Origin of the sequence: Mesobacterium pallidum, assembly GCF_019966535.1 — a bacterium.
Taxonomy (GTDB): domain Bacteria; phylum Pseudomonadota; class Alphaproteobacteria; order Rhodobacterales; family Rhodobacteraceae; genus Mesobacterium; species Mesobacterium pallidum.
Genome location: NZ_JAIMID010000023.1, coordinates 1 through 54,866, shown reverse-complemented (window position 1 = coordinate 54,866; position 54,866 = coordinate 1). Strand labels below are relative to the sequence as shown.

Genomic DNA, 54,866 nt, shown 5'->3' with positions numbered 1-54,866 from the left:
AAGCCGGTCAGCGCGGCCCAAGTGCTGAGCCCGTCGCCGATTTTCAGCACCTTGCGGACGGTATCGAAGCCGATCTCACCAGAGGAGAGAACGGGGTTCGCGGCGGCCCACTGTTCGGTGGTGCCGTTGCGTGCCTTCATGCGGACAGCTTGATTGGTCATGGAAACGCCTATCGCGGGTGTACCGGGAACAGGCGCTTCCTGCGCTCATGGCCCACATATAGCACATGCGGCCGGAATTTGGCTATATGTCGAAGACGCTCATGAAAGGAGTCCGCGAATGTACCCCAGGAAAATTCCGAATATGGTGCCGATGCATTCCGGGCCTGAGAAAATCGAAGTCCGCACAGCCTGCGCGAACTTTGGCCAGATCGGGGATGACAGACCGGGCGCGCGCTTCACAGCCTTCGCTGGAACGGGGTTTGACGAGAACAACCCGGAGCATTGCGAGGGAAGCGATGCGCTCAGATACGCGATCTGCATTCAGCAGCACCGAGACGCAGGCGACTATGAGGCCGCAGATCGCGCGCGCGACTTCGCAAGCCAATGGTATCATGTGGGAACGTCGGCCGACCGGACGGTCCTGACACCTCAGTTGTAGATGCCCGGCGCCGCCTCCCGCCTGATGCGATCATCGATCTTCGGATTGAGCCCGACGCCGCCCTGATTGCGCTGCTTGGCCCGCATGCGCGACGAAAGCGACTGCTTCACGCTTTCCCCGGTGATCGGGTAGTCGGGGTTCTCACGGTTCCATGCGTCAATGCTGCGCATCGCAGCCCGCGATACCTGACCGGTGTCAATGATGCTGGTCGTGGCCTCGCGCAGCACGTTCTTCCGGCTGTCCGTGATGCGGCGCTCCTTGTTCTTCATGCGGCCGTTCTGGTCATACCGTTCGCTGATCTGCGCAGGCGTGAACCCGAGGGCCTGGATAATGACCTGGTGCATCGCGACCTCATCGAGGATCGGATCGCCATTGTAGGTCGTCACGCCCTCGCCGTAGTAGCGACCGGACTTGATGATGTCGCGAATGAACTTGGGTGCCATGGTTTCGATCCCGCGCACGACCTCCCCGTCCATGATCTTCTGAACGCCGCGCACCTGGTTCTCGACCATGCCGGGCACAGCGCCGACCATCTCCGTCAGCCAGTAGTTATAGACGTCATCGCCCTCCAGCTTACGGTCACTGGCCCGGAACCAAAGCTCCGGCATGCCGATGCGCGAGGTGAGGTCCACGCCGGTCAAATGGCCGGGAACGCCCTTGAGCAGCAGGCCGGCCACGTCCGGCCCCAGCGTCTCGACCAGGGCGCGTTGCAGCCCTTCCTCCACATCGTCGCGCCCGTCATCGAAGAACAGGCCCAGAAGCGTGGTCAGCACCGCATACCCCCAGGTGCCGGTGATCCCGGCGTGCAGCATCATGGAAGCGGTGATGCCGACGAGCTGCCGGCGGGCCTCCCGGCGGGCCTGCGGCGTCTCGCCCTTGAACGCCTGATGCGTGTCGCGGAACAGCCGCCACAGCATCTGGATTTGGAAATTTCTGAAGACTAACAATACCTTAGCGCCATCATTCTGCATGGCGCGCGGTCGCGATGTGTTTCCGGTCACAAACACGCAACCATTGCGCCGCGCCACCCAACGCCCGTTGTCAGTCGTGGGGCACCACACCATAGGAACCCGGATGCGGGTCTTTTCCAGGCGCCTGACAGAGGTTCGGATGCTCTTGATGCGACCATTCCCTGAAATGGTCAGCCACGCCATGTCCCTGGTGGATGAAACACCTATCGACGCCACCTTTCCAAGGGCGGTCGCCATCGCCTGCAAGACTTCGAGGTTCTGGATGTTCGTAGAGGCTTTCTGGGTGATCGTTATGCAACCATTCTTCCCCCTTTGGCTTCCGTCTGCCTTTGTGAAAGCGTCCAGGAGGGCCTCCATTTCTTCCGCCGACATTGAAGCCAGGAACTCCCACCTCAACAACTTTTGGGGGACCAGCGCCTTGAGGTCGCGGGCAATGTCACCCGAGAACGACCACAGAACATGGCGTCCGTTCTTGACGATATGCCTGGAGTGCGCGCCGCCCAGCCGCTTGAGAATGCCGTCTATCTCCAACACATGGTCAGCATTCTTGACTTGGGATTGCTCAAGACGCGCGTTGTTCTTGTCCTTCGCGCCACGGTTTTTTGCGAACCAGCCTTCGGCAACGAACCAACCGATCAAGCGCGCCATGTCTGCACCGACTGACGATGGGCGTGAAATCGGCGCGAGAGGCGCGCGCAGAATGCAATGTGTTCGGTTAAGGTCGGATGTCTCAACGAAATGTGGCGCCGACCAGAACCGTTGCCCGCCCTTTTTTTGCTGCTTCATGACGACAGCTTTGTGATCGTCGGTGGCGGCCATCGAGAAGCGGCGCGGGCCGCCGCCTGAAAGCAGGGCGATTTCCTGAGGTCTATGGAACACGTTTACATCCTGAACGCTTACCTCGACCGCAGCTCCGCTGTCGTCTGTCGAAATGATCCGGTCCCCGGGCGAAACCTGGTCCCAGGTCTTCCAGCCATCCAGCGTGAGAATTTCGGTCTCACCATCCACACAGTTCTGGTAATCGAAGTGGGTCTTCCACGTCAAGTCCGCGGCCTTGTCTACGGCTGCCTCGTGCCCCATGCCGTGCGCCTTGGCCATGCGATAGGCTGCAAGGAACGTGACCTCGCGGTTCGCGCGCTCGGCCTGATGGAACATCCAAGCGATCTTGCCCATGATCCGCATGCGGGTGTCGGAATACTCGACGCCCGTGTCGGCGATGCCGGCCAGGTCGTGCGCCTGCGACTTGTCCACAACACCCCGATCATAGGCCGCTTTCATCGCGCGCCACTCGTCGCGGGAGATGTCCTTGCTGCGCTGCGCCTCGCCGCGACCCTTGAGGAAATCTCGGGAAGCGCGGCCAAGCTGCTTGGCGGCCTGGGCCGCTGTGGCCTTCTCGAATCCTGCCGACAGAACCGGGATGCCTACAACGCTGGTCTGCGTGAGGTTCACGGCGGCGGCGGCCGGCGTGGCCCCGAGATAGTAGACGAAGGCCGCGCTGGTGGCCCATTGCGCCCATTTCGACCCCTTGGGGTTCATGATGAAAGCGTGGCGACGGCCCATCTCGTTGACAACCATCGTGTTGCGGTTCTGGTCGTCGCTGGCCGCGGCCTCGGCGCGCGCCCGGTCGAGCGCAAGCTCCATGTCCATGGCGTGACGCAGGCGTGCGACCTGGTGCCCCCCATGAAACATGTTGCGGCCGAAGGCGCGGAAGGCGTCATGGCTGTATCCGGCCCGGTTCTTCCGGTGGATTTGCCGCTTGCGCGCCGAGAAATCCGGGAGGCTGGTCAGCCACCGCTGCCAGATTTGATCCATGACAGCCGCATCCGCATCGGTGCCTCCGAGGATCGCCTCGATGTCGGCGACAAAGCTGGGGTCCACCTGATCCTTCCAGTCGGCGGAATCGTCCAGCACGCCCGCCTCGACCACCTGATCGGGACCGCTCTGCTCCTTGATGAATGCCTGCTGCTCGCGCTCGCTTTCGAAGCGGCTGAACGACAGCACGTTTCCATCGGTATCCCGCACGGTCACGAAATACTGGCCGAAGCGCGACAGCGGGAAATACGGCCCCTGCAGGCGGGACGCCTCAAACTGCTTGCGCAGGGACGCCAGCCGGGACTTCCGCGCGTACTGGTTGTTGCGCTTGGCCCAGGCGTATTTCTTCTTCGCCTCTTCCTCTGCGGCGGCCTTCTCGTCGCCAGTCAGACCTTCCTCGGCAATCGCCTTGAGGTCCGACTTGTAGGTCCGTTCCGCACGCTCCAGCGCGACCGACATGCTCTTGTCGATGTTGGTCAGGATCGCCTCATCAAAGTCCTTGGCCAGCTTCTTGTAGCTTTCGCGCACCGTCCGGTACATGTCCTGGAACTCCGGCGGCAGCGCATCGAACCGCTGCTTGAGCTCCGCATGGGCGCGGCTGTTGGACCGATCGCTCTTGAGCCGCCGGGTGGCCGCGTCAAAGGCATAGGTGCCGCGCCAGTCCTCGCCGGTCAGGATGTCCTTGTCCTGCGACGTGGCCATGGGCGCAAATTCCATGTCGGGATCCTGCCCGGCAATGGTGGCGTCATGCATGAGCGCCATCATCTCCTTGTTGGCGTCGGGGTTCTTGCGCATGATCTTGCGCCACGATTGCGCGACCTCATCCGTCAGCTCGTGCCAGCGCTGGCGGTCGGTATCCATGCTCTCCTTGGCGCGCAGGTAGTCTCGCGCCGATGGCAGCTTGCCGGTCAGCTCGGTCAGCAGCGCCCGGCCGGGCACCAAACCCAGCAGGCCATACTGCCCGCCCATGGCGTCGGTCATGATCTGCGACAGCAGGCCCCGCTCCTTGGGCATGAGGTCGGCATCGTCGGGTTTCGCGGTGGCTTGGGATTTGCCGGTACGGACGGGCGTTACAGCGCCCGTCCGCTTGGCGATGGTGCCAGAAAGGGCTCGGTGAAACACGTTTTCGGCGTTCTGGCCAATGAAGGCCGCGCGCACAGCATAGAAGACACGGGCAGCCCGGTCAAAGGCAGCACGCACCAAGCGCGGCACGCGCGGCCGTTCCTTCGCCACGGCATAGTCCGCGAAGGCTTCGGCGATGGCTTCCTCGATCTGCTCCTGCGCGGAAAGATCGGGATAGCGGGTGGCGATGTCGTATTCGGCCAGCCAGCCGTCCTTGGCGCGCTTGGTCAGCGCGCTCCACTCGTCGCGGGTAAAGGCGCCCATGGCGCGCAGCGCGTGCATTGCCTCGTGGTGCAGGGTGTGCCCGAGGTTCAGGCTTTCGCCGATCAGGATGGCGAGATTTCCGGCCCCGTCCGTCTCGAATCCGCCCTGGCGACCGGCCAACTCGTCCAAGCGCAGGCGCACGCGTTTGAGCCCCATGTCATCAAGCTGACGGCGCAGGCGGGGCAGGGCGCGCTTCACGGCGGCCTTCTGCTTGGCCGCCTTGACGGTCTCCGTCTCGGCGGCTTGGCTCAGGAGGTCTGGCTGGGCGCTGGATACAGCTCGTTGCGAACGACTTCCTCGGCCTCGTGCTTTTGCATCCCCGCGCTTTCCATCAGCGCGGCCACCTTGTCCGCCACGTTCCGGCTCTGCTGCTTCGCCTTGAAGTCCAGCGTCCCCGCCTTCTCCAGGCTCGCGTACAGGTCCGGCTGGTGCTTCTTCCAGTGGTCCTTGATCTGTCTCGCGTACTGCAGCCCCAGCATCGCCGGTCTCCTGTGCCTGGTCGCTATCCACAGTATCAGATGGGGGCGTTTCCGTCGAGTTGCCAGCGGGCAGGTCATCCAGAACGCCGGATTTGACCAGCGTGCCCACGGTGCGGGCGTCGTCCATGCCGTCGATGGACATCCCGTGATCCTCGATCATGTCGCGCGCCCCGTTATACCAGGAGCGCAGATAAGGCCTTAGCTTAGCCGGCGTCGTGTCCAGATCACCCGCGATGGCCTTGGCCAGGTCGATGAACCGGCGGGCACCTGCCTCGATGTGATAGACGGCCAGCTCGGCGCCGATGGCCATGATTTCCGGGTCGATACCGGCATTCAGCTGGTTGCGCAGCTTGGCCTTGAGCTTCGCGCGCAGTTCCGCCGCCCGGTCTTGGCTGACCAGCTTGTTGGAGGCGCCGTAGGATGGTATTGTCGCCTCATTCCGGGGAGGCCGTTGGGTGATAGCGGCGTCCTTGGTAGTTTCCGATGGGGGCTGAGACCCATCCGAAGCGTCGGGGGCCGGGCGATAGGTGGAAAAGTCCGGCCCTTTCGCTTTGTCCAACTCCTTCTCCAGATCGGCAATGTTGAAATAATAGGCATCCAGCCCGCGTTCGGGCTCGATGAAGAGTTTGCCCTTGGCGTTCTTGATGCGGTTCTTGCCAAGCCACTCACCGCCAGACCACTTGTAGCCCTCTGGCATATTCATGCCGGAAGTGTTCTGCTGACCGCGCTCCACGATCCTCTTGGCGATCTCGAACGCCTGCTGCTCGGTCATTTCGCCCAGGCTATCGCCGGTACGGTTCGGGGCGATGGGCGCGGCCTCATTCGCCAGCGGCTTGGTCGTGTCGCCGTCCTTGAGCCACGCCTTGAAATCCTCGACGGATGCGAACTCGGTGACGGCCTTGATGCGCTCGTCGGCGCGGCCATCGGAGAAGCCCTTGCGGTAGAGGTCCAGCGCCTCGGTCTTGGTCGACGTGCCGAGGATCACCTTATGCTCATCGAAGCGGCCGGTGTCGGCGTCCCGCTGATCCACCACGACCACGTAATCGCTCTCGGGCGCATCACCCATGTAGAAATCGACGTGATCGCCGTCCGCGCCCTCGGTGCGCTTGAAATAGCCGTAATGCGCCGGCATCTCGACCGACCAGGTGGAGCCATCGGGCGCGGTGCCGCTGCGCTCGGTGCCCTTGGCGTTCTCGATGGTCAGGCCAAGCCCGTTCCAGCTGGTGTGGCCCTTCTTGTAGTTGCCGGCCTCCTTCTGCCCATCGGTCGGATCCGGGGCGGCCTCTTGCGCGACCTGCTGCATCTGGGCGGCATCCGGCGCCCCTGGCGTGGGCTCCTTCGCCGCCTTGGGGATGACGCCGCGCGCCCATTGGGCAATCTCGCGGCGGGACATTCCGTCCACGTCGCGGTCGGCCAGTACGGCGGCCGCATCCCCGGCGCCGCGAATTGTGATGCGGCTGCCGTCGCGCACTGTGACCTGATGTCCTTCGATCTCGCCTTGCCACAGGTCGGTCTTGCCACTGGAAGCGATGCCGATGAAGGCGCCCCACTCGCGCCGGGCCTTCTCGGCGTCGGCCATCTGGGTTTCGGTCTTGGCCTGGCCGCCGAACATGTCGCCTTGCAAGCGCTCGTCCGGTGCAGGCATCGGATCGGGCTTCTTGATCGGGTTTTGATCCGCCGGGCGCTTGCGGTCGTTCAGCGACACGGCGGCATCGGTCAGCTTGTCGCGCGCGGCTTTCGGCAGCTTGCGCCAATCCGAATTGATGGTCTTCCGGCCTTCGGGCGAGATGGCGCCGCGCTCGAGGTAGCCCGCCTCGCGCACGATGCTTTCCCGCTGGCTGGCGTTCAGGCCATCCCATGCCGTTGCATCGTCGTCGTTCACCTGGTCAGGCTCCGGGGCCGGCTCAATCTCGGCATCGGGCATGGCGTCAACGGGCGCGGCCTCGACCGGCGCCGCCTCGGGCGCCTCCGGTTGCGTTTCAGGCTCTTCCGGTTGCGAAATCGCCTGTTCCGGTTCCTGAACCGCCGAATCCGGTTGCGCTGGCGCCTCTTCGGGGCTCGCGGCCTGCACCTCTTGGGGTGCAATAGTTGCGCCCCCCGGCCGGGCGATCACGCCACCCTCGACCTCCTCGAAGGTGACGGTCTCGGGGTCCAGCCCGCGCGATTTCACGCCACGCTTGGCCGCAGCCAGGTTTCCGAACGGGCTTCCATCCTTCTTGGTGATGACATCGCCCGCCGCCGCGCCCGAATCCGGCCCCGAGGGGGACGCAACCGGAGTTTCGGGGGCGGCGGGCGACGATGCGGCGGCCCGACCTTCCGCCACATTCGGTTGTTTCTCTGGCGCGGCCTTTGCCTTCGCCTGCTCCTTGTCCAACTGCTCGGCCAGATCGGTGAGCGCCTGGTGCGTGTCGCGCAGCCGGGAGGACCAGCCCGCTTCTTCGGCATGGTCGGCGATCACATTGGCCCGGCGGCGGGCTTCCTCGGCCGTCTTGGGCTCGTCGTCGCGGGTGGCGTCGTTCGGCGGCCGGACGCGGCCGGCGGCGCGCTTGGAGAGACTGCTTTTCTCGTCGCCAGCGGCGCGCTCGACATCGGCGTCATCGCGGCGCGGCGAAACCACGGCGATGCCTGCCTCGATGTCCTCGCGCGGGATCTCGAAGACCTGTCCGGTTTCGTCCTCTTCGATCTCCAGAACGGCCCCATCATCGCCGCGCAGCGTGCCTGCGATCTTGCTGCCGCCCACATCGATCGTCACCGGATCGCTGGCCTTGAGGCCGGGCGCGAGGAAGTCGGGCGCGTCCTGCAATGCCTGACCCATGGGGCCGGACGGCGGTGCGGGCGGCGGTGCATCGGGGCGCGGGGGCGGCGGGGTTATCAGGGCGGGCGGCGGCAGGAGCCCGGCGGGGCCGGTATCCTCCGGCGTGGGCTCTGCCGCCGGGCGCTCGCGCAGGATCGGATCGCCGCTGCCCAGGGCACCGACACCGCCGCCGAGGATGCCGCCGATCAGCGCGGCTTCGCCCGCGCCTTCGGTCCAGCCGCGCTCGGGGTCGTAGAGCTGCTGCGCCACGATGTTGCCCGCGACCTGCGACAGGAACTCCTGTGCGGCCTCTTCGCCGGCCGTCTGCAGGATGTGGCTGGCGCGCTTGCCGACGACATCCACGACCTTGGAACGCACCTTGGGCGGCAGCATCTTGAGCCCGCGCGCGATGGGCACGATTTCCGCCGATCCGATCAGCGCGCCCCATTGCGCGGCGGTCTGGGCGGTCTCTTCGTCGGCCCCGGCGGCGATGGCTTCGCGGTATTGCTGGGACTGGCCCATGCTGGAGCCCATGGCGGCACCGGAGGCGATGGCGGCGCCCGGGCCACCCACGGCCCCTGCGGCGAGCGATCCGGCGATGAAGCCGGTCATGTTGCCCGCGCCTTCGGACAGGGCGCCCATGAAGCTGTCATCGCGCCAGTCGGGTTCGCCCACGACGCCGGAGACGGCATCGCGCACCTGCTGCCCGGCCTTGAACACGGGACGATCCTGCGCGGGCGCGGCGGTTTCGGGCTGGGCCGCGCCATTGCGCGCCATTCCCTGATAGATGGCCAAGTCTCCCTCGAGGCGGCGGCGCGCCTCTCCTTGAATGTTGGGATCGGCCAGTTGCTCCTGGATGCCTGCAATGCGGCCTTCCGAACGCTGCCCGAAGCCCCGGCTCGCGTCGATCTGGGTTTGGTCCTCCTGCGCCTGGCGCACGCCGATGGCCTCGGGGACCGATGCGACCACCTCGTTGGCGCCCCGCACGAACTGCTGGCCGCGCCGGGCGAGCTTGCTGCCGATGCCTTCGCCCTCGAAAGGGTCTTCCGGCACGCGGTCGGGATACATCTCGTGCCCGATCATCCGCGCGCGCTCAAGAAACTGCTGACCGGACGCCTTGTCGCGGGCGGTGCCGATCACGAGGTCTTCGATGTTGGCGCCGGCCTTGACTTGGGGACCGAAGGTTTCGGCCACACGGGCGGCGACGGCGAGGCTTTCGGTGGGGTCATTCGTGCCCGTGGCCTCGACATAGGCCACCAGCACGTTCACCGGGACGCCGGATTGCGACGCCAGTGCCTCGATGCTGCTGCGGAAGCTCTGCGGCGTGGCTTGGCCCTTCTCGCCGGCATAGCCCGCATCGAAGGCGTCGGATTTGAAAATCCCGTCAGACATGGATGGCCCCTCGTTTTACCGTGAGGGGCGCATCCTGCGCCACGCGCTCATGCGGGCGACGATAGCAGAGAGCCGCGCGGCGGGGAACCTATCGTTCGCCGTAGATCGGGACGGAGGCCGGGTCGATGCCGGGCGCGCCGCCGGATGCCCGGCCGCGTCTGACCATCTCCAGCACGTATTGGCGCTGCTGGCCAGGCGAGAGCAGCCGGAAGTTGGGGTCGCCGGTCGTCGGGTCGGAGAACACCTTGATGTAGTCGGTGATCTCCTTCTCGGACGGCTCCTTGTCCAGTGCGGTCGCGCGGCCCTGCTCGAATGCAGCCCAGCGGCGCTCGAATGCTGCCTCAGCGGACAGGTGCTCGATCCCGAGGCGGTAGAGGTCATCTTGACCTTCCACGACCTGCGTGAACTTCTCACCCGTCGCCTCGTTCTCGAAGGTGATGCGCGCCTTTCCCTGCACCAATGCGCCATTCTCGCGCATGAAGCCGCTTTCCTCGGGCACGATGCGATAGCCGTCATCGAAGAAACCCTTGGTGTTGTAGGCGGCGGCGATGCCATCCACGAAGCCCTTTTCGTCTCCGCGCGTGGCGGCAAGAACGGCGCGTGACCAGTGGCCTTGGGCCGTTTTCACATTCCGGTCCTTGAGGAAGTCCACGAATGCCTTGGCCTTCTCGGGCTGGCCGGCCTTGATGTAGGCGTTGACGATCTTCGGCGCGACACGCTGGGTATAATCGTCCTGGAAGGCCGAAATCATGCGGCTGTCCTTGGCGGCGGCTGGCGTCGTCGGGTCGATGCCTATTGAGGCGGCGGCGGTTTGAACGGCGGCGGCAGCAGCTCGCGTCGGGGACGGAGCGGCGTCTGTGCTTGGCGCGGACGGTGCGGCCGGGGCGGTGGTGGGGGCCGCCGGGGCGCCGGCCGGGGCGGTAATGGCCGGGTTGGCACCAGGCGCCGCGCCCGGCGCGGGGGTCGGCGCCGAATTGGGGGCGGTGGGCGCGGGTGCTGCGGGCATGGCCGTCTGGGCCGGAGACTGCTGCGGCGCGTATGTGTCGGCCGGGGCCGAAGGTGTGGCGAGTGCGCCCGGAATGGCGGGCGCGACCGGCGCGGCATCCGGCCCGGTCGGCGGTTGAGGTGGCATCTCCATGACGATGCCGGGGGCTTGCATCTGCCCCGGCCCCTGCTGGGTCCGAGACAAGGCGGCGGCCTCCCTGGCGTCGTCCATGACCGCCGTGGGGTTGCTGGGACCATCGCCAGTGACGAGGTTCTTGGCTGCGATCCAGAGAGCCCGGCCCGGGACGGTCTTCGGGGCAGGCTCGGGCTTGGCCGCGCTTGCCGGCATGACGCCGGGCGCGGGATCATAGGCGGGCGGCTGCGCATCGGCCATGACAGGGGGCAGGCCCGGGGCGGTGCGCGACACCGGGCCGGTCTGCGCGTCAGGAGCCGTGGGCGAGCGATCTTCGCCCGGAAGGGTCATGCCGGGTGCGGTCGTCTTGGCGTCCGGCTGGGGGGCGGATTTCGGAGCCGGGCGGGATCGGGGCCGCGTGGGACCGCGCGCCTCGGCGTCATCGATTCCGTCGATGCCGATGCCGAGTTCTCCAAGCAGGTACTCACCATAGGCCTGGTCGGCTTCCTTGCCCGCGTCCTCTGCCTCGATCCGGCGGGCGCGGTCCTCGTCCTCCTGGCTCCATTCGGTCTCGGCGCGGCCCCGGCTTTTCCGGGTCCAGTCGCGGTCCTCGATTCCGATTTCGCGGGCACGGTCGCGCTCTTCGCGGGTCCAGTCGCGATCCTCGCCTTCCCATTCCCAGCGCTGGTCATCACGCTCACGCTGGCGCTTCTTGTCCTCCCATCCCTGGCGGGCTTCGCGGCCCTTGAAGAAGCCTTCCACGGCGGCGGCAAAGGGGCTCATGCTCATCGGGGGCCTCCGTTCGGGTCAAAGAGGATGTTGGATGCTGGCAGGACGCCGATGCCGGGCGGTGCCGGCGGCGCAACGGCCGGATCCGGCTCGGCCTCGAGGGCAATGCCGGGGGCGCGACCAAGGGGCTCCACGGCGATCTCCGTTGACGGGTCAGACCGGCCCAGCGGTTTCAGGTCATTGCGGTCAAGCGCCCCGGGCGGCGGGCTCCGGCGGGTGGGGCGCGACCACTCGCCGCCGGAAATGCCGAGGTAGCGCGCCGCGTTGCGCTCGTGGTCGGCCATCTGCTTGAAATACTTGTCAGCGACGGTGCCCGGGGCCCCGCCGTTGTTCGCATCGCTGGCCTTGAAGCGGTAGGGGCTTCCGGCGTTGATGATCGAATAGGCGTTGAGCCCGTTCATGCCCGGCTTCCAGCCGCGATCCCGGAAGTAGCGCACGATGGCGCCGTCGCGCCCCAGCTGCGACCGGATCGGGTCGTTCCAATCGACGCCATACTGCCGCGCCTGCGGGACGCCCCACTGGATCAGGCCACGGTGCTGCCCCCATTGCGTCGTCGGGCCGGGCTGGCGCGGATCGAAGGTGCCGGCGGTCTCGTAGGAAATCAGCTTGGCGACCTCAATGGGCGGCAGGCCCAATTCGTCGGCGGTCTCATAGATGCCGCGGCGGATGTCGTCCCGGTCCTGGTCTCCGGTGCTGGGCGGATAGTATGCGCCGGTGCCGTATTGGCTGTCGCCTCCGGCGAACACACCTGGCGTGCGATAGGGGCTGTAGGCGGGCCGTTCGGAGCGCGCATCCTCTGCCTCACGGTCCTTGCGGGCCGAGTAGGACGAGGCGAACCCCTCAAGCGCGGCAGCGAGCGGCGAAACGGTCATGGTTCAAGCCGCCTCCCCGATGCCGACGCCCTTGCCCTTGGTCAGCTTGTCGACCTTGGCGTTCAGTTCCTTGACGGCGCCCAGCGTGATCCCGAAGGCATCGGCCACGTTGATGGTCTTGCCGTCGCCCAGCCCGGTCGCGGCCGTGAAATCCTCCGCATAGGGGCCGACATGCTCGCCGCCGTCGCCCAGCCCCTCCTTGTAGTTCCAGCGCTCGACCGGCACGCCCTCCAGCGCGTCGAGGATGCCCGGCGCCTCGCGCTTGTTCTCCTTCGCCTCCTTGGAGGAAAGGAAGCCTGCTGGCAAGAAAGCGCCGGCGATCTGCCCAAGCGCGCTGCCGATGCCGGCCAGTCCATTCTGGCTGGCCTCCCAAGAGGCCATCTGCTGGCCGTACTGCTGGTTGAGCAGGTCACCCTGCGCCTCGTACCCATTGATGGCGCCATTGAACCCCGCGCCGGCCGCTGTGTTGGAGAGGCCGATGCTGGTTGCCGGGTTCACGGCCATGCCGTTGCCCATGTTGATGACGTTCGACTGCATCTGGCGGGCGGTGTCGTCCACGCGGCTGCGCGCCATGTTTCCGGCCCCGGCGGCCGCCAGTGCTTCGGCGTTCCCCTGCTTCTGGGTTTCCGCCTGGTATCGCCCGGAGCGCGGATCGACGCCGCTGGCGATCAGGCTGCGCTCATTGGCCTGGCGCTGGATGGCCTGCTGCTGACGCACGTCCGCGACGGCCTTGTCGGCCTCCATCGCCTTGCGCTCAGGGCTGGACCAGGACGCCGCATCGGCGATGTACCTGTCCTCGACCGGGCGGAACACTTCGAGGTAGCGGTTGCGGTCTTCCTCGGCCCAATCGTTCGTGATGTCGGCCTGACCCTGCATCCAGGCGAAGAAGTCTTCACCCAGCTCCGCGGACTTGAGGGCCGCTTTGCCGATGTTCTTGTCCGGTTTCGGTGCGCTTCCGCCCATGGTTCAGTCCTCCAACCAGCCACACTCGCTTGCGAGCATGCCCATCACGATGTTGTCGGACCCATCCTGTGCCCCGGCCCTGATGCGCCCCTCGAAGGTGAACCCGAGGCGCAGCGCCATGACCTGTGCCGCCACATTATCAGCCGGGATGGTTCCCGTCACGCGCCGCAACTCGTGCTCTTCGAAAATCCAGTTGAACACGCGCCGCAGCACGGCCCGGTTCAACACGTCGCGGCTCCCGTCAGAGACCACGTGCACCTGCGCATTGTGGATCCCGATCTGGTCGAGGATGACGGCGCCGACGATCTTGCCGCCCTCGGCGGTGGTGCGCACGATGGTCATGACCTCGGCGTCGGGCGCGTAGCCCTTCACCTTCATGGTTGTCCTGGCCCATGCGAGCCCGCGACCGTGCAGGTGAGGAGTTGCAAAGATGGTCATGGCCAATGCCCCGCGTCCTGAACCGTTTCTCCCGGCCCGAGCCCCGTGTCCTTGAGCGCCCGCGCCGCGTTGATGTGGGTGAAGACGTGATCGAAGAGGGCGGCGCCAAAGGCGACCACGGTTGGCGCGTCCATGGTGACGCTGGCATTGCTGGCGTCGATCCACGCGAAATCCACCCCGGCGTCGTACCAGCGCAGGTCTGCGGCCAATGCGCCGCCGTCGATGGCAGACCGGGCGATGGCGGCGGCGGCCATGATGCGCTCGCGGTCCTCGGGGCCGCTGTCGAAGGTGTTGGCGCCATAGGTGAAGCCAGCATCAATCCGGCGGTCGCGCTCCTTGTTGACCGCCGCGGCGAATACCGGGTCGATGGTGGCCAGTGATGCGGCCGAGCGGGACAGGTTGACGGTCATGTGATGGTGAACCTCCAGACCGTTATCATGGCGGGCAGGGGGGCGGTCACGGTGATCTCGTAATCCCCGGGATCGGCGAACACGAAATCCTCGCTGTAACCGTCGCTGGGCGCGGTCGTGATGCTCATGAACTCGTTCCCGCTCAGGTCGAACACCTGGATGATGGTTCCGGTCGGACACCCTGCTACGGTGACGGTGCTGCCGGACTTGGTAGGGATCGGCGATTGCGGGCGGTTGGAGATGGTGAGGGGGGCGAGGCTTTCCACGACCTTGGTGACAAGCTCGGCCGGTGTGAGCCCTGCGTTGATCGCGGTCGCGCCGCTGGGGACGGTGCGGGCAAGTCCGGCCTCGAGGACAGCGCCGGTGGATCCGTCAAGGCGGGCGAAGAGCTGCATGGGTCAGGCCCTCACCGGGAACGCGGTCAGGCCCCAGCGCCGCAGGTTGTCGCGCGATGCGGCCGCGTTGCCCGGATCAAGCTCGCAGGTCAGGCGGGCATCGATCGATGCGGCGTTCCTCATGATGTGGCCGATGTGCGATGCATCCTGCCACGCACCGGAACCTGTGGCATCGCTTTGCCAGAGCGTTTCCCAATCGCCCCATCCGAACGCGTCGAGCGCCCGGTATTCCAGCTTCAAGCTGGTCGTGCCGGAAGGGCCTGCGTCGGGAGACCTGATCTCGGCGGCGCAGCCGATGATCCAGACCGACGAAAAGGTCGTGTCGCCAAGGTCTGTCAGCGCGGCCACCGTGGCGCCGTCATCCGCCTCCTGAGCGTCTATCGACATGGTGGCGCCGCCCTTGCTGGCGACCAGGGAAGCCGTTGCCGCGGCTGATGCTGCGGCAGACGAGGCGGCCGACCTGATCCCGCTGATGATCCGGTCATAGTCCGTCAGCTCGCGCACGGTGACGGCGCGGTCAAGCAGGCTCCCGCGCCGCCCGGCCAGAACCTCCACGATTTCGACAAGGCGCGCGTCACCGATCATAGCCGGTTCATCTCATCGAAGGTCTCGGACATGACGATGCTTTGGACGGTCATGGTGGTGATGACGCGGATATGCCATTCGCTTGAGATGAAGCCGCTTGGGAGCCGCAGGTATTCGTTGGCGTTCTGGAGGCCAATGGCTTCGAACACCTTGGTCTTGTCGGCCCAGACCTGGACGGTGAACGTGTCGCCCGCGTTGTTGTTGGAGGCATCCACACGCAGCACCCCGAAATTCACCATCTGAGGCGTGATGAAATCCTTGCTCCACCATTCCTGTTCGAGGCAGTCGGCGCTGTCGAAGTCGTCCCATTTCACGATGGAGACACCATCGTCCAACAGCAGGTAGATGGTGCCATCGGTGGCCGGCGGGGTGAAGGTGTCCAGAAACTCGGTTTCGAACTGCACCAGGAAGGGCTGGGCGCCGGTCAGGTCGATCATGGCAGAGCCGCCGGTGGTGTCGACCAGCTTGCCGGCGTGGGTGAAGAAGTAGCGGCCGTCATGGCGCGCGGCGACAATCGATGCTGGATCGGCGGCGTTCCACTGGTGCATGGTGAAGAGGGGGCGCGAGACGACGCTGGCGCTGCCGGAGGTGATCTGCACCAGACCCTCGGGCGACGAGTAGATGGCGGCGTATCCGAGGTCCACGATGCTCTTCTTCGCGAGGCACGGCAGGTTCTCTTCGATCTTCTCCATCGACATGTTGGACGGGTGCGTGCCCTGCGCTCGGTAAGGCGTGCCTTCGGTCATGATGGCCAGGAACGAGCCGAAGGAGGCGAGCCCCACGATGTCGAAATCCGTGGTCAGACGGTACTTGTTGGGCCAGGCGTGCGGCCGGTAGGGCTCGGAGAACAGAAGCTCCTTGCCGTCGAAGGCCGCCATGATCCCGTTCGGCAACGCGATGAGCCCCGCCATGTCGTCGGGCGGGGTGTCGTAATCCGCGCTCTCCAGCAGGGTTTGCAGCGGGTCCACGGCGTCGTCATAGGTGTAGCTGAGCCCGCCCGTCCACGCGATCTCCTTCACCAGGTAGAGGTCGGTCGTGCCAAGCAGGCTGGTCTGGCTGCGGTAGATGCGGATGGTGTCGATCTCACGCCCCGAGGGCGGCGCGGTGAAGCCGTTCACTGTCAGGGTGACGCCGCTGCTCCAGCTGATCGCCGTGGAGAGCGGAGACAGGGGCGATTCCTCTCCGAAGGACGTCACATAGGTGTAGCCGAACAGGATGTCGGCCGCGATGTCCTCGTCTGGCGTGCCGGTGTCGATGGCAACGGCCGGCGCGGCAACCGGAGCCGCGAGGGCAAGGGGATAGGTCGATCCGCCGGCATACATCTTGGGCACGCCATCGCCGGTGATGTAGAGGCGGTCGGACGCGATGTGGCCGGGCGCCGCGTCTACATCTGCATTCCAGGAGAGCCAGGAGCCGCCGTGACGGTAGATGGTCTGCGCTGCGGCGCCCAGCGTGGTTTCGGCCGCGCTTGCCCTGACCGGATCAAGTTCGCCGCCGCTCAGACGGGAATTGATGGCCGTGCGGCCGTAGCCGTCAGGCAGGAGCCGCGCGCCGCGCTTCGGGGCGGCGCCTTTGAAGTCTGTGATTGCGATCCGCATGTCTCAGCACCATTGCGTGCGGGACCGGACGGGCGCGCGCTGTTGGCCCGAAACGGACTGGCGGTGCTTGGCGTCCTTGAGGCGCTGGAACAGGGCGCGGTGATATTCGGCCATCTTGGGGTCGTAGACGTCGATCAAGCTCTTGGTGTTGTAGAGGATCGCGAGGGCGCCGTGCATCAGCTCGGTCGAATGGCTCAGCACGAGAAAGCGCGGCAGCACCCCGAACTGGTCGGTGATCGCCTCCGCGCCGCCGGAGACGAACCGGCGCTCTGACGTGGGCTTGAGAAAGAGGCTGATGCGAACATTTCCCACGGCATAGGGCATCACGGCCAGCGTATTCGGGCTGATCTGCGTGATGTAGCGCGGAACGCCGGCGCCGTCCTCGGCCAGCATCGACGGGTCGGCGTCGGTGTACTGCGTGGGCAGGAGCGGGATGTTGCCGTCCAACCAGATCGCGTCCTCGATTTCGTGGATCATGGCGTGATCGGGGATGAAGATGGCGCCGTCCTGGGTCAGCACGGGATGGATCGCGACGTAGCGCCAGCAGCGCGTCTCCATGCAGAAGTCGATGGCCGCCTGTTTGATGGCCTGGTCGATCAGCGTAATGGGCGCGGACGGCGTGCTGGGCTCGACAAAGCGGCGCAGGTCGCTGATGGGAAGGGTGGCGTTGACGCCGGTGGTGGCCGGATCGTTGAGCGGCGCGCCGCCGTCGATCTCGACCACGCGCACCTGGTCTGCGGGACCGCCGGCATCCAGAGACAGGGCCGGCAGGTCGTCATAGGGGCCGCCCCCGTCGATGTCTGCCATGGGTGGCGCTCCTTATCAGACCTTGCCGATCTGCTCGGCCGCTTCGTTGTTGGCCGCCTCCACCCCAAGCGCGCGCTGGAACTGCCCGAGGTGCTGGGCGGCGCGCTGGCTGGAGTTGGGCATGTTCGCGTCCTTCTGGAAGGCGCGGTACAGCACGTAGTCGAGGATGACCGGGTGGTATTCATCGCCGATGGCGATGGTCAGGGCATCGTAGCTGTCGATGGACAGCGGATTGGCCGGGGCCGCGATGATGGTGGGCGCGACGGCCACGAGGGCCGTGACGGATCCGGTGCCATCGTTGCCCGGGCAGACCATGAAGGATTTCCGGCTGATCTTGGGGTCGTGGACGTAGTGAACCACGCCTGCGGTGCGCGGCAACACGGCCGGATCGCGCCACGCGCCGATCTGGCTGTCGAGGATATGGCGCTCCAGCTTGGTGACGCGCCCGGTCCCGTCAGCGTTGCCGCGGATTTCCATGAGCGCATAGTAGGAGGCGCCAAGATCCTGGTCGACGCCGGCCACCAGGTCGATGTCCTCGACCGATGCGAAGGCGGTCGGGTAGGTCTGCACGATTTCGAGCTGGGCGTTGTTGACCCACTTGAGCAGCTCTGGCAGCGTCCACCGCACGCTGTTGCTGTCGTTCAGGATGGCTTGCGCCTCGCGCATGATGTCGCCGACCGTGAAAGCCATGTTGCTGCTCCGTCAAAGGCGCTCGCGGCGCCGGGGTTACTGGTTTTCGGCCAGCTTGGCGTCGATCTTGGCGACGAGGGTTTCCGGCTTGGTCGCCGGGTGCGGGGCCTTGCCGAAGAGGCGAAGATGCTCATCGATCAGCTCTTCCTGGGTGCGGCCGCCATAGGTGGGCACCATGTCGCCCTCTTCGGGCGCCCCATCGGGCTCTTCGGCGGGCTCTTCCTCGGGGTCGAAGTCCTCGAGGTCGTCGTCGCCGTCCGGCTCCGGCTGCACGACCGGGACGTCGGTGATCGCCTCCGGGGCCGGAACGGGATCGGTCGCCGGCGCGGGCGAGGGATCGATCACCGGGGCCGGGTCGGGCTCGGGCTGTTCCAGCAGCGGTGCGAGGCTGTAGCCTTCCTTGATCGCCAGAAGCGTGGCGGCGTGGGCCGGATTGTCGACCATGGCCACATGCAGGCCGTCCTCGAGGCGCTCCTTGAAATGGTAGGTCGAGGTTTCGAGGTTGACGCGCGTCCCGCCGGGGCGGTGGAGTTTGCACTGGATCAGCATGGTTCTTCCTGTCCCGATTTCAGGTGATCGGCGGGCGGTCTGTGCCGCCCTGCCGGTTAGCGCACGGCCATGTACTTGACGATGAGCCGCAGGGTTTCGCCGCCCGCCGTCTGGTTCGCGCTGATGATGGCGCCGATGGAGCGGTCGTTGTCGTAATCGACCGTCTGCGTCATCTTGTTGGCGACGGTCATGGAGGCGTTGCCCGGATCGATGTCCAGCGCGGGGAAAAACTGGTTCCCGCAGGTGCGCGGCGAGCCGTCATCATTGGTGTCGGCGCCGACCTTGCCGCTCATGTAGCCGACAGCGGCGGTGAGGCCGGTTCCCCAGCCGTTGCCCGCGCCATCGACGTCGATGACCTTGCACCCGGCCGGAACGACGCCGAACTCGATGATGTCGGTCGAGGCGACGTAATCCTCGGTCAGGGTGAAATCGAACGGGACGGCGATCACGACGCCGCAGCCGCCGGTGTTGATGGGCGCCTTGCGGCGGTTCCCGTATTCGTTGCGATGGATGGTCATTGTCCTGGGTCTCCTGGATCAGCTTGCGCGAAAGGGGCGGGTTTCCCCGCCCCATTCATCATGCTGCGTTCGGGTCTGCGGCTGCGGTGTCGATGGCGATCACACCGAAGTCTTTGTTATTGAAGCGAGTTTTCTTGCAGCCGAGGATGAATCCGCCGACGACAACGGGCTCGTTTTCGTAGTCGCGCTTGTCCTCGATCCAGATGCCCCGGCGGCCATTGGGCGTGCCGTAGGCGACGACACCGGCCTGACGGGCCAGCATCAGTGCCCGGGCGGCCTGAACGTTGCCACCGGCGCCGTAGTCGTTGAACCGGATGGCGTTCTCATGCTTGTGCAGCACGGTGTCATCGATCATGCCCAGGCCGCCGGCGAAGATGCGGTTCTTGCTGCCCTCGGCTGCGGCGGCCGCCTTCTGGATGTCCAGCCAGTTGCCGGCGCCTGCGTCGGTGCGCATGTCGTAGGCCTGGAACGGCGACATGACGACGACATAGCGCTTGGAGCCTTCGATCATGACCGGCACCATGGAGGCGCTGTCGGGATCGGTGGCGTGCATCATCTCGGCCTTGGTGTTGGCCTTCTCGATGACGGAGCGGGTCATCTTGTCCGAGGCCGTGAGCGTGGCCTTGGACGTGGCCGAGCCGCCGTAGAGAATGTGGCTCGTATCGGGCGCCTGGAACGGGTTCTGCGCACGGCCCGTGTAGTTCAGGCCGGTCTTGAAGTTCTCGTTCATGCCGCGGGCGCCGGAGAGGTACATGAAGTACATCTCATCGAAGAAGGCAGACCAGTAGAGGTTCAGGTTGCCACGGGCGGTGGTGCGCAGGTTGTGGACGGTGCGCTTGCGCGACATCCGGCCGCCGGCGGATGCGGGCTTCCGGGTCTGATCGATCTTCACCTCGTCGGTGTAGAAGCGCAGCGTCTCTTCCGTGCCTTCGGCGCGGTTGTCGCCTTCGACGGGCTCGGACTTGAACTCGACGCAGAGGTCGAACTGCACGGTGTCGCCCGCTTCGCCCTCAAGCTCGGTCTTCTGTTCGATGATGTTGTTGTTGCCCTTGCCGACAAAGCGGCGCGTGAACCAGGTGTTCTTGTCCACATCGTGAGCCAGTGCGGTGGACCAGGCTTTCTTGGCCTTCGGGTCCCCCCATGCGATGACAGTCGTCGCCATTTTGGACGCTCCATGCGTTTGGTTGCATGGGCGCGTCCTGCGCCACTTCTATGATGCCTTACGACATATCGTATTTCTGGCGGGTTTTCCACCACATAAAGTGGCTGGCCGCTATCTGGCGCTCATGGCCGCTGCAGGAGCGCTCTTTTCGTGGATGATGAGGACATCGCGGGGCGCCTCGATCACCAGGCTTGGCTTGCGCTTGTTCTCGTTCATCTCGCAGGAAATCGTCGCGCGATCGATGGCGAGGATCTGGTCTTTCGCGCCGTAATATAGCGCGAACGTGAAGGTTCGGCGGCGCGCACTCTCGAGCCACGACAGGCGCACCTTGGTACGGGTAGACGCCTCGCAGTAGAGGCGATGGCCGGCGATCACGAGGCAATCGCCGGCCGATATGACCTTGTGCAATGGCACCCTAGAGGTTCCCCATCAGGTAGGCATCCTGCTGCTCGGGCGACATGCGTTCGAAAGCGGTCTCGGCATCGACGGCGCTCAGCTTTTCGAGCTTCTGGAATGCCGTCTCCGTGTCGGACATGGCCGAGGCCGGCATGTCGCGCAGCGTCTTGGGCGGCTCGGCCTTGGCGGCCTTCGGGCCAAGAGCAGCCTCGCGCTTCTGCTCGGCGGTGGGCGCGGCGGGCTTGGGATCCGCCTTGGCCTTCGGCGCGGCGCCGGGCTGCGGCACGGTGATGCCCAGCACCTCGGCGTCGGTCGCGAGCCGCTTGTGAGCCAGGGCGAGCTTCTGGGTCATGGAGAGCTTCTGGATCGCCTCGCTGGTCGATCCGTTCACGGCGCGGACGTAGCTGTCATAGTGCTTGCGCACCTCGGGATCCGCGAAAATCTCAGCATTGCTCTTGGCGTAGGTCTGAACGGTCTGGTTCCAGGCGTTCATCCAGCGCTCGTTGTCCCGGCGGGCATTGAACAGCGCCTCGTTGGCCTGGTCGCGCTCGGCGGTGAGCGCGGTCATCTTCTGCTGGTACTCGGCGTCGGTGATCTCGCCATCGGAAAGATCATCGAACGCCTTCTTCATGGCCGCATCCACCTGGTCCACGGCCGCCTTGGCCGCGTTCGGGTCGGGATAGGCGCCGTACTCCTCCTGCTGCGCACGCGCCTTTTCCGGCTCTTCGTCGCCGTCCGCGGCTTCCTCTTCGGCGGCCTCGGGCTTGTCCGACTCAGCCCCGGTCTCAGCCTCTTCCTCGGCCTCGCCGCCTTCGGGATCCTTGATCGCGATGGGGTCATCGTCGTCAAGCGACGGCTCGTCGCCGGTCTCGTCCTCGGCGGGGAAGCTGGTGGCAAACTTGCCCTGGTCTTCCAGTTCCTTGAGCGCTTCGATCTCTTCTGCGGAGAGCAGGTCGTCGCGGTCGTTGGTGGTGTCGGGCAGCACAGCTTCGCTGTTGAAGCCCAGCACTTGGCCGGAGATGCTGCTGTTCTCGGTGGTGGTCATGGATCGTTCCTTCCTTGGCTGGATCACATGGGCGCCGGGGCCATGGCCGGTTGCGGCGGCATGGGCGGCATGGGCGGCATGGTGAAGCCTGCGCTTTCGAGCAGGCGGTCAGCGACCGGCACGAGGGCGCGCTTGGCGAGGATTTCGCCCGCGACATCGACGGCCTTCTGGTGCGCGTCGAGCCGGGTGGCTGCGAGGCCAGCCTGGTTCTTGCTGGCGGTCGATTCCGCAGCTGCGGCCTGTGCGCGCTTGGCGGCGGCCTCGGCCTTCTGCATGTCGAGTGCGATTTCGCGCTCCTCGGAGGCCGCCTGTGCCTGCGCTTGCTGCATCTGGAGCAGCTTGGCGGTCTCTGGATCGGGGTTCTTCAGGTCCGCATCGGGGTCGATCTGACCGGTCAGCATGCGGACGCGGCGCACGACCTCATCGCGGTTGGGGATGTCCATGCTCTCGATGATGAGGTCGAGCAGGGACGTGATGATGCGCGGCTCTACCGGGCCGATGTCCTTGGCCATGGCCAGAAGCTGTTCGACGCCGGCCTGCCGGAGCGTGGCGTGCCAGGCGCTTTCCGAGATGATGAAATCCGCCTTGGTGCGGATAATGTCGTTCTCGGGCAGGCCATCGTTGACCGTGACGTAGGTCGGCGCGCCACGTTGGTTCGTGATGCGGAACTTTTTCTGCTCCGTCATGAACTGCTCGATCAGCGAAAGCTCCTTCTCGCCGTGGATCTGGCGGGCGAGGCGCAGGTTGTCGAAGAGGATGCTGGTGGCCAGTGATCCCTGGTCCTGCCGGGCGATGATGGCCTTGCCGCTGGAGGCGTTGGTCTCGCGGCCCAGGTTCTCGTCCGTCACGCCGGATGCCGTCTGCATGAGGGCAATGGTGGCGCTCATCATGTTCAGGTGGGCCGTGTCGAGCCCTCGGTCGCTGTCGAGGTCGAGCCGCTTGTTGGGGCGCGTGACGATGATCGCGTCGGGGCGGCCCACTTCGTTGGCGAATGCGTCGAGGTCATCGACGGCGCCCTCTTCCATTATGACGCGGTTGGACGACATGATGGCGAGGGCCTTGGAGGCGCGTTTATTCACGTCGCGCTGCATGCCCTTGAGGTTGCGGATCATGCCGTAGGGCTGACCGTTCCGGCCCCGGCGGTAGCCCCAGATCGGGGTGAAGGGGTAGGCGTTGTGCCGGTAGGGGCTCTCGGCGTGGTAGATGGGGCCCACGGTCGTGAAGATCATCACGAACATGCGCATGACGGTCGTGTGCTTGATGGTGGCAAGCCCGGCGATGACCTCGCCCCGGTGCCCTTCGCTGGCGTTGTCGAAGACCTCGCCCGCGAACTGGCCGCCGCGCATGACCGGCCGGACCTCGGGCCGCACGTACCAGCCTTCGATCAGGCGCAAGCGTTCGCGCCCGGCGCCCGCGAAGTCGATCCCGGCGCTGGCGCCTGCGTATTCCGCGTCTTCCTCGGCCGCATCCATGTAATCGTCGCCGAAGGCATCGGTGATGCCGGAGAAGGCGGTGTTGGAACGCGCGGCGCGATCGATGTTGGCGTGGGCCTTCGGATCGCGAAAGAAGGCCTTGGCGATGTCCGTATCGACCCACTTGTGCCGGAACACGTAGCGCGCATCGGACATGTCCCGCTCGGTCGAGAGGCTGTCGAAGATGATGTTGCGCCACGATTCCCGCTTGGCATAGATCGGCTCGCCGCGCACCTCGTCCTGAATGCCTGCCTCGATCCAGCCGAGGCCGGTCTTGGCGCAATCGGAGAAGGCGTCGGACACGCCGAACTCGGTCCTGTTTACGTCGCTGAGGTATTTCAGCAGCTCGGTCTTGCGCTCGGCCGCCTTGCCGCCTTCCTCGGTGCGGGGCAGCACCTTGAAATCGGTGCGCGCGCGCAGCTCGGAGCCCAGCACCCAATTCACGGTCGTCGCGATCACCGGGTAGACGATGGCCTCCTGTCCGCGCTCCGCAAGCAGGGCGGCGTCCTCGGGGCGCCACTGGTAGCCGTCATAGAAATCCTCGTCCTCGGCCATCTGCGCCCGGTTCTCGGCCTGGATGTCGATCTCGCGGGCGTAGTGGCCCATCAGGCGCTGCCAGATGCGCTCATCGCGCACCTCGTCTGGCGTCATGGTTTCGTCCATCGGCTCCGGGGCGTTGTGTTCCATGCGCCCGCTGGGATCATCGGAGCGGTGCCCGGAGTAGTGCGCCGCGCGCGGGTCGTCGTAAGGGTCAAACATGGTCCGAGACCTCCTTGTGCGTCACCGATCCGGTGGTGTTGTCGGTGACGAGCAGGTCGCCGACCTTCTGATTGAGCCAGGGCGGCATGGGCGGCATCTGCGTCAGGTCGCCCAGCAGGTCGCGAACGATGGACATGATGCGGTAGACGTTCGAGCGCTGGAGGGGGTTGAGCCCCAGGTCGGCGCAGAACTCGGCGGCCATGCGCTCGGCATAGCTGTCGTCGTCGTTGGTTTCCTCGGCCCACTGGTGGGCGTTGTTCAGATGGACAACGCAAGGCCGGGCGTGGCGCGTCCCCGGTGCCATCAGGACCATGGCGGGCTCGCCGTCTTCCAGCCACCATGTGAGGAAGGCGGCCAGGTCCCCGAGCTGGTGGATGCTGTGGCTCATGCGCAGGTCCAGCGCGGGCCGGTGTCTTTTCTCGAGGCTCATACTGCCATCCCTCCGCGCGCACGGCGCTTGATTGTCGTGGATCGTCCGATGAGGGCCGGGTCGAAGCCGGTGGCCCATTGCCGCAGCGCGTCCGCGGCCTCGGTGTGGGGGTTGTCCTTGTCGGGCTCATCGCCCCAGACCTGCAGCGTGGCGTTCCAGCGCTTGCGGAACAGGGTCAGGTGTTCGATCCCGGCCTTGCACGCGGCCTCATCGAACCACGCCTCGGGGAACTTCTGCCGCAGGATGTTGATGCCGTGGGTGAAGGTCTGCACGCGCGGCACGATTTCGAAGGTCCATCGGGGCTCGATCTCGCGCAGCATGTCGACCGGCGATGCAACGCGGTCGCCCAACTGGCGCTTGGCGTCTGCATCGTGGGGCAGGAAGTGGACGCCGAACAGGTAGCCGGTGTCCTTGAGCGCCTTCACGTAATGGGCATAGCCCTTGTCCCAATCCTCGATGAAGCCGATGAAACGGTGCTGCATGCCCACGTATTGCATCAGCCAGATGGCGGTGCCGTCGCGCGCGCCGATGTCCCAGAAGGTGTGGACCTGGACGCCCTCGATGTGCGGGACCACGGTGATGCGATCCTCGGCGCGGGCCTTCTTCAGCTGCTCGGCCAGGAAGGTGCCTTCGGTCGAACGGCGCCAGCACTCGTCCGGAGTGGAGGGGAACTCCTGCCACATCATCTCCTGATCGCCGGAGAACTCTTCGTCGCGCTGCATCACGTACCAGGCGCGCTGTGCGGGCGAGAGGCTTACCGGATCGCCGACCTTGCGCCAGTAGGCTTCGATGGTCGCGAAATACTTGGCGTCGGTGGGCGAGATGGCGATGCCCGTGGGGTCGGTTTCATAGCCCGGGTCTTGGAACCAGGGGAAGAAATGGAAGGCGAACTGGCGCAGCAGCGGCTCTTGACCGGCCTCGAAGCGCGTCTGGGCCTTTGAGGCGATCTTGTAGAACTCGCCCTCCGGCCCCTCGCTGGTGCTTTCGATCACGGCGATGCCGGTCTTTGGCACGGCGGGCAGCGAGCCGGTGACGATCTCGCGGGCGTGCTTGCGGCTCTCCTTCGAGATTTTGCCAAGCTCGCTGATGTGCAGGCGGTGGATCGTGCCGGATCGCATGGACGTGGCCACGCGGATGCTGCTGTTGTTGTGCGCGAACAGAAGCTCTTCGGCCGCGTCCCTTTCCAGCGGGAAGAACTCCTTCACCTCGGGCGGCAGGTTGTCGTAGGCGAATTTCACCTTGTCGCGAAAGATCGCTTCGGCTGCTGTCAGGGTGTGGCAGATGATGCCGCAGCGCTGGTTGGGAGCGAATAGCGCATGGTCGAGGAAGAGGATCGCGATGAGGGTCGTGTTGTGGCTGACCATTCCCTCTGCGATGAAGGTGCCCGTGCTGGTCTGGAGGTCGATCATATCGACCATGCCGACCGGATCGATGCTGACGATTTCATTCCAGGCCGAGTTGTCCGCGTTTCGCTTGCCGGGCAATTCCTTGCCCTCCCAGAACCTGAAGCTCTCGGACAGGCCGCGAGTGGGGCGCGTCTGCCCCATCAGGCGGAAGATTTCATCGGACCGGCTGAAAACCAGCTTTGGGACCGGAGTGTCGCCGAACTTGGACGCTCGAGACGTGCCGTCCGCTTCGATGCGGTAGTGATACCCGCGCGACTTGGCGTAGGAGACCAGGCGATCCCATACCGGGCCCGGTCGCTGTGACACGCAGACCGACGCTCCTGACCGGGACGGCAGCGACAGACTGCCTTCACCATCGATCATGCCGCCAAACCATCCGTCTTCGACATCTGCCGCGTCCCAGGGTGTGCAGATGGAGCGAACCTGGTGACCGACCTTCAGGCTGCGCTCTGCATTTGGAGCGGCCCGGTCCATCGCGCGCCAGAAGGGTTGCTGCTTGGCCGCTGCCCTTGCCAGCCATGGGTGCTGATCGGTGCAAACGACCTCGCGACCATCCGAGAACGTGATGCGGTAGCCCATTCGGCGCACCTGACGGGCCGCTTGGACCGTCGCTGTTCGCATCTTGCGGGCCGCGCCCCTGCCGCCGGGAACGCGCTCATCTACCGACACGACCTCATCGCCGGGCCGCAAGTCACAGATGGGAACCCATCGCAAGTCGGCTGTCAGCACGCGGGTCTGCTCTTCCAGACAGAACCCGAGCTGCCGCGCTTTGAGGATCACGTTGCGGTGGTGGAGGCGCTTGAGGAAACGGCGCTGCGCCCTGTTGGGCTTGAAGGGCATGACCTGCCCGCCTTCCTCGTCGTCCTCCTTGACGATGATCTTGTAGAGGTAGCCCGAGAACATCCGCCATTCCCAATTGGGCAGGCACGAGGCAAGCTCCGCCTTGGTGCTTGGCACGAAGTCGTGCGGAATGGCGGTGATGTCCTCGAGCATCGACATCAGGCGGCGCGCCCCTTCGCCGCCAGCCGCTCCATCTGGCGCCGCACCTGGCGGCTGGGTGTGGTGTCCACGAGGTCGATGCGCTGGGTGTCCATGCGGACGATGCGCTCCTGTGCCTCGCGGGCGCGGGCGCGCTTGGCCCCGGCGCCGGTGTGCGTGGTGCGGCTGGGCTTGGTCTTGGGTTCGCGCGGCCGGGCCATGGGCTTGGGGTGCGGGCCGGTGTTCACGTTGGGCTTGCGATCGATGCCGGAGACGATGCCGTCGATCTCGTCGCGGTCGGCAGCCATGTAGCCGAGGGGCGCGCCGTCGCGCGGCTTCATCATTGCTCCGGCAACGATGGCGATGGTGGAGCGCAGCGATGCGGCGGCGCGCGTGAAAATTCTCATTGGTCGTTCTCCTGGTTGGTCGGTTTGCGTTTGCCGGTGGCGATGGGGGCGACGGATGCGCCGCCATTGCTGATGCGATGGAGGAGGGCCCCGAGGTCGCTGACGGCCTTGTTGGCGTCGTCGTCCTTGTAGAGGCCGAGGTGTTTGGCGAGGGCGTCGAGGGCGGTCTGCTGGTCGTGCAGCTTGACCTCGATGCCGTTGCGGCCCCACTTGGCGCTGGCGAAGAGCGCGGCCTCGTGTTCGGTCAACTGGTCAGACGGGGTGAGGGTCACGTCCGTCATGCCTTGGCCGTCGCACTCGGGGCATTCGGGGTTTGGATTGAGGGTGCTGCGATAGCCGATGCCGCCGTCGAACACGGGCTCATCGATCAGCGCGCGCTTGGCATCGGACAGGATGCGCCATGCCTCGTGGGCGGCCTGGAACTCGCGCTCGGTGCGCCAGTGGTAGGCGTGGTCTTGGCCCCAGCAGTAGCGGCAAGCGCCGCATGTGACCTGCACGAGCTTGCGGGGATCCGAGAAGCCGATGGCGGCATAGCGCCGGGCGACATCCAGCGCGGTGACGTCGAGCTTCTTGGCTTGTTCTTCGCGCAATTCGACGATGCGTTCGGAAACCTTAGCGATCCTTAGCAACTTGCTCGCCGTCACCTCTGCGGTTTTGGGCGCATAGCCAGCGGAGGTCGCGGCCTTGCGGCCGTTGCCATCGACCACGTAAGCGCGGGCGAATTTCTCGTGTCTGACGTTCGTGAGAGCGGGCATTTTGCTGCGATCCTGGGCCTGCTCCAAATATGCAGGAGCGGCACAAATCGCGCAACATACTGATTTATAATGGTTTTACGTCGCGTAAAGGGTTAGCCGAAAAGCTAACGATTACATAAGCATGACTCAAAATCTTGACGCTAGGGAACTGTCGTCTGACCGGCTTGTGGTGAGAAAGCCCTGCGGGCGCCGGGCTTCCACCGGCCGCGCATCGCCCCACCCGACATCCGGGCCGTGAACGCTGCTCTGACGGCCTCGCCGGGCTTGGATTACGGCATCCCTACCCAATCTTCACCGCCACCGGCCTGGGCTCCGTCCGCTCGGACCCTAACGACCTCCGGTTAGGCCGATCCTGAAAAAGCTCCGTTTCAGGATTTTGCGCGCACTGGACTGCAGTTCGCGCTCCAGTGCCTCGATCTTCATGCTGCGTCTCCTTGCGTGAAATGGTCGATCTGGTCGCCCCACGGGATCCAGCCGTCGCGCCTGGTGCGGGGGAAGAGGTCGACGCGGAGCCCGGGGTCGGACATCGCGTCGGCGGCGGCATAGGCCGCCTCGGGTTTGCGGGAATGCTCGCGGCGCACGCCGTCGATCACGGCGACCAGCTCCTCGGGCGGGATTTGTCGGTGCTGCGCGACCAGCAGCGTGCTGGTGATGTTGCGGACCTTGACCATGGGGCTTCCGCGTTTCGCGATGATGAAGGGCTCGCTGGTGGAGCGGATGCGGCGGCCGGGACCGACGAGCAGCTTGCCGGTGCGGCTGCGCTTGTTCCAGTGGCCCATGGTCGAGTAGGTGAAACCCCAGCTTTCCATGACGTTGAGCGCCTGCGGGAACATGGGGTTCGTGGCCCAGAGCCAGAGCAGGCAATCTTTGGCGGCCAGTGCCTCGACGGGCAGGCTTGCGATCCAGCTGAGGGACATGCAGCGGTAGTGGTGCCCAGGCGTCTTGCTCTTGTCGCCCTTCTCGGACCAATCCTCGAAGCGCCAAGGCGGGTCGGCCATGATGAAGGTCGCGCCGCCGAAGGGGCGGATGCGCTCGAAGTCGGCGCGGATCGCGGCGCGGTCCTTGGCGTGGGGGAGGCGCAGGGTGAGGGTCATGCCGGCACCAGGTAATCGAACATGATGATCTGGGTGAGCCCGGCCCGCGACGGGTGCGGGTCGTGGATCATCTGGCCCGCGTTGCGGTCCCAGACGACCGCGTGCAGGGGGCGGCCGGTGTTGGGGTCGGTGCGCTCGGTCATGCCGCATGCCATGAGGACGGTCGGCAGGTCGGACTTGAAGGTCTTGAGCTCGTTCGTGCGTTGCCTGCGCTTCCAGCCGTAGGTGTCGCGCAAGACCGTGAAGAACGCCTGGTTCCAGCGGCCGCGCCCATCGATCGGGTGCGGCAGGTCTTCCATGGGATCCTGTAGCAGGGTGCGCACGCAGGCCCGGAAGCAGTCGCCGTAGAGGCCGGATTCCGGGTGGTGGGGCACGGTCTGGTCGTAGAGGGACATGCCCTCGAAGGGGCGGGATATGGGGGTGAGGGAGGCGATCATGCGTCGGCCTCTGCGAAGCGCCAGGTGGGAAGCTGCGCCCGCATGACGGCCTCGCCGCGGAACAAGATGGGATCGCGGCGAATGACGATGTTGGGCGCGCCGATGTGGACCGGTTTGCTTGTGATGAGAATAGCGCCGCTGATGAGGCGATTCTGTTCAACAAACTCGCCGAAGGTTGCGAAATCGGGAAACTCAGTCTCGATAAACTGGAACGGAGGCCGTTGCCTCCTGGCCTCAAAATCGACCTCGAACCAGACCTGTACGATACATCCTTGCATGGTCATCTCCTCAGTCTCGCTCGAGGGCACGCGTGACGCGCGCGGCCTCGTGTTTGAACGTGATGTCCACGAAATCCGGGTCGAGGGCTTCGGGGTCTTCCGCCAGCGCTTGATCGATTTCGTTTGCCAGGACGGCCAGTTGCTCCCGGTAGTGGTGGCCCGCCTCGATCAGCTCGTCGCAGATGGCGCGGACGCGCTTGTGGAACTCTTCGCTGGTCATGGCTCAGCCCTCCTCGCCGGTCTTGAGCGGCGTGATGGTGAGCATCTGCCCGGAGACGATCATGCAGGCGGTGCCTTCGGCGTTGCGGCTGATGATCGTGAAGCTGCCGCTCTCTGCGGCCCAGACCTCGACCATCATGAGGCGGCCGGTCTGGCTGTGTTCGTAGACTCCGGCGGCGATGACTTGCTCGCCCCATTCCTGCGTCAGTCGCTCCGCAACGTCGCGATGCGGCCCGCATGTTGCCTGGGCGGCTGCCGGTGCCAAGGCGGCGATGATGGCGAGGGGTTTCAGCATGATCGAGATTCCTTCTCCAGTCGGTGTTGAACGCCCTCCAGGGCGCGAACGGTCTTGGCGTAGTGGTGGGCATAGGCGCCGTCCCGGCGGTCGCGGAGGGCGCGGTAGAGCGCGAGGCGACCGGGCAGATCGGACACAGGGCACGTCTCGCGCCAGTTGGGGCCGGCGAGCGTGAAGGTGGTGCGGTCAGCGGACAGGACGGCTCTCATGGCAGGCGCTTCCGAGGTGGGCCAGCACGGGCGTTGAGGTCGCGGATGTAGGATTCGGGGTCAATGTTTCCGGGAGTGCTCGTCTCCGTCTGTGTCTCCGTCTCCGTCTGTGTCTCCGTCTGTGTCTCTTTTTCTGTCTCTGTATTAGTCTCTGTCTCTGTATAAACGACTGTCGGCAGTGCTATGCTTAGCTCTGTTGACAGTACTGTCGCGAGGTCTGGCCGCAGGCGAGGAACAGCTTGGGCAATATCTTCATCCCTCAAAGTTTTCCGCACGTTTTCAGCGAAGTAACCGATGTTGGATTGAAGCCTCTCAATCGCATCAGCTTGTGGCTTCGTTCGACGTGACTCCGGCGTATCCATCCGGTCCCGCAATTCCGCCTTCCAGGAATGGAACCGGAGCATTGCAGCGGCCAGCACGTCCACTGCGGCGGCGAACAGAGCGGGGGATTCCGGCAGGCTCTGGACCGCGCGCAGGGTTGCTGTGAGGTGGCTGGTCCCGGTGATCGGGTTGTGATCCATGAAGCCGCGCAGCATTACGAGCTCCTCGGAAGGGTCGTATCGGATCAGACCAACCCTTTCCAAAACCTCGTAGGCCTCGGCAATCTCGTCTGCCGGCTCCTGCATTTCGACAGCAGCCATAGCTGGCGGAACCACGAAACAGCCGATGGCGTTCCCGATTCCGCTGGTGTGGAGATAGGTGTAGACCAGTTTCGCCAGGCGCGCCTTGGCGCGGTCATCGCCACAGGCAGGGAGAATTGCACGCCACTTCTTGGAGCGGTGCAGGCTGGATTTCAGGCGTCCGTGGTCGCGCGACATGATCTACCGGACCTTCGTTGTTGTGCTATCGTTCCCGCATGGATTTGCAGGAGGGATTCGATGAAGCTGGTTTTGGGGGTGTTGGCAGCGGCCATAGCGGCTGCCCAGGTCGCCGCGCAGGGGTGGGAAGAGCCGGTCTACGACATCGATCCGATCACCGATGAACGTGCGTTCTTCGCCTTTGCGAACACTGCGGATGTCGTCCATTGCGGTAACGGCAAGTTTGGCTCCGCGATGATCATCCTCGGCTGTGTCGCAGAGGAACTGCGGATGGCACTTCATCTGTCCTGCGGTATTGACCCTGATCTTCCGTCCCTCTTTCCTGTGACAATCAGAACCGACAGCGATGATCCGATGGACATACCGTTCTGGCCGAACGATGAATCCTCGATCAGGACAGGGGTGGACGGAAATGCCTACGGCATTGCCGGAGAGTTGTCTCGCGCCCGAAAAATCGCGGTGCGCTGGCCGCATTTCGACAGCGACGTCACGGCTGTCTTCGATCTCTCGGGGACACGATCCGCTCGGCGGATCGCGCCTGTGATTGAAGTCTGCGGCTGGTAGGAGAGGAAAGCTATGAAATCGACGACCTTGATACTCGCCGCCGTCTTGACGCTGAGCGGCTGTGTCGTGTCCGAAGAACAGCGGTCGGCGCAGGTCGCGCAGGACGAGGCCAAGTGCGCGGGCTACGGCTACGCGCCTGGCACCACGCCGTTCGCGCAATGCATGCAGGACATGGATCAGCGCCGGATCGAGGCTCAACAACAAATCGGCGTGGGCATTTCCAATGCGCTGAATTCCTACAGCGAGAACGCGCGGCCGACATACCGGGCGCCGGGCACTCAAGCTCCAACCAACTGGACGTGCCGGCATGACACATACATGAGCACGACGCGCTGCTCTAGCTATTGAGGGTCCGCATTCGGCGGGGGGTGGGAATGCACAACCGGGCATGGCTACTTCGCCACGCCCTTTTCCATTTCCGCGAGGCTGCGTTCCAGCCTAACGACGATGGCCAATGTGACCCGGCCGGTATCGCGAAGCCGGGCAATGGTCGAGTCATCGACACCCGCCTGCTTGGCAAAGTAACTGTCGGACCAGCCGCGGTTGCTGCAGAAGGCGTCGAACCGCTTCAGCAGGTCTTGGGCGTGTTTCTGGGTTGATGTGTCTGGCTCGGTCAGCCAGCCGGAGGGAGAGTGTGCCATGCTCCCTGCGTATATCCGAAGTATCAGATAATCAATGTCTGAAATGTAGTACGTGCACGTTTATCCGATTCATCGGATAATGCATCCATGGCAGACGATTTTGACCTCGACGCGCTCCGCAAGCGCATGACAGACGCGCTCAATGAGCGCGGAATTTCGTACAGGGCGGCATCGCTGGCCGCAGGTTTGCCTGCGGGATATGTGCATTCGATGCTGACATCCGATCATGAGCCTCAGCTTGGGCGGCTTGCCAGGGTGTGCTCTCAGAACGGAATCAGTCTCCCCTACGTTTTGTTTGGCGTCGATCTTTCGCCAAAGATGCGGGAACTGTTTGAGATGGTTGAGAAAGATCCTTCGATCCTTCCGGCGATGATGACGCTTCTCCAGCGGACGCCGAACGCCGAAGATTCATAATCAGGTCGGCAATATCTTCTTCGCGCATCCCCAAAAGGATGCGGGCGGCTAGTCTCACCTTCATACCTACCCCTGATTGCGCTGCTTGAATAAAACAACGCCAAGTAAAGCTGTGCTTGCATCTTCGCGTCAAGGTTACTACAAGTAATTACTGAATTTAGGTGAGGCCCTGAAATGCAAGGTTTCCGAGAGCGACTGGCGGCCGCAATTGAGCGGTCGGACCAGTATCGAAAGAACAAGGGGCAGCTTGCGGTTGACGCCGGGCTTGGCATCAATACGATCCGCAACATCCTCGGCGATGAGCGTCTTGATCATTCGAAGGCTGGTCCCGGGCTGTTTGCAATGGCCCGCATCGCGCGATTGCTGGGCGTGACCCTCGACTATCTCGCTGGGCATGGCCGCATCCACCCCCAATCCTTGAAGGTTGGCGACCAAGCACTTATCGATCATGCTTCAAGCGCAATGCGGGCGCAGATTGAAGGGTTGCACGAGAACCTCACCGCCGATGGGCTGCTGCGTTTGCACGCAAAATCCGGGGCGAGGATCGAGGCATTTGCAGATTTTCTGGATCGCGCTGACCGCTACAATGTGCCGACCTATGAAGATGGCGGACTGCATGTGATTGAGGTTGGGGCTCGCAGCCTTTCGGCGTTGACGATGGGTGAGAACAATCTCGAAACCCTGCAGCAAGCCCTGGACCTTGTGACGGATGACGGCCTGCGACGTCGCTGGGTGACGGACTACGCTATGGCTGGCCATCGTGGCACCCTCGTTACATTGGAAGCGCTGGATGTTCAGATGCCAAACAAGCCTGTCAGGGTGCGCATTGAGTTCGTTCGCACATTGTTGTGTGTCCAGGACGTTACTGGAAATCGGAGTATCCTGAATTTCTCACTTCTCGTCGTGTGAGCCGACTGCCTGGGCGGCCAGCTCCGCGACTTGCATCAAGTCTTCCCTTGGCAATGCGACCAGTCTCTCGCTTGCCTGTCTCGGTGCAGGCGGATCGCGCAGCCAGTCGAAAGGTCGGCCAAAATTCCTGGTGAAGCCGTAGATGGCGGCCGCACCGCGCAAAATGTCCCGCTCACGTAAGAAACAGTAGGTCCAATCCGGATCCCATTTCAGGGAAACCGCGATGTGCCCGAGCGCGACAAAGGTGCGCAAAGCTTCACGCGATCCGCGCATTTTGGGCGCCACGTAGAGGTCGCCGAAGTAGACGATGCGCCCCCTAAGCTCTCGCGCAACATTCGGCCGGACGTTGTTCAGGATCGGCGTCTGGCCGGGCGCATAAGCCCTACCAAATACCCTGGACCACCAGCTCTCGATGTGTTCCGCCCCGATGGCTTCAAGGCGCGCGCACCCAATGAATGCCGGCTCGCCCTCCCGCTCGCCGACCAGCCACAGCACGTTCTCGGACGTGAAATCGTTGAAGTCCGGCGACGAGAATGGCGTCAGGTAGGGTTTGCCGGCTCTCCTGACGATCTCGGACACCTCGCCGAAATCAACCACCTCGCGCACGTCAATGCCCCGCGATTTCAGCGAAGCCCCCAGGCGCCCCATGATCAGGCCCTTCTCGACTATCGTCATTGCTCCACCAAATCTCGCATCGCTGCCTCCATTCCTTCCACCTGAGCGGTGCCATCAATTCAAGCGCTTAGCGCACCACTGTCTCCGCGCAAGCAATTTTTCATATGATTAATCGGATACAAGTCTGTTGACCGTCTGAATAATCAGACGTAGGGTGCCCTTGTCGCGACGGCATTCCCCGCCGTCACCCACCCACTCAGGAGGCCGAACCTTTGCCGATCCACCACATCGCACAGCAGCGCGATCAGGCGCTTCGGGATGCGCGAGGCGTCCTGAATAATCCGGGTCATCACTCCCGAGAAGAGGTCGAGGGCGCCGCCAAGACGCTTTCCCGCCACGGCGAGAGCAGTCACGTTCGCGCCTTCGCCAACTTCTTCCTCAAGGCATTGGGGAAGCGCGCATGAAGACCATCTCCCAAATGCAAGACGAGCGCGCGGCCGAAGATCGCCGCTTCACACGCAGTCGCGTCATGGCCCGGCTCTACGCCGGCGGCTTGTGGGTCAGCATGGCGATGCTGCTGCTCTGCATCCTTTGGAGCGTGCTGCCGACTTACGCGGCGCGCCATGCCAACACCCTCTACCAGATCGAAAACGGGCGCGCCGCCTGGTAGCGCCCGCAACCCATCCCGCCGCCATCCTCCTCCCGGCGGCGCGGCCAGCCCGGCGCGGGCTTCCTCCTCCCTTTAGCCCGCGCCGGGCGCCATCACTCACGACCAACACCACTCACGGAACAGGATTTCTCATGCTCGACAGCACCGAAGAAGAATGGCTTGCGCGCCGCCGCAGCGGCATCGGAGGCTCGGACATCGCCGCCGTTCTCGGACTCAGCCCTTGGTCGACGCCCTACGATGTCTGGCTCGACAAGCTGGGCCAGAAGGAGCCCCTCGATCCCGATAGCCCGCTGCTCTATTGGGGTCACAAGCTCGAGCCTCTGGTCGCTGACGAATACGCCCGCCGGACTGATCGCAAGGTCCAGCGCGTCAACGCGCTGCTGCGCCACCCGGAATGCGATTTCGCCGTGGCGAACATCGATCGCGCCGTCATCAACCCTGAAATCGCCGGCAACGTCCGGTGGCGCGACAACCGGCTGACCACCGACCGCCTGCTCGAATGCAAGACCTCCATGGCCTTCGCGTCCTCGAAATGGGGCGAGGCAGGCACCGACGATGTGCCCGACTACTACCTGCTCCAGATGCAATGGTACGCCGGCATCACCGGGGCCGATGTCGTGGACCTGGCCGTCCTGATCGGCGGCAACGATTACCGCATCTACACCGTCCAGCGCGACAATGAGGTCTTCGCCGACATGCTCGAGGCTGCGGACGAGTTCTGGCAGCTGGTCCAGCAGAAGATCGCGCCGGATCCGCAGTCGGTCGCGGACGCCATGCACCGCTGGCCCCGCCACCTGAAAGACAAGCAGTTCGTCGTCGGCGTTGAGACCTTCCACGCGGTGCAGGACTACGTGGACGTCAAGTCCAAGATCAAGGCCCTCGAAACGGAAGCCGAAGCCCTCAAGGTCAAGATCGTCACGGAGTTCCAGGACGCCGAGGCGATCTATCACGCAGGCGAAAAGCTGGCGACGTGGAAGGAGCAATCCAGCACCCGCGTCGATTCCAAGCGCCTGCGCGCCGAGCATCCCGACATCTTCGAAGCATGCTCCACCACCAGCAGCACCCGCGTCCTGCGGCCTGCCATCTGAAAGGTGGAGCGCATGGCCACACCCCAAGAATGCAACGAAGCGTTCGAGGACGCAGAGGACGAGTTCGGCGACGACTCTTCGACCGAGTTTCTGGCGCAGGTCGCGGCGGATCGCCTCGGCATTCAGGCTCACGAGGTGATCGAAGGCATGGCCTCGCTTGCTGGCCCGGACGGAAAAATCCCCCCGGCGAAACCCGGCCGTTACTGACACCCCTTCATTCACAGGAGACACAATCCATGAGCAACCTCCAGACCATGCAGCCCGGCGCCGCCGCGCTGAGCCAGCCGCAGCAGATGCAGAGCCCGCTGGGCATGTTCGACCCATCGATGCTGGAATCGGCACTGAAAGCCGCCGACCTGCTGGCCAACAGCAGCCTCGTGCCCAAGGATTACCAGCGGAACCCCGGCAACTGCCTCATCGCGATCCAGTGGGGCGCCGAGGTCGGCCTCCCGCCGCTGCAGGCTATGCAGAACATCGCCGTCATCAACGGGCGGCCCTCGCTCTGGGGGGATGCGGTCATCGCCCTGGTGCGCGCATCCGGCCTGCTCGAATACATGAACGAGGACATCTACGCGGAGGGCCCGCAGGAGGAGTGGCGCGCGACCTGCACCGTGAAGCGCAAGGGTCAGGACGCCTTGGTCCGCGAGTTCACCTGGCAAGACGCCAAGACCGCCGGCCTGGCCGGCAAGCAGGGGCCGTGGCAACAGTATCCCAAGCGCATGCTCCAGATGCGCGCGCGTGGCTTCGCCCTGCGCGACGGCTTTCCCGATGTCCTCAAGGGCATGCATGTCGCCGAAGAGGCGCAGGACATGCCGGTCGAGCCCCGCGACATCACTCCGCCCGATGACGAGGTGACCGAGCGCGAGCCGACCAAGCCGCTCAACAAGTCCGCCGCGCTGCGCGACAAGGTGAAGACCACGCGCAAGAAAGACGAGGCGCCGGCGGTCACGCTCGAAACCGTCGAGGCCGCGATCTGGGCCGCCACGGATGGGGCGGAATTGAAGGAGGCCGCAAAGGACGCCGAGAAGCTGAGCCCCGAGGACCAGAAGAAGGCCCGGGCCGCCTATGCCGAGGCGCGCGATGCGCTGCGCAATCTCTCCAACCCGCACAACCACACCTACTCGATCATCGCCGAGGCCATCGTGACCGGCAAGGACATCAAGGCCGCGATGCGCGATCACGCCGAGGCGCTGGACCGCATGAAGGTCGAGGATGCGCGCCTTCACGAGCGCCTCATGTCCGAGGTGGACGAGGCTTTGGCCGAGGCCAAGGGGCAGGGGCAGATGGATGCCTAGAGGGCAACCCAAGAAGTACATCGAAGGCCCGCCCATCGAGACGATGGGCGAGCTGGCCGACCTGATCGAAAGTGGTCGCTACATCATCATCCGCAACACCGGCCAGCGCGTCCACCCCGGATGGGCTGGAAGCTGGCAGCTGAGCATGGCGATGCGCGCGATCCGTAGTCGCAACCTTCTGCGTGCGCTCGATAACCCTGCGCGAGAGGCAACAACATGACCCAAGGCATTCTTTTCGGCCAGGTGGCGGCGGGCGACATCCTCGTCGCGGATTCCGGCTTCGGCTGCATGGTGGCCGGCGAAAAGCTGGTGCAGGCCGACGCGCAAGGCGGCCTCTTCGTCCAATGCGGCGACGGGCGCCACTATCTCGACGGCCAGGTCGGCGAAGACGGCTGTCTGATCGGCTTCACCGGACACCGCCGGGGGCCAAAGCCGGCGCCCGTGCTGCCGGTCACGCCCGGCGGGAGGGTGGCGGCATGACCGCGCGCCGGACCATCACCGCCGGGCAGCGCCGCGACATTCTCGCGGCGCAGGCCAACATCTGCCCGCTCTGCGGCGAGGTCATCAACCTGGCCCGGGCGAAGAACGGCGAGGCTGAGCCCCTGGAGGTGGACCACGGCCATGCCCTCGGCCTCGGGGGCACCGATACCCGCGACAACCTCTTTGCGGTCCACAAGGCCTGCCACGCCAAGAAGACGAAAGCCGACAGGCGCGCGATGGCGAAGGTCGCCCGCGCCGAGCGACGTGCTGCCGATACTGACGAGGGCCGCCAGAAGCCCCGGCGCAAGATCGCATCCCGCCCGCTGGGCGGGTCACGCAACAGCAGCCTCAAGAAGAAGCTGAACGGCGCCGTCGAGCGCCGACCGTAGGAGACGAGACGTGAAGGACATGGCCACCACGACCCACACACCAGGCGCAGGCGTTTTCGTTGATCGGATCCGCCGCGCGATGCTCGACATGTGCCTCGATGACGGTGAATCCGTCGAAGAGGTCGCCGAGAAGTTGGGCATCGACTTCGATACGCTGCTGCACGACCTGCGCGCGCTGGAGCGCGGCCCAGATGGTGCCAAACGCCGCAGCAAGGCCGACAGGGCGCGACGGACGTCAAACCAAAAGCGCCGCGGCTTGGTGGATGAACTGCGCGACAGGCGGCGTTTCATGGAGGGCGTCGTTCCGACAGGCCAAGTAAACCGGCTTGCGCCGGCCGATGCCAAGGGCACTGTCTACCCGAAAACCGTCAAGACGTGGCGCTACATGGACGGAGACGCCATCCTCAAGGGCGGCGAGATGAATGCCAAGATTGGCGGCGTCGTCACCAAGGGGCGCCTGCGGGGCGCCCGCATCTTCACGCTGACGCTGGAAGAGCGGAAGACCTGCCCGACCAGCTGCGCGATGTGGCGCAGTTGCTATGGCAACAGCATGGAGAAGGTCACCCGCTGGCGCCTCACGCCGGATTTCTGCCGCGCGCTTGCCGGCTCGATCCGGGCTCTGTGCGACCTGCACGGCACCATCCTGATCCGGCTGCACATCCTGGGCGATTTCGCGAACGAGAATTACGTGGCCTTCTGGCACGAGCAGATCGAAGCGAACCCCGGCCTGCATGTGTTCGGCTTCACCGCCCACAAGCCCAGGACCAAGATGGGGCTCGCCATCGGCGCGATCCGCGAGGCCTACCCGGGCCGGTTCATGATCCGGCACTCGGGCACAGGCGGGCCGTGGGGCGCCGATGTCATCGACTTCCCGACGACCAAGCAGACCATCGCCGGCGCCACCGTCTGCCCCGAGCAGCGGGACAGCATCGACGCTCCGCAGAAGGCCACCCATTGCGGCTCCTGCGGGCTCTGCTGGGCCGGCGACACCCCCATCGCGTTCATCCAGCACTGAGGCAGGTCTGACCGATGTTCACCGGGTACTTCAAGGATGCTGAAACGAACATGGTCACGGATCATGCAGTCCAGCGCATCAAGCAGCGCGTGAAGGGCATCCCGCCGCGCATGGTCAAGCGCCAGATCAATGGCGCTCTGCGCGATGGCACCGTCCCTGTGGTCGCATGGTCGCGCGATCGATGCTGGATCGGGACCATGGTGCTGGAGACCGGCCAGCGCATCTACCCGGTCATCTCCCCGGCCGGCGCGGTCATCACTGTCTACAAGGAAGGGGCCCGCGTGGAGACGGACCAGGGACACATGAACCTCGAAGAAGGGCGCGTGCGCCCGCAGTACCAAAGGAGCAACGAGAATGGCGAAAAGCCTCACCATCCGTGACATGGCCGGCATGTTCAACGTGTCCAATCGCACGCTTCGCTACTACGAAGAGAAGGGCCTGATTGAGCCGGCGCGCGGCGCTGGTCGGTCGCGCCGCTACGACCAGTCGCATGTGAAAAGGATGCTGGACATCCAGACATTCACCTTTCTCGGCATGCAGCTGGACGAGGTGCGCGAGGCTCTGAATTGCGGCGGCCCCTCCGTTGATCGTCTGATGGAGCTGCGCGGAGAGGCTGTAGCGGACCTTTCGGCCACCAGCGAGCGCCTGGCTCGGATCGACGTGATGATCGCCAATGCCGATCTTGCGGACGAGGGGGCAGAATGACCAGCGCTGCCCGCTTCTACGAAACCGACATCTCGCGCCTGATCAAGGCCGCCCGTAAAGCAGGCCTCAAAGTGCGCGGGGTGGCGGTAACGTTCAACGATGAGGGGGTCAGGATCGAGACGGTCGAAGACAACCGTGATACGCTGGCAGGGAACGCAAGCATCAATCCAGCGGACCTCGTGGACCCATGAAACGGCAACTTCCTCCCTACATCTATCGCCGCGAGCGCGACGGAATCCTTTTTTTTAAGAAGAGGGTAGGGACGAAGTTTCGGACGGTCATTCTTGAGACGCAGTTTCCCGAAGGCGCGCCAATCCCCTTCGCCCTTCACCAGGAGCGTGAGCGGCTATTGGGTGAACGCACACCAGTGAAGCCTGGCCGGGATATGGCGGCCGTGGTGCGGCATTACATGGCCCACGCGAAATTCCAGGAAAAGAAGCCGCGCACCCGTCAGGATTACGAAAAGCACCTAGCCTATATCTCCGACAAGCTGGGCCAATTGTCTCCAAAGAACATTGAGCGTCGGCATGTCATTTCGTGGCTGGAAGCCTGGGCGAAAAAGGAGACGCCCCACAAGGCGAATTATCGGTTCCGGGTGCTTCGAATTGTGCTGGAGCACGCCATTGATATGGGGCTTTTGCCGACCGGCGGCAATCCGGCGCGGGATGTCGCCGAATTGAAATACGAAAAGCGGGACCGCCAGCCGTGGCCGGCGGATCGGGTCAAGGCATTCCGCGAGGACTTTCCGCACGACCTGCGTGTCCGACTGCTCTTCGAGCTTCTGGTCGGGACCGGGCAGCGGATCGGTGACGTTCTCAAGATGCAGTGGGGCGACATCAAGGATGGCGGCATCGAGGTCAAGCAGGGGAAGACCGGCAAGAAGCTGTGGCTTCCGCTGACTAAAGACTTGCGGGCCGCCCTGGCGCAGGCAGAACGGAAGAACCTCACGATCCTGACCAACGAGCGCGGGATCGGCGCCTGGTCATACCGTGGCGCGCACGATGCGATGATGAAGGCGCGCGTCCAGATCGGCGCCGTGGATCACGACATCCACGCGCTGCGCTACTACACGGCCGTCGAGCTTTGCGAGGCCGGGTGCGACGATGAGCTTATCTCGTCCGTCACCGGCCAGAGCCCCGAAATGGTGCGGCACTACACCCGAGCGGTGCGCCAGAAGGTGCGTGCGATCCGGGCGCAGAAGGCCCGCGAATGAGAACGGAACAAAAACAGAATGTTACCCATGCTGTTACCCATGGAGGTGAGTCGTGACTCAGGTGCGCTGTAAGTGCTTGAAAAGGATGGAGGCGAGTACCGGAATCGAACCGGTGTACACGGATTTGCAATCCGCTGCGTCACCACTCCGCCAACTCGCCGCCGTGCGGTGGTGACGGGCGTTTAGACCATCGCCAAGCCGCGCGCAAGCCCTTCCGGAAGCCGGCAGCCCGCGGGGCCGCGCCAGTGCGGGACCGGTCCGCCGGCAGGCCCGGACACGCGATGGCCGGGACGGGCAGCGCCCGGGGTCGACGTCACCTCGCGCTGCACCCTGAGGCGCCGGGCGTTGCGCTTGGGACAAAGTGAACGCATTCAAGGACGAAGGCCCGTTGCCCAGGCCCCTGACTTGTGGCAAAGACATGTACAAAGACACGATTGCGAGCCCGCTCCGATGACTGACTTCGCCGCCCGTAGAAACATGATGGTCGACACCCAGGTCCGCCCGTCGGACGTGACCAAGTTCCCGGTGATCGACGCCATGTTGTCCGTCCCGCGCGAGGCCTTCGTGCCGCGGACCCAGCGCGAGGCGGCCTATGTCGGCGAGAACGTGAGCCTCGGCGGCAGCCGCGTGGTTCTCGAGCCGCGCACCCTGGCCAAGATGTTGGATTTTCTGGATATTCGCGGCGACGAACTGGCGCTCGATATCGGCTGCGGGCTGGGATATTCCGCGGCCCTGATCGCCCGGATGGCAGAGGCGGTCGTTGCCGTCGAAGAGGTCGAGGACCTTGCCGAGGAGGCAGAGTCGACCCTGTCGGAACAGGGCGCCGACAGCGTGGCGGTGCACCGCGGTCCGCTTGCCGAGGGCGCGCCGCAGCACGGACCCTACGACGTGATCATGATCGAAGGCGCGGTCGAGCATCTGCCCGATGCGATCTGCGACCAGTTGAAGGAAGGCGGCCGGATCGCCGTGCTCTTTGCCGAAGGGGCATTGGGCACCGTGCGGATCGGCTACAAGATCGACGGCATCATCACATGGCGCTTCGCGTTCAACGCGGGGGCCCCGGTGATGCCCGGATTTGAAAAACATCAGGCTTTCACCCTGTAACGCGGATCCCCGCGTCCGGGCAGGAAAGCCGGTGAGGACAATTGAGCGGGCCCCGGGGCCCCAGGGGGTTGTTATGGCAAGAATGCCTTTTGGAAAACGGGTCCTTGGCCTGGTCACGGCCTCGGCCCTCGCGATCGGCGCGGGCATGGCGGCAACGGCAGAGACGCTGGCCGATGCGATGGCCAGCGCCTACAATCACTCTGGCCTGCTTGAGCAGAACCGCGCGCTTTTGCGCGCCGCCGACGAGGACGTGGCCATCGCCATCGCGGCGCTGCGGCCGATCCTGAACTGGACCGGCTCGGTCTCGCGCAGTTTCGGCACGAGCCAGTCGGCCAATTCGCTGGGGCAATCGGTCGTGACCCGCTCGGCCACGAACGAGATCGACTTGGGGCTGACCGCCGAGCTGCTGCTGTACGATTTCGGCGCCACGCAATTCGGCATCGACGCGGCCAAGGAAAGCGTGCTGGCCACGCGCGAGGCGCTGGTCTCGGTCGAGCAGCAGGTGTTGCTGCGGGCCGTCACCGCCTTCATGAACGTGCGCAGCGCCTACGAGATCGTGGCCCTGCGCGAGAACAACCTGCGCCTGATCACCCAGGAACTGCGCGCCGCGCGGGACCGGTTCGAGGTGGGCGAGGTGACCCGCACAGACGTCGCCCAGGCCGAGGCCGCGCTGGCCGCCTCGCGCGCGCAGCTTGCCGCAGCCCAGGGCGACCTGGCCGTCGCGGCCGAGGAATATGCCGCGGTCACCGGCAACAAGCCCGGCGGCCTCGTGCCGCCCAGCCGTGTGCCGGCGACCTCGGACAACGTGGATGCGGCCAAGGCGTTGGGTGTTCGCAACCACCCCGAGATGAAGCGCGCCCAGCACGAGGTCGCCGCCGCGGACCTGGCCATCATGCGCGCCGAGGCACAGATGAAGCCGACGGTGTCGATGACCGGCCGCCTTGCCATGTCGCGCGACATCGACGATCCGTTCTACACGAATTCCGGCTCGGTCGGGATCCAGGCCGGTGGGCCGATCTACCAGGGCGGGCGCCTGTCGGCGCTGCTGCGCCAGGCCATCGCCCGGCGAGATGCCACCCGGGGCGGGCTGCACGTGACCCGTCACCAGGTTGCGCAGAACGTCGGCAACGCCTGGGCGCAACTGCTGGTCGCCCGCTCGGCCCGCGACGCGGCCACGCGCCAGATCGCGGCGGCGCAGGTCGCCTTCCGCGGCACCCGCGAAGAGGCGACTCTGGGCGCGCGCACCACGCTCGACGTGCTGAACGCCGAGCAGGAGCTGCTGTCGGCCCGGTCCACGCTGATCACCGCCTCGGCGGATGAATACATCGCCGCCTATACGCTGTTGTCGGCCATGGGCCTGCTGACCACAGATCGGCTGGGGCTGAACGTGCAGCGCTATGACCCGGCGCAGTATTACAACCTGGTCAAGGACGCGCCGACGATCTCGCGCCAGGGCAAGGACCTGGACCGTGTCCTGAAGGCCCTCGGTAAAGACTAGAATTCGACCCATCTGTTGTGGGAATCCCGCGCCCGGGCTATGCTTGGGCGGGGCAGAGCACTGCGCAACAATAGAAGTGGCTGGAAAACATGGCCGAATCCGCGTCCAACTCGGAAATCGAAGACGTTCTTTCGTCGATCCGTCGACTGGTGTCGCAGGACATCCGTCGGGGCGACGGGTCAACGGCCATGGCCGAGCCCGAGAAGCTGGTCCTGACGCCGGCCCTGCGGGTCGAGGCGCAGGATGAGGCGGTCGATCTTGACGACGACGGGTCCGAGACGGATGTCTCTGCGCTGGATGCCGGCTGGTCCGGCGCGCCGGCCGGGGCCGACGACGAGTTCGAATTCGACGACGACACGGACGAGCCGCCCTTTGACTGGGATGACGACACCCATGTCGCCGAGGTGCAGGAGTCGGTCTATGACGAGCCGGAGATCGCCGCGCCCGAGGCCGAGGCTGCACAGGCCGAGCCGTCCTTTCCGCGCCAATCCGCCCTTCAGGCAAAGATCGCCGAGCTCGAGGCGCTGATCGGCGACCGCCAGGAAGACTGGGAGCCGGACGCCGGCGCGGATGACGTGGCCGAGTCGGTCGAAGCGATGGAGTGGGACGACCAGGGCCCCTCCGAGGCGCAGGTGGACGCGCCCGATTGGGACGAGGTCGAAGCGCAGGTGGACGAACCCGAATGGGACCAGGCCGAGGCGGCCTGGGACGGTGAGACCGAGGCGGACGAGGACGCGGCGGAGGCATTTGCCGAGGACGTGGCGGAGTACGTCATCGAGGACGCGGTCGAACTGCCGCCCGAAGAGGAGGCGCAGGAGGCCGAAGCGGCGACCGTTGCGCCAGACCATGGCGACGCGTGGGACGTGGATCCGCTTGCGCCGCCCGCCGAAGCCGCCGTGCCGCAGTCCGAGCCGATGGACGCGCCGGCCGCCGTCGACGCCTCGGACGAGGCCGAAGGGCGGGATGAAGCCCTCGCCGAGGAGGCGCAGGCCAGCACCCCCCATGTCGCCGGCTTTGCCCGCACCGAGCAACGCCTGCACCTGTCCGACGGTAGCGCCGCCCGCGACGACGAGGATGACGACATCGACCTCTTTGCCGAGGACAACCTGCTGGACGAGGAAACGCTGCGCGAGATGGTCGCCGATATCGTGCGGCAGGAATTGCAGGGCGCGCTGGGCGAGCGGATCACCCGCAATGTCCGCAAGCTCGTCCGCCGCGAGATCCACCGCGCGCTGAACAGCCAGGATTTCGATTGACGCTGTGCTCCCTCGGACACCGTGACCGGGGGCCAACGCGAAAAAGCCGCGCTGCAGGGGTCTGCAGCGCGGCTTTCTCTATCTTGGGCAGCATCAAGCGGCACCTTGCGGCACCCCGGATGGTATCAGGCGGCTTCGGCCTGTTCGGCCGCGGCTGCGGCATGGCGACGTTCGCTTTCCTCGCGCGACAGCGCGACCGAGGTGCGCACGCCCTTGGCGACAAAATCCATCAGCCCCGTGACAACCCGCTCGTTCGGGTCGATTCCGGCACAGGACAGAACCTCGCGCCCATCGCGCGAGCGTGCCCAGCGGGCAATCTGTTCCGGGCCATTGCCGTACTTCTTGTCATCAGCGATGGCATCGTCGAGAGCAGCCAGAACCACCGCGGCAAAAAGCTTGCGTGCACGGTTACCCTGCTCTGCGTTGTAAGCCGTGCCATCTACGAAATCATTCATCTCGCGTCCTTATTCTTGCTCTTGCGATTTCGGCGTGGATGCCCTTATGGACCAAAGGATCCGATTCGGGTACCGCTAAATCGCATACCTCCCATGCGTTTTGCGCAAACCTTTCGCATGTGCAGCGCGAGATTTGCGGTCAGGCCGGGTTTGACCATCGACACTTAGGGTCTGACCGGAAAATCTCAAGATCGGGTCAAGATTTCGCCGCAATTGCAAAGCGCTTGTGGACCTTGTGGAGTAGGTCCAGCGCCGCCCCCCGCTCTGCGGCCTCGGGGGCGCTGTTGGCGATCTCGTTGCACAGGATTTCGGCGTCTTCGCTGTAGCCGCCCTGCAACAAGGTTCGCGCGGCGCGCAGCTTTTCCCGGCTGTCCGACAGGAACGGAGCCGAGCGCCGGATCACCTCGGCCGCATCGGGCAGGGGGGTGTCGCTGGCCTCGATCCGGTAGCTGGCGGCCTGGATGCGCATCCGCGCCTTGACCACCTGCGCCTCGAGCAGCGCGTCATTCAACAGCCGCGCGATCTGGTCGAGGTCAGGATCCGCACCCGTGTCGGGTCCTGCCTCCGGCAACGGCTCGTCCGTGAAATCCACCGCGCCGCCCGAGACCTCGGCCATCCAGTCGACCTGGGGCCGCGTCGCCGCGCGCAGTCCGGCCCAGTCGATGCCCGGCATGATAAAGCGCGCAGGCCCGGGCAGGGCGCGCAGCTGTCCCAGCAGTCCGCGGGCCCGAAGCGGGTTGGGATAGCCGTCGATCGAGGCCGGGACCTGCCGGTTGACCGCGTCCAGCATCCGCGCGGCCGTGGCATTGACGGATTCGTTGACCGACAGGCTTTCGACCCCCAACGCGGCGGCGGGTTGCCCCAGAAAGGTGACGCAGAAATCCGCGACCACGTCGCCGCCCGTCAGCGCCGCGCGGCGGGCATCACGCAGGGTCACGGCGCCGAACGCCTCCAGGTAGGGTGTCAGCCCCTCCATGGGCCGCGCGACGACACAGCGGTCCTCGGGCGGGATCTCGTCCGCCATGAAGGCCGCGACCTCGGCGCGGATCGCGTCGAAGGTCATGCCGCGTTTCAGCACCTGCTGAGCGTGGCTGTTGAAATGCTCGAGCGGCGGGCGGACATAGGCGCAGACCTGGATGTCGTCGAACCAGCGGCCGAGGAACTCGGCCAGCCGTGCCACCTCCGGGCCCGTGTAGCCCTGGCCCAGACCCTCGCCCGAGATCACCTCGACCGCCGCGCCGGAGCGGTCGAACTGCGCGGCAAAGCTGTCCTGCATGTAGTTGCGGAAGGCGTCGTCATCCCAAATCCGGTGCCTGAGCCGGCGCCGCACCGCCAGGGAGGTGTCCGAAGACCTGCCCGTGATCTCGCCGATGACCGAATGGTTCTCGAACGCCGTGGCGTAACCGATCCCGTGGCGCGCCAGCAGGTCCGGCGCGGCGCGGTGCAGGGAAGCCTGCAACGCGGTCGACCCGGTCTTGGGCAGGCCCACATGCAGGATGCAGCGTCGCGCCATCTCTCTCTCCGTACTTGTGCGGCGGGCCCCGGGTCCGTATAGAGCCGGTCAGCAACCGATCCACTTATCAGGCCAGAGTCCATGCCCAAGATCAACGGTAACGAAATCCGCCCCGGCAACGTCATTGAGCACAATGGCGGCCTCTGGGCTGCGGTCAAGGTCGACCACGTGAAACCCGGCAAGGGCGGCGCCTTTGCCCAGGTCGAGATGAAGAACCTGCGCAACGGCTCCAAGCTGAACGAACGTTTCCGCAGCGCCGACAAGGTGGAACGCGTCCGGCTCGAGCAAAAGGACATGCAGTTCCTCTACGAAACCGACGGCATGCTGACCTTCATGGACACCGAGACCTTTGACCAGGTCGAGCTGCCGGCCGACATCCTGGGCGAACGCCGCCCCTTCCTGCAGGACGGCATGACCATCCTCGTGGAATTCCACGAGAGCGAGGCGCTGAACGCGACCCTGCCGCAAAAGGTCACCTGCAAGATCGTCGAGACCGAGCCGGTCGTCAAAGGCCAGACCGCGGCCAACAGTTTCAAGCCGGCGATCCTGGACAACGGCGTCAAGGTCATGGTGCCGCCCTTCGTGGGCCAGGACGAGGACATCATCGTTAACACCGAGACCATGGAATATTCCGAGCGCGCCTGACGCCAGCCCGAAATTCCGAGCTTTCAGAACCCCCGGTGGACTGTCCACCGGGGGTTTTTGCGCTATACTATCCCCCAGCGGGATGAGGAGAAAACGCTTAGCCTTGAACTATGCGCCGGGGCCGTCATGCGCTATGCGCAGGGAAGTCATGCATTTCCCGCAATGGCTCCACCCGCTCAACTATGTTACGTCGCGGCAGATGCAACGCTGCGCTGACGGGTGGATCGGCAAAAGTTTAAGGCTGAACCATCCCGCAAGTGGACAAAGGGAGACCACATGGCGGACTTCAAGGAAGACATCGATCCGGTCGAATCCCGGGAATGGCAGGAGGCCGTCGCCGACGTGATCGAGCGGGACGGGCCGAACCGGGCGCATTTCCTTCTCGACAAGGCGGTTCAGCAGGCGCGGGCCGCCGGGGCCACGCTGCCCTTTTCGGCGACCACGCCTTACCAGAACACCATTTCCCCCGACGACGAGGTCGAGATCCCCGGCGACACGGAAATGGAATGGCGCATCCGCACCATCAACCGCTGGAACGCCATGGCCACGGTGGTCAAGCGCAACAAGGTCAGCAGCGAATACGGTGGCCATATCGCGTCCTTCGCCTCGTCGGCCGCGCTTTATGATGTCGGTCTGAACCACTTCTGGCGCTCGAAATCCGCGATCCACGGCGGCGACCTGGTGTTCTTCCAGGGCCACGTCGTGCCGGGCATCTACGCCCGCTCCTTCATGGAAGGCCGGATCAGCGTCGAAGAACTGGAGAACTTCCGCTCCGAGGTCGCTGGTGGCGGTCTGTCGTCCTACCCGCACCCCTGGCTGATGCCCGAGTACTGGCAGTTCCCGACCGTCTCGATGGGCCTCGGGCCCCTGATGGCGATCTACCAGGCGCGGTTCATGAAGTACCTGCACAACCGCGGCCTGATCGACGCGGCCGACCGCAAGGTCTGGGCCTTCCTCGGCGACGGCGAGATGGACGAGCCGGAAAGCCTTGGCGCCATCGCGCTGGCTGCCCGCGAAGGGCTCGACAACCTGATCTTCGTCGTCAACTGCAACCTGCAACGGCTCGACGGTCCGGTGCGCGGCAACTCGAAGATCGTGCAGGAACTCGAGGGCAACTTCCGCGGTGCCGGCTGGGACGTGATCAAGCTGCTCTGGGGCAAGGGCTGGGACGACCTGCTGGAGAAAGACACCAGCGGCCGGTTGCGCCAGCTGATGGATGAAACCATCGACGGCGATTACCAGACGTTCAAGTCCAAGGACGGCGCTTACATCCGCAAGCATTTCTTTGGCAAGTACCCCGAAACGGCGGCGCTGGTCGAGGATTGGACCGATGACCAGATCTGGGCCCTGCGCCGGGGCGGTCACGACCCCAAGAAGGTCTACAATGCCTTCCTGCGCGCGACGAAGACCGAAAAGCAGCCGACCGTGCTGCTGGTCAAGACGGTCAAGGGCTACGGCATGGGCACGGCCGGTGAGGGGCAAAACACCACCCACCAGCAGAAGAAGATGCAGCTGGACCAGCTCAAGGCCATGCGGGACCGCTTCAAGATCCCCGTGACCGACGAGGAGCTGGACAAGGACATCCCCTTCGTCAGCCTGAACAACGCGCAAAAGGCGTATCTTGCCGACCGGCGCCGCGACCTGGGCGGGTCCTTCCCCAAGCGGGACGCAAACGCGCCCAAGCTGGAAATCCCCGAGCTGACCGCGTTCAAGGCGCAGCTGGAAGGGACGGGGGATCGCGAGATTTCCACCACCATGGCCTTTGTCCGGGTTCTGACGACGCTTCTGCGCGACAAGAAGATCGGCAAGCAGGTCGTGCCGATCGTGCCGGATGAAAGCCGCACCTTCGGGATGGAGGGGCTGTTCCGGTCCGTGGGCATCTACAACCCGCTGGGGCAGAACTACACGCCCGAAGACCGCGACCAGATGATGTATTACAAGGAAAGCGCGGACGGCCAGGTGCTGCAGGAAGGCATCAACGAGGCCGGCGCGATGGCCGACTGGATCGCGGCTGCGACCAGCTACGCCAACCACGGCGTGCCGATGGTGCCCTTCTACATCTACTATTCGATGTTCGGCTTCCAGCGGATCGGCGACCTCGCCTGGGCCGCCGGCGACAGCCGGGCGCGCGGCTTCATGCTGGGCGGCACGGCGGGCCGGACCACGCTGAACGGCGAGGGGCTGCAGCACGAGGACGGGCACAGCCATATCCTGGCCGGCACGATCCCGAACTGCATCAGCTACGACCCGACCTTCCAGCACGAGGTGGCGGTGATCGTCCAGCACGGGCTCAAGCGCATGTTCGCGGACCAGGAGGACGTGTTCTTCTACATCACCCTGATGAACGAGAACTATTCCCACCCCGACATGCCGATGGGCGCCGAGGAGGGCATCATCCGCGGCCTCTACCGGCTCAAGAAGGCCGACAAGCCCGGCAAGAAGCACGTCAACCTCATGGGTTCGGGCACGATCCTGGTGCAGGCCATGAAGGCGGCCGAGATGCTGGCCGAGGATTTCGGCGTCACCGCCGACATCTGGTCCGCGACCTCGCTGAACGAACTGGCGCGCGATTGCCAGGACGTGAAGCGGTGGAACCGGCTCAACCCGCTGGCCGAGGAAAAGACCAGCTACGTGGCGCAGCAGTTTGCGAACGCCAAGGGGCCGATCATCGCGGCGACCGACTACATGAAGAACTACGCCGAGCAGATCCGCGGCTGCGTGCCGAACCGGTACACGGTTCTTGGCACGGACGGGTTCGGACGCTCGGACAGCCGGGTGAACCTGCGCCGGTTCTTCGAGGTGGATGCCAACCACATCGCGGCGGCGGCCATGGTCGACCTCTACCGCGACGGGGCGGTCACCAAGGGCGACCTCGAGAAGGCGCTCAGCAAATACGACATCGACGGCGACAAGCCGAACCCGCGTCTGGTGTGATCGGGAGAGGGAGACAGAGAATATGACAACCGAAGTAAAAGTCCCCGATATCGGCGATTTCAACGATGTGCCCGTTGTGACGGTGCTGGTGAGCGTCGGCGACACGATCGCCGTCGAAGACCCCATCGTCGAGCTTGAAAGCGACAAGGCGACGATGGAAGTACCGTCGTCCCACGCCGGCAAGGTGGTCGAGATCAAGGTCAGCGAAGGCGACAAGGTCTCCGAAGGGTCGGTGATCCTGGTGATCGAAGCCGAAGGCGCCGGTGACGCGCCCAAGGAAGAGCCGAAGGCCGAGGCGCCGAAGCAGGAGCCGAAAGAGCAGCCGAAAGCCGAGGCGCCCAAGGCGGCCCCGGCGGGCGTGACGGATGACAATTTCGGCAAGGCCCATGCCTCACCCTCCGTCCGTGCCTTTGCCCGCCAGCTGGACCTCGACCTCAACAAGGTCAACGGGACCGGCCGCAAGGGCCGCATCCTGCGCGAGGACGTGGTCAAGTTCTTCGAGGCGCAGAAAGCCCCGGCTGCCTCGGGCGGCGCGCCCGCGCAGGGCGGAATGGGCATCCCGCCGATCCCGGCCGTGGATTTCTCCAAGTTCGGCCCGGTCGAAACCGTGGAAATGTCGCGGATCAAGAAGATCTCGGGCCCCGCGCTGCACCGCTCCTGGCTCAACATCCCCCACGTCACCCATAACGACGAGGCGGATATCACCGAGCTGGACACCTACCGCAAGGAAATGGACACGATGGCCAAGGACGACGGCTATCGCGTGACCCTTCTGTCCTTTGTCATCAAGGCCAGCGTCTCGGCGCTGAAACAGCATTGGGAGTTCAACTCCTCGATCCACCCGGATGGCGACAAGCTGATCAAGAAGGATTTCTACAATATCGGCTTCGCGGCGGACACGCCGAACGGGCTGATGGTGCCGGTGATCAAGGATGCCGACCGCAAGGGCCTCGTGGATATCTCCAAGGAGTTGATGGAGCTCAGCAAGGCTGCGCGCGACGGCAACCTCAAGGCCAAGGACATGCAGGGCGCGACCTTCACCATCTCGTCGTTGGGCGGGATCGGCGGCACGTCCTTCACCCCGATCGTCAACGCGCCCGAGGTGGCGATCCTCGGTCTGACGCGGTCCAAGATGGCGCCGGTCTGGAACGGGTCGGAATTTGAGCCGCGCCTGATGCAGCCCCTGTCGCTGTCCTATGACCACCGCGCCGTCGATGGCGCGCTGGCGGCCCGGTTCTGCGTCACGCTCAAGACGCTGCTGGGCGACATGCGCAAGCTGATGTGGTGAGGTGACCGATATGGATATCAAAGTACCCGATATCGGTGATTTCACCGACGTGCCCGTGGTCACGGTCCTGGTCTCGGTCGGCGACGTGGTCGCCGCCGAAGACCCGCTGATCGAGATCGAAAGCGACAAGGCCACGATGGAAGTCCCGAGCCCCGCCGCGGGCAAGATCACCGAGATCAAGGTGAGCGAAGGCGACAAGGTCTCGGAAGGGACCGTCATCTTGGTGATGGAAGCGGAGGGGGCAGGCGATGCCCCCGCCAGGGACGAGGCCTCCAAGGCCGAAGAGAGCAAGCCCTCGGGCGGCGCGCCCGCCAAGTCGGACGACACGCCCAGGCCCGTGCAGGGCGCCAGCGTCAAGGGCGACATCCACGCGGACCTCGTGGTGCTCGGCTCCGGCCCCGGCGGCTACACGGCGGCCTTCCGCGCCGCCGACCTAGGCCTTTCGGTCGCGCTGATCGAAAAGAACCCGACGCTGGGCGGGGTTTGCCTGAACGTTGGCTGCATTCCCTCGAAGGCGCTGCTGCACGTCGCCAAGGTCATGACCGAGGCCGAGGAAATGGCCGATCACGGCGTCAGCTTCGGCAAGGCGATGGTCGACCTCGACAAGGTGCGCGGCTTCAAGCAGGGGGTCGTGGACCAGCTGGTCGGCGGCCTTGGCGGCCTTGCCAAGGCGCGCAAGGTGCAGGTGGTGCAGGGCTTTGGCCGCTTTACCGGCAGCCACATGATCGAGGTCGACAACGACGGGTCCAAGAAAACCGTCAGCTTCGACCAATGCATCATCGCCGCCGGCTCCGAGCCGGTGACGCTGCCCTTCGTGCCGCATGACGACCCGCGGGTGATCGACTCGACCGGCGCGCTGGAACTCGAGGACATCCCGGGCAAGCTGCTGGTGCTGGGCGGCGGGATCATCGGGCTGGAAATGGCCTGCGTCTACGATGCGCTGGGATCGAAAGTCACGGTGGTCGAGCTGATGGACCAGATCATCCCCGGTTGCGACAAGGACATCGTCAAGCCGCTGATGAAGCGGATCGAGGGCCGCTACGAAGAGATCAAGCTCAAGACCAAGGTCACCGAGGTGAAGGCCCAGAAGAACGGGCTGAAGGTGACCTTCGAGGACGACAAGGGCGAAACCTCCGCGTCGATCTACGACAAGGTGCTGGTCGCCGTGGGCCGCAAGCCCAACGGCAAGATCATCGCCGCCGATGCGGCGGGCGTGTCGGTGGACGAGCGCGGCTTCATCGCCGTCGACAGCCAGCAGCGCACCGGGCAAAGCCACATCTTCGCCATCGGCGACGTGGTCGGCCAGCCGATGCTGGCGCACAAGGCGGTGCACGAGGGCAAGGTCGCGGCCGAGGCTGCCGCCGGGCACAAGCGGCACTTCGACGCCAAGGTGATCCCTTCGGTGGCCTATACCGACCCCGAGGTCGCCTGGGTCGGCATGACCGAAACCCAGGCCAAGGCCGAGGGCAGACGCGTCGGCAAGGGGGTCTTCCCCTGGGCCGCATCGGGCCGCTCGCTGTCGCTGGGCCGGTCGGAAGGCATCACCAAGGTGATCTTCGACGAAGACGATGACCGCGTGATCGGCGCCGCCATCGTCGGCCCCAACGCTGGGGACCTGATCGCCGAGGTGGCCCTTGCCATCGAGATGGGGGCGGATGCGGTGGACCTTGGTCACACCATCCACCCGCACCCGACGCTGTCCGAAACGGTCAATTTCGCCGCCGAAATGTTCGAAGGCACGATCACCGACCTCATGCCGCCGAAAAAGCGCAAGTAATTGGTGACCATGCGGGGCGGTGTGTTACGCTGCCCCGCAAAGTGGAAAGGAGTAGGCCTCATGGCAAAGAAGACAACCGGAGCGGAGAACCCGTTCGCCGCGATGTTCCAGATGTTCGATCCTGCGCAGATGCAGCAGATGTTCGACCCGTCCAAGATGATGGAGCAGTTCAAGGGCATGGCCCCGATGCAGGGCTTGGACATGTCCGCCATCATGGACAGGAACAAGCGCAATTTCGACGCGGTGGTCGAGGCCAACAAGTCGGCGGCCGAGACCTACAAGGACATGCTGGCCAAGCAGCAGGAAATCTTCACCCAGATGACCTCGGCCGCGCAGGATTACGCCGGCAAGATGGAAAGCCCGGTGAGCAGCGATGCCATGGGCAAGAACGCCGACACCACCGCCAAGGCGGTCGAGACGGCGCTGGACCTGATGAAGCAGATGGCCGAGGCCGCCAAGGACGCCAACCAGAAGGTCTTCGAGGAGGCGCAGACGCGGATGAACGCCGCCATCGAAGAGATGAAGAAAGGCTGAGCGGGGCAGGGCGCGCGCGGAAAGCGGGCGTCTCGTGGCTTGGCCGGGGAGGATGGGGGCGCTGCCCCCCGTCGCCATGGGCGACGTCCCCCGGAGTTTAGTGGCAAGATGAAGAGGGATCGGGCATCGCGGGGCGGTGCCCGGTCCGCGTTGTGGGTCGGGGTCTTTGGAAGGTTTGGTCAGGGCGCGCGCAGGTCCGCACTGGGCGGGGCTTGCATGTCGAAGGTCAGGCGGCGGCCGGAGGCGAGGTCCGCCAGCGCCTCGGGGCCGATGAGGCTGCCCTGGACCCGGGTGAAGAGGCGCCGAGCGTGGCGGGACATGGCCATGGCGATGGCCATGGGGCCTGGCGCGTCGCCGTGCAGCCACCAGCGCGAGCGCAGCAGCGCGCCCGAGGGATGCGCGCCGGCCAGTTGCAGGATGACGGCCGAGGGCACCTGTTGCGGGCTGAGCCGAAAGGCGGCCTGAATAGCCCCGCGTTTCTTAGACGCCTTCGGCTCTCAGTTTCCGCTGCCGTTCGAACTCGACGGGCGACAGCATCC

Annotated in this window: 60 protein-coding genes, 1 tRNA gene and 1 pseudogene (1 of these 62 running past the window's edge); 25 read left to right on the top strand and 37 right to left on the bottom strand. The window is 65.0% G+C overall.

From position 1 onward, the window contains the following. Nucleotides 1–140 carry the 5' portion of a hyaluronate lyase N-terminal domain-containing protein gene (locus MF270_RS24095; protein WP_238368295.1) on the bottom strand. The gene continues 3,661 nt to the left of window position 1, outside the view, so 140 of the gene's 3,801 nt are visible here — the first part of the coding sequence; its start codon is at nt 138–140; the stop codon falls past the left edge of the window. A gap of 139 nt (nt 141–279) precedes the next feature. Between MF270_RS24095 and MF270_RS24090 the strand changes: the two genes are divergently transcribed. After that, nucleotides 280–600: a hypothetical protein gene (locus tag MF270_RS24090; RefSeq protein WP_238368294.1), complete on the top strand. Its 321-nt coding sequence runs from the start codon at nt 280–282 to the stop codon at nt 598–600. Here the strand turns inward: MF270_RS24090 and MF270_RS24085 are convergent. The 28 genes from MF270_RS24085 to MF270_RS23950 all read right to left on the bottom strand — a co-directional run bounded on the left by MF270_RS24085 (nt 591) and on the right by MF270_RS23950 (nt 31,325). Further along, nucleotides 591–9,434, bottom strand: coding sequence for a PLxRFG domain-containing protein (locus MF270_RS24085; RefSeq protein ID WP_238368293.1), 8,844 nt, complete (start codon nt 9,432–9,434; stop codon nt 591–593). The two genes, MF270_RS24090 and MF270_RS24085, sit on opposite strands and share 10 nt — an antisense overlap. An 88-nt stretch (nt 9,435–9,522) precedes the next feature. After that, entirely contained in the window at nt 9,523–11,340 is a 1,818-nt protein-coding gene (locus MF270_RS24080; protein WP_238368292.1) for a hypothetical protein, read from the bottom strand. Next, entirely contained in the window at nt 11,337–12,212 is an 876-nt protein-coding gene (locus tag MF270_RS24075) for a hypothetical protein (RefSeq protein ID WP_238368291.1), read from the bottom strand. Before MF270_RS24075 ends, MF270_RS24080 begins: the two co-directional genes overlap by 4 nt. Nucleotides 12,213–12,215: 3 nt before the next feature. After that, nucleotides 12,216–13,175, bottom strand: coding sequence for a tail fiber domain-containing protein (locus MF270_RS24070; RefSeq protein ID WP_238368290.1), 960 nt, complete (start codon nt 13,173–13,175; stop codon nt 12,216–12,218). 3 nt (nt 13,176–13,178) lie between these two features. After that, nucleotides 13,179–13,613: a GNAT family N-acetyltransferase gene (locus MF270_RS24065; RefSeq protein WP_238368289.1), complete on the bottom strand. Its 435-nt coding sequence runs from the start codon at nt 13,611–13,613 to the stop codon at nt 13,179–13,181. Continuing rightward, nucleotides 13,610–14,023 (bottom strand): DUF4376 domain-containing protein, encoded by a 414-nt coding sequence (locus MF270_RS24060; protein ID WP_238368288.1) that lies wholly within the window; start codon nt 14,021–14,023, stop codon nt 13,610–13,612. The genes MF270_RS24065 and MF270_RS24060 overlap by 4 nt, the downstream gene beginning before the upstream one ends. Next, the gene (locus MF270_RS24055; RefSeq protein WP_238368287.1) at nt 14,020–14,418 is read right to left on the bottom strand and encodes a hypothetical protein; all 399 of its coding nucleotides are present in this window, start codon (nt 14,416–14,418) and stop codon (nt 14,020–14,022) included. Before MF270_RS24055 ends, MF270_RS24060 begins: the two co-directional genes overlap by 4 nt. Before the next feature lie 3 nt (nt 14,419–14,421). Further along, nucleotides 14,422–15,003 carry a hypothetical protein gene (locus MF270_RS24050; RefSeq protein ID WP_238368286.1) on the bottom strand — a complete coding sequence of 194 codons (582 nt, stop codon included), beginning with the start codon at nt 15,001–15,003 and terminating at the stop codon, nt 14,422–14,424. Further along, the gene (locus tag MF270_RS24045) at nt 15,000–16,601 is read right to left on the bottom strand and encodes a hypothetical protein (RefSeq protein ID WP_238368285.1); all 1,602 of its coding nucleotides are present in this window, start codon (nt 16,599–16,601) and stop codon (nt 15,000–15,002) included. The genes MF270_RS24050 and MF270_RS24045 overlap by 4 nt, the downstream gene beginning before the upstream one ends. Before the next feature lie 3 nt (nt 16,602–16,604). Next, a complete protein-coding gene (locus MF270_RS24040; RefSeq protein ID WP_238368284.1) occupies nt 16,605–17,408 on the bottom strand; it encodes a hypothetical protein in 804 nt (267 codons plus the stop codon). Between the two features lie 15 nt (nt 17,409–17,423). Further along, nucleotides 17,424–18,098 carry a phage adaptor protein gene (locus MF270_RS24035; protein WP_238368283.1) on the bottom strand — a complete coding sequence of 225 codons (675 nt, stop codon included), beginning with the start codon at nt 18,096–18,098 and terminating at the stop codon, nt 17,424–17,426. Nucleotides 18,099–18,134: 36 nt separating this feature from the next. Then, a complete protein-coding gene (locus MF270_RS24030) occupies nt 18,135–18,647 on the bottom strand; it encodes a hypothetical protein (protein ID WP_238368282.1) in 513 nt (170 codons plus the stop codon). A 56-nt stretch (nt 18,648–18,703) separates the two neighbouring features. Further along, complete coding sequence (locus tag MF270_RS24025; RefSeq protein ID WP_238368281.1) at nt 18,704–19,165, bottom strand: hypothetical protein; 462 nt, start codon at nt 19,163–19,165, stop codon at nt 18,704–18,706. A gap of 58 nt (nt 19,166–19,223) precedes the next feature. After that, entirely contained in the window at nt 19,224–20,327 is a 1,104-nt protein-coding gene (locus tag MF270_RS24020; RefSeq protein WP_238368280.1) for a N4-gp56 family major capsid protein, read from the bottom strand. 111 nt (nt 20,328–20,438) lie between these two features. Then, entirely contained in the window at nt 20,439–20,702 is a 264-nt protein-coding gene (locus MF270_RS24015; protein WP_238368279.1) for a hypothetical protein, read from the bottom strand. A 40-nt stretch (nt 20,703–20,742) separates the two neighbouring features. Further along, entirely contained in the window at nt 20,743–21,768 is a 1,026-nt protein-coding gene (locus tag MF270_RS24010) for a hypothetical protein (protein WP_238368278.1), read from the bottom strand. 23 nt (nt 21,769–21,791) lie between these two features. Further along, a complete protein-coding gene (locus MF270_RS24005) occupies nt 21,792–23,999 on the bottom strand; it encodes a portal protein (RefSeq protein ID WP_238368277.1) in 2,208 nt (735 codons plus the stop codon). Then, nucleotides 23,992–24,429 carry a hypothetical protein gene (locus tag MF270_RS24000; protein WP_238368276.1) on the bottom strand — a complete coding sequence of 146 codons (438 nt, stop codon included), beginning with the start codon at nt 24,427–24,429 and terminating at the stop codon, nt 23,992–23,994. The genes MF270_RS24005 and MF270_RS24000 overlap by 8 nt, the downstream gene beginning before the upstream one ends. Further along, nucleotides 24,426–26,834, bottom strand: a complete 2,409-nt coding sequence (locus tag MF270_RS23995) for a Hint domain-containing protein (RefSeq protein ID WP_238368275.1) — start codon at nt 26,832–26,834, stop codon at nt 24,426–24,428. The genes MF270_RS24000 and MF270_RS23995 overlap by 4 nt, the downstream gene beginning before the upstream one ends. After that, on the bottom strand, nt 26,834–27,220 hold the full coding sequence (locus tag MF270_RS23990; protein WP_238368274.1) for a hypothetical protein: 387 nt from the start codon (nt 27,218–27,220) through the stop codon (nt 26,834–26,836). Before MF270_RS23990 ends, MF270_RS23995 begins: the two co-directional genes overlap by 1 nt. Then, complete coding sequence (locus MF270_RS23985) at nt 27,217–27,975, bottom strand: terminase small subunit (protein ID WP_238368273.1); 759 nt, start codon at nt 27,973–27,975, stop codon at nt 27,217–27,219. Before MF270_RS23985 ends, MF270_RS23990 begins: the two co-directional genes overlap by 4 nt. A 419-nt stretch (nt 27,976–28,394) precedes the next feature. Beyond that, nucleotides 28,395–29,069, bottom strand: coding sequence for an MT-A70 family methyltransferase (locus MF270_RS23980; RefSeq protein ID WP_238368272.1), 675 nt, complete (start codon nt 29,067–29,069; stop codon nt 28,395–28,397). Further along, complete coding sequence (locus MF270_RS23975) at nt 29,066–29,506, bottom strand: hypothetical protein (protein ID WP_238368271.1); 441 nt, start codon at nt 29,504–29,506, stop codon at nt 29,066–29,068. The genes MF270_RS23980 and MF270_RS23975 overlap by 4 nt, the downstream gene beginning before the upstream one ends. Then, nucleotides 29,503–29,784, bottom strand: coding sequence for a hypothetical protein (locus tag MF270_RS23970; RefSeq protein ID WP_238368270.1), 282 nt, complete (start codon nt 29,782–29,784; stop codon nt 29,503–29,505). The genes MF270_RS23975 and MF270_RS23970 overlap by 4 nt, the downstream gene beginning before the upstream one ends. 10 nt (nt 29,785–29,794) lie before the next feature. Beyond that, entirely contained in the window at nt 29,795–30,004 is a 210-nt protein-coding gene (locus MF270_RS23965; RefSeq protein WP_238368269.1) for a hypothetical protein, read from the bottom strand. A gap of 3 nt (nt 30,005–30,007) precedes the next feature. Further along, nucleotides 30,008–30,298: a hypothetical protein gene (locus tag MF270_RS23960; protein WP_238368268.1), complete on the bottom strand. Its 291-nt coding sequence runs from the start codon at nt 30,296–30,298 to the stop codon at nt 30,008–30,010. Further along, entirely contained in the window at nt 30,292–30,507 is a 216-nt protein-coding gene (locus MF270_RS23955) for a hypothetical protein (protein WP_238368267.1), read from the bottom strand. Before MF270_RS23955 ends, MF270_RS23960 begins: the two co-directional genes overlap by 7 nt. Continuing rightward, a complete protein-coding gene (locus MF270_RS23950; protein ID WP_238368266.1) occupies nt 30,504–31,325 on the bottom strand; it encodes a hypothetical protein in 822 nt (273 codons plus the stop codon). The genes MF270_RS23955 and MF270_RS23950 overlap by 4 nt, the downstream gene beginning before the upstream one ends. Before the next feature lie 60 nt (nt 31,326–31,385). Between MF270_RS23950 and MF270_RS23945 the strand changes: the two genes are divergently transcribed. Further along, the gene (locus MF270_RS23945; RefSeq protein WP_238368265.1) at nt 31,386–31,889 is read left to right on the top strand and encodes a hypothetical protein; all 504 of its coding nucleotides are present in this window, start codon (nt 31,386–31,388) and stop codon (nt 31,887–31,889) included. Between the two features lie 12 nt (nt 31,890–31,901). Beyond that, complete coding sequence (locus tag MF270_RS23940; RefSeq protein WP_238368264.1) at nt 31,902–32,237, top strand: hypothetical protein; 336 nt, start codon at nt 31,902–31,904, stop codon at nt 32,235–32,237. 44 nt (nt 32,238–32,281) lie between these two features. Here MF270_RS23940 and MF270_RS23935 read toward each other — a convergent pair whose 3' ends face one another. Next, nucleotides 32,282–32,530: a hypothetical protein gene (locus MF270_RS23935; protein ID WP_238368263.1), complete on the bottom strand. Its 249-nt coding sequence runs from the start codon at nt 32,528–32,530 to the stop codon at nt 32,282–32,284. A gap of 87 nt (nt 32,531–32,617) precedes the next feature. On the opposite strand from MF270_RS23935, the gene MF270_RS23930 reads away from it, so the two are divergent. Then, nucleotides 32,618–32,944, top strand: a complete 327-nt coding sequence (locus tag MF270_RS23930; protein WP_238368262.1) for a hypothetical protein — start codon at nt 32,618–32,620, stop codon at nt 32,942–32,944. A gap of 138 nt (nt 32,945–33,082) precedes the next feature. Here the strand turns inward: MF270_RS23930 and MF270_RS23925 are convergent, their stop codons facing one another. Then, on the bottom strand, nt 33,083–33,259 hold the full coding sequence (locus MF270_RS23925) for a hypothetical protein (RefSeq protein ID WP_238368261.1): 177 nt from the start codon (nt 33,257–33,259) through the stop codon (nt 33,083–33,085). A gap of 27 nt (nt 33,260–33,286) precedes the next feature. On the opposite strand from MF270_RS23925, the gene MF270_RS23920 reads away from it, so the two are divergent. Further along, a complete protein-coding gene (locus MF270_RS23920; protein ID WP_238368260.1) occupies nt 33,287–33,853 on the top strand; it encodes a hypothetical protein in 567 nt (188 codons plus the stop codon). Here the strand turns inward: MF270_RS23920 and MF270_RS23915 are convergent. Both MF270_RS23915 and MF270_RS23910 read right to left on the bottom strand, forming a co-directional pair. Next, nucleotides 33,836–34,528: a hypothetical protein gene (locus MF270_RS23915; protein WP_238368259.1), complete on the bottom strand. Its 693-nt coding sequence runs from the start codon at nt 34,526–34,528 to the stop codon at nt 33,836–33,838. The genes MF270_RS23920 and MF270_RS23915 overlap by 18 nt on opposite strands. A 143-nt stretch (nt 34,529–34,671) precedes the next feature. Next, the gene (locus tag MF270_RS23910) at nt 34,672–34,881 is read right to left on the bottom strand and encodes a hypothetical protein (RefSeq protein ID WP_238368258.1); all 210 of its coding nucleotides are present in this window, start codon (nt 34,879–34,881) and stop codon (nt 34,672–34,674) included. 47 nt (nt 34,882–34,928) lie between these two features. Between MF270_RS23910 and MF270_RS23905 the strand changes: the two genes are divergently transcribed. From MF270_RS23905 to MF270_RS23850, 12 genes are all read left to right on the top strand, one after another. After that, nucleotides 34,929–35,138, top strand: a complete 210-nt coding sequence (locus MF270_RS23905) for a hypothetical protein (protein ID WP_238368257.1) — start codon at nt 34,929–34,931, stop codon at nt 35,136–35,138. A gap of 131 nt (nt 35,139–35,269) precedes the next feature. After that, nucleotides 35,270–36,226, top strand: a complete 957-nt coding sequence (locus MF270_RS23900; protein ID WP_238368256.1) for a YqaJ viral recombinase family nuclease — start codon at nt 35,270–35,272, stop codon at nt 36,224–36,226. 12 nt (nt 36,227–36,238) lie between these two features. Further along, the gene (locus MF270_RS23895) at nt 36,239–36,433 is read left to right on the top strand and encodes a hypothetical protein (protein ID WP_238368255.1); all 195 of its coding nucleotides are present in this window, start codon (nt 36,239–36,241) and stop codon (nt 36,431–36,433) included. 29 nt (nt 36,434–36,462) lie between these two features. Continuing rightward, nucleotides 36,463–37,521: a recombinase RecT gene (locus MF270_RS23890; RefSeq protein ID WP_238368254.1), complete on the top strand. Its 1,059-nt coding sequence runs from the start codon at nt 36,463–36,465 to the stop codon at nt 37,519–37,521. After that, on the top strand, nt 37,514–37,741 hold the full coding sequence (locus MF270_RS23885) for a hypothetical protein (protein ID WP_238368253.1): 228 nt from the start codon (nt 37,514–37,516) through the stop codon (nt 37,739–37,741). The genes MF270_RS23890 and MF270_RS23885 overlap by 8 nt, the downstream gene beginning before the upstream one ends. Then, a complete protein-coding gene (locus tag MF270_RS23880; RefSeq protein ID WP_238368252.1) occupies nt 37,738–38,001 on the top strand; it encodes a hypothetical protein in 264 nt (87 codons plus the stop codon). Before MF270_RS23885 ends, MF270_RS23880 begins: the two co-directional genes overlap by 4 nt. Further along, a complete protein-coding gene (locus MF270_RS23875) occupies nt 37,998–38,390 on the top strand; it encodes an HNH endonuclease (RefSeq protein ID WP_238368251.1) in 393 nt (130 codons plus the stop codon). The genes MF270_RS23880 and MF270_RS23875 overlap by 4 nt, the downstream gene beginning before the upstream one ends. Nucleotides 38,391–38,400: 10 nt before the next feature. Beyond that, on the top strand, nt 38,401–39,405 hold the full coding sequence (locus MF270_RS23870; protein ID WP_238368250.1) for a winged helix-turn-helix domain-containing protein: 1,005 nt from the start codon (nt 38,401–38,403) through the stop codon (nt 39,403–39,405). Between the two features lie 14 nt (nt 39,406–39,419). Next, a complete protein-coding gene (locus MF270_RS23865) occupies nt 39,420–39,785 on the top strand; it encodes a hypothetical protein (RefSeq protein ID WP_238368249.1) in 366 nt (121 codons plus the stop codon). Continuing rightward, a complete protein-coding gene (locus MF270_RS23860) occupies nt 39,760–40,110 on the top strand; it encodes a MerR family transcriptional regulator (RefSeq protein ID WP_238368248.1) in 351 nt (116 codons plus the stop codon). Before MF270_RS23865 ends, MF270_RS23860 begins: the two co-directional genes overlap by 26 nt. Next, nucleotides 40,107–40,301, top strand: coding sequence for a hypothetical protein (locus MF270_RS23855; protein WP_238368247.1), 195 nt, complete (start codon nt 40,107–40,109; stop codon nt 40,299–40,301). Before MF270_RS23860 ends, MF270_RS23855 begins: the two co-directional genes overlap by 4 nt. Then, entirely contained in the window at nt 40,298–41,323 is a 1,026-nt protein-coding gene (locus MF270_RS23850; RefSeq protein ID WP_238368246.1) for a site-specific integrase, read from the top strand. The genes MF270_RS23855 and MF270_RS23850 overlap by 4 nt, the downstream gene beginning before the upstream one ends. An 86-nt stretch (nt 41,324–41,409) precedes the next feature. Here the strand turns inward: MF270_RS23850 and MF270_RS23845 are convergent. Then, nucleotides 41,410–41,483 (bottom strand) — tRNA-Cys (locus tag MF270_RS23845). A gap of 290 nt (nt 41,484–41,773) precedes the next feature. Between MF270_RS23845 and MF270_RS23840 the strand changes: the two genes are divergently transcribed. The 3 genes from MF270_RS23840 (at nt 41,774) to MF270_RS23830 (ending at nt 45,181) form a co-directional block, all read left to right on the top strand. Then, nucleotides 41,774–42,427: a protein-L-isoaspartate O-methyltransferase family protein gene (locus tag MF270_RS23840; protein WP_238368245.1), complete on the top strand. Its 654-nt coding sequence runs from the start codon at nt 41,774–41,776 to the stop codon at nt 42,425–42,427. An 82-nt stretch (nt 42,428–42,509) separates the two neighbouring features. Then, complete coding sequence (locus MF270_RS23835; protein WP_238368244.1) at nt 42,510–43,925, top strand: TolC family outer membrane protein; 1,416 nt, start codon at nt 42,510–42,512, stop codon at nt 43,923–43,925. Nucleotides 43,926–44,014: 89 nt separating this feature from the next. Next, on the top strand, nt 44,015–45,181 hold the full coding sequence (locus tag MF270_RS23830; protein WP_238368243.1) for a hypothetical protein: 1,167 nt from the start codon (nt 44,015–44,017) through the stop codon (nt 45,179–45,181). A 125-nt stretch (nt 45,182–45,306) separates the two neighbouring features. On the opposite strand, the gene MF270_RS23825 is transcribed toward MF270_RS23830, so the two are convergent. Then, nucleotides 45,307–45,636, bottom strand: coding sequence for a DUF6280 family protein (locus tag MF270_RS23825; RefSeq protein WP_238368242.1), 330 nt, complete (start codon nt 45,634–45,636; stop codon nt 45,307–45,309). A gap of 196 nt (nt 45,637–45,832) precedes the next feature. Further along, nucleotides 45,833–47,149: a hypothetical protein gene (locus tag MF270_RS23820; RefSeq protein WP_238368241.1), complete on the bottom strand. Its 1,317-nt coding sequence runs from the start codon at nt 47,147–47,149 to the stop codon at nt 45,833–45,835. 81 nt (nt 47,150–47,230) lie between these two features. On the opposite strand from MF270_RS23820, the gene efp reads away from it, so the two are divergent. The 5 genes and pseudogenes from efp (at nt 47,231) to MF270_RS23795 (ending at nt 54,327) form a co-directional block, all read left to right on the top strand. Next, on the top strand, nt 47,231–47,794 hold the full coding sequence (efp, locus tag MF270_RS23815) for an elongation factor P (RefSeq protein ID WP_238368240.1): 564 nt from the start codon (nt 47,231–47,233) through the stop codon (nt 47,792–47,794). Nucleotides 47,795–48,070: 276 nt separating this feature from the next. Next, nucleotides 48,071–50,728: a pyruvate dehydrogenase (acetyl-transferring), homodimeric type gene (gene aceE, locus MF270_RS23810; protein WP_238368239.1), complete on the top strand. Its 2,658-nt coding sequence runs from the start codon at nt 48,071–48,073 to the stop codon at nt 50,726–50,728. A 16-nt stretch (nt 50,729–50,744) separates the two neighbouring features. Beyond that, nucleotides 50,745–52,016: pseudogene (gene aceF / locus MF270_RS23805) on the top strand (dihydrolipoyllysine-residue acetyltransferase); the annotation flags it as partial. A gap of 10 nt (nt 52,017–52,026) precedes the next feature. After that, nucleotides 52,027–53,793, top strand: coding sequence for a dihydrolipoyl dehydrogenase (gene lpdA / locus MF270_RS23800; RefSeq protein WP_238368238.1), 1,767 nt, complete (start codon nt 52,027–52,029; stop codon nt 53,791–53,793). 60 nt (nt 53,794–53,853) lie between these two features. Beyond that, entirely contained in the window at nt 53,854–54,327 is a 474-nt protein-coding gene (locus tag MF270_RS23795) for a phasin family protein (RefSeq protein ID WP_238368237.1), read from the top strand. A 179-nt stretch (nt 54,328–54,506) separates the two neighbouring features. Here the strand turns inward: MF270_RS23795 and MF270_RS23790 are convergent, their stop codons facing one another. Further along, nucleotides 54,507–54,761: a hypothetical protein gene (locus MF270_RS23790; RefSeq protein ID WP_238368236.1), complete on the bottom strand. Its 255-nt coding sequence runs from the start codon at nt 54,759–54,761 to the stop codon at nt 54,507–54,509. Nucleotides 54,762–54,866 lie beyond the last annotated feature (105 nt).

Bases quoted from the DNA above. Each gene is read 5' to 3' on its own strand.
- MF270_RS24090 (WP_238368294.1), top strand. From the start codon at position 280: ATGTACCCCAGGAAAATTCCGAATATGGTGCCGATGCATTCCGGGCCT.
- MF270_RS24085 (WP_238368293.1), bottom strand. From the start codon at position 9,434: ATGTCTGACGGGATTTTCAAATCCGACGCCTTCGATGCGGGCTATGCC.
- MF270_RS24080 (WP_238368292.1), bottom strand. From the start codon at position 11,340: ATGAGCATGAGCCCCTTTGCCGCCGCCGTGGAAGGCTTCTTCAAGGGC.
- MF270_RS24075 (WP_238368291.1), bottom strand. From the start codon at position 12,212: ATGACCGTTTCGCCGCTCGCTGCCGCGCTTGAGGGGTTCGCCTCGTCC.
- MF270_RS24070 (WP_238368290.1), bottom strand. From the start codon at position 13,175: ATGGGCGGAAGCGCACCGAAACCGGACAAGAACATCGGCAAAGCGGCC.
- MF270_RS24065 (WP_238368289.1), bottom strand. From the start codon at position 13,613: ATGACCATCTTTGCAACTCCTCACCTGCACGGTCGCGGGCTCGCATGG.
- MF270_RS24060 (WP_238368288.1), bottom strand. From the start codon at position 14,023: ATGACCGTCAACCTGTCCCGCTCGGCCGCATCACTGGCCACCATCGAC.
- MF270_RS24055 (WP_238368287.1), bottom strand. From the start codon at position 14,418: ATGCAGCTCTTCGCCCGCCTTGACGGATCCACCGGCGCTGTCCTCGAG.
- MF270_RS24050 (WP_238368286.1), bottom strand. From the start codon at position 15,003: ATGATCGGTGACGCGCGCCTTGTCGAAATCGTGGAGGTTCTGGCCGGG.
- MF270_RS24045 (WP_238368285.1), bottom strand. From the start codon at position 16,601: ATGCGGATCGCAATCACAGACTTCAAAGGCGCCGCCCCGAAGCGCGGC.
- MF270_RS24040 (WP_238368284.1), bottom strand. From the start codon at position 17,408: ATGGCAGACATCGACGGGGGCGGCCCCTATGACGACCTGCCGGCCCTG.
- MF270_RS24035 (WP_238368283.1), bottom strand. From the start codon at position 18,098: ATGGCTTTCACGGTCGGCGACATCATGCGCGAGGCGCAAGCCATCCTG.
- MF270_RS24030 (WP_238368282.1), bottom strand. From the start codon at position 18,647: ATGCTGATCCAGTGCAAACTCCACCGCCCCGGCGGGACGCGCGTCAAC.
- MF270_RS24025 (WP_238368281.1), bottom strand. From the start codon at position 19,165: ATGACCATCCATCGCAACGAATACGGGAACCGCCGCAAGGCGCCCATC.
- MF270_RS24020 (WP_238368280.1), bottom strand. From the start codon at position 20,327: ATGGCGACGACTGTCATCGCATGGGGGGACCCGAAGGCCAAGAAAGCC.
- MF270_RS24010 (WP_238368278.1), bottom strand. From the start codon at position 21,768: ATGACCACCACCGAGAACAGCAGCATCTCCGGCCAAGTGCTGGGCTTC.
- MF270_RS24005 (WP_238368277.1), bottom strand. From the start codon at position 23,999: ATGTTTGACCCTTACGACGACCCGCGCGCGGCGCACTACTCCGGGCAC.
- MF270_RS24000 (WP_238368276.1), bottom strand. From the start codon at position 24,429: ATGAGCCTCGAGAAAAGACACCGGCCCGCGCTGGACCTGCGCATGAGC.
- MF270_RS23995 (WP_238368275.1), bottom strand. From the start codon at position 26,834: ATGTCGATGCTCGAGGACATCACCGCCATTCCGCACGACTTCGTGCCA.
- MF270_RS23990 (WP_238368274.1), bottom strand. From the start codon at position 27,220: ATGAGAATTTTCACGCGCGCCGCCGCATCGCTGCGCTCCACCATCGCC.
- MF270_RS23985 (WP_238368273.1), bottom strand. From the start codon at position 27,975: ATGCCCGCTCTCACGAACGTCAGACACGAGAAATTCGCCCGCGCTTAC.
- MF270_RS23980 (WP_238368272.1), bottom strand. From the start codon at position 29,069: ATGACCCTCACCCTGCGCCTCCCCCACGCCAAGGACCGCGCCGCGATC.
- MF270_RS23975 (WP_238368271.1), bottom strand. From the start codon at position 29,506: ATGATCGCCTCCCTCACCCCCATATCCCGCCCCTTCGAGGGCATGTCC.
- MF270_RS23970 (WP_238368270.1), bottom strand. From the start codon at position 29,784: ATGCAAGGATGTATCGTACAGGTCTGGTTCGAGGTCGATTTTGAGGCC.
- MF270_RS23965 (WP_238368269.1), bottom strand. From the start codon at position 30,004: ATGACCAGCGAAGAGTTCCACAAGCGCGTCCGCGCCATCTGCGACGAG.
- MF270_RS23960 (WP_238368268.1), bottom strand. From the start codon at position 30,298: ATGCTGAAACCCCTCGCCATCATCGCCGCCTTGGCACCGGCAGCCGCC.
- MF270_RS23955 (WP_238368267.1), bottom strand. From the start codon at position 30,507: ATGAGAGCCGTCCTGTCCGCTGACCGCACCACCTTCACGCTCGCCGGC.
- MF270_RS23950 (WP_238368266.1), bottom strand. From the start codon at position 31,325: ATGTCGCGCGACCACGGACGCCTGAAATCCAGCCTGCACCGCTCCAAG.
- MF270_RS23945 (WP_238368265.1), top strand. From the start codon at position 31,386: ATGAAGCTGGTTTTGGGGGTGTTGGCAGCGGCCATAGCGGCTGCCCAG.
- MF270_RS23940 (WP_238368264.1), top strand. From the start codon at position 31,902: ATGAAATCGACGACCTTGATACTCGCCGCCGTCTTGACGCTGAGCGGC.
- MF270_RS23935 (WP_238368263.1), bottom strand. From the start codon at position 32,530: ATGGCACACTCTCCCTCCGGCTGGCTGACCGAGCCAGACACATCAACC.
- MF270_RS23930 (WP_238368262.1), top strand. From the start codon at position 32,618: ATGGCAGACGATTTTGACCTCGACGCGCTCCGCAAGCGCATGACAGAC.
- MF270_RS23925 (WP_238368261.1), bottom strand. From the start codon at position 33,259: ATGATCAAGACGCTCATCGCCGAGGATGTTGCGGATCGTATTGATGCC.
- MF270_RS23920 (WP_238368260.1), top strand. From the start codon at position 33,287: ATGGCCCGCATCGCGCGATTGCTGGGCGTGACCCTCGACTATCTCGCT.
- MF270_RS23915 (WP_238368259.1), bottom strand. From the start codon at position 34,528: ATGACGATAGTCGAGAAGGGCCTGATCATGGGGCGCCTGGGGGCTTCG.
- MF270_RS23905 (WP_238368257.1), top strand. From the start codon at position 34,929: ATGAAGACCATCTCCCAAATGCAAGACGAGCGCGCGGCCGAAGATCGC.
- MF270_RS23900 (WP_238368256.1), top strand. From the start codon at position 35,270: ATGCTCGACAGCACCGAAGAAGAATGGCTTGCGCGCCGCCGCAGCGGC.
- MF270_RS23895 (WP_238368255.1), top strand. From the start codon at position 36,239: ATGGCCACACCCCAAGAATGCAACGAAGCGTTCGAGGACGCAGAGGAC.
- MF270_RS23890 (WP_238368254.1), top strand. From the start codon at position 36,463: ATGAGCAACCTCCAGACCATGCAGCCCGGCGCCGCCGCGCTGAGCCAG.
- MF270_RS23885 (WP_238368253.1), top strand. From the start codon at position 37,514: ATGCCTAGAGGGCAACCCAAGAAGTACATCGAAGGCCCGCCCATCGAG.
- MF270_RS23880 (WP_238368252.1), top strand. From the start codon at position 37,738: ATGACCCAAGGCATTCTTTTCGGCCAGGTGGCGGCGGGCGACATCCTC.
- MF270_RS23875 (WP_238368251.1), top strand. From the start codon at position 37,998: ATGACCGCGCGCCGGACCATCACCGCCGGGCAGCGCCGCGACATTCTC.
- MF270_RS23865 (WP_238368249.1), top strand. From the start codon at position 39,420: ATGTTCACCGGGTACTTCAAGGATGCTGAAACGAACATGGTCACGGAT.
- MF270_RS23860 (WP_238368248.1), top strand. From the start codon at position 39,760: ATGGCGAAAAGCCTCACCATCCGTGACATGGCCGGCATGTTCAACGTG.
- MF270_RS23855 (WP_238368247.1), top strand. From the start codon at position 40,107: ATGACCAGCGCTGCCCGCTTCTACGAAACCGACATCTCGCGCCTGATC.
- MF270_RS23850 (WP_238368246.1), top strand. From the start codon at position 40,298: ATGAAACGGCAACTTCCTCCCTACATCTATCGCCGCGAGCGCGACGGA.
- MF270_RS23840 (WP_238368245.1), top strand. From the start codon at position 41,774: ATGACTGACTTCGCCGCCCGTAGAAACATGATGGTCGACACCCAGGTC.
- MF270_RS23835 (WP_238368244.1), top strand. From the start codon at position 42,510: ATGCCTTTTGGAAAACGGGTCCTTGGCCTGGTCACGGCCTCGGCCCTC.
- MF270_RS23830 (WP_238368243.1), top strand. From the start codon at position 44,015: ATGGCCGAATCCGCGTCCAACTCGGAAATCGAAGACGTTCTTTCGTCG.
- MF270_RS23825 (WP_238368242.1), bottom strand. From the start codon at position 45,636: ATGAATGATTTCGTAGATGGCACGGCTTACAACGCAGAGCAGGGTAAC.
- MF270_RS23820 (WP_238368241.1), bottom strand. From the start codon at position 47,149: ATGGCGCGACGCTGCATCCTGCATGTGGGCCTGCCCAAGACCGGGTCG.
- efp (WP_238368240.1), top strand. From the start codon at position 47,231: ATGCCCAAGATCAACGGTAACGAAATCCGCCCCGGCAACGTCATTGAG.
- aceE (WP_238368239.1), top strand. From the start codon at position 48,071: ATGGCGGACTTCAAGGAAGACATCGATCCGGTCGAATCCCGGGAATGG.
- lpdA (WP_238368238.1), top strand. From the start codon at position 52,027: ATGGATATCAAAGTACCCGATATCGGTGATTTCACCGACGTGCCCGTG.
- MF270_RS23795 (WP_238368237.1), top strand. From the start codon at position 53,854: ATGGCAAAGAAGACAACCGGAGCGGAGAACCCGTTCGCCGCGATGTTC.